The organism is Novosphingobium barchaimii LL02 (assembly GCF_001046635.1).
Taxonomy (GTDB): Bacteria; Pseudomonadota; Alphaproteobacteria; order Sphingomonadales; family Sphingomonadaceae; genus Novosphingobium; species Novosphingobium barchaimii.
Genome location: NZ_KQ130453.1, coordinates 5001 through 60854, shown reverse-complemented (window position 1 = coordinate 60854; position 55854 = coordinate 5001). Strand labels below are relative to the sequence as shown.

At 62.0% G+C, this 55854-nt stretch carries 62 protein-coding genes and 3 pseudogenes (2 of these 65 running past the window's edge); 47 read left to right on the top strand and 18 right to left on the bottom strand.

Going from position 1 to position 55854, the window contains the following annotated elements:
- The 5 genes from V474_RS26135 to V474_RS07210 form a co-directional block, all read right to left on the bottom strand.
- Positions 1-53, bottom strand: partial view of a lasso peptide biosynthesis B2 protein gene (locus V474_RS26135; protein WP_169795026.1) — the 5' portion only. Its footprint begins 619 nt before the window's first position; 53 of the gene's 672 nt are visible here — the first part of the coding sequence; the start codon lies at positions 51-53; its stop codon lies off the left edge, out of view.
- A 62-nt stretch (positions 54-115) separates the two neighbouring features.
- Positions 116-250 carry a benenodin family lasso peptide gene (locus V474_RS25510; RefSeq protein WP_148649311.1) on the bottom strand — a complete coding sequence of 45 codons (135 nt, stop codon included), beginning with the start codon at positions 248-250 and terminating at the stop codon, positions 116-118.
- Between the two features lie 160 nt (positions 251-410).
- A complete protein-coding gene (locus V474_RS07220) occupies positions 411-1049 on the bottom strand; it encodes a GntR family transcriptional regulator (protein WP_236710822.1) in 639 nt (212 codons plus the stop codon).
- 3 nt (positions 1050-1052) lie between these two features.
- Positions 1053-1463 (bottom strand): helix-turn-helix domain-containing protein, encoded by a 411-nt coding sequence (locus V474_RS07215; protein ID WP_048939501.1) that lies wholly within the window; start codon positions 1461-1463, stop codon positions 1053-1055.
- Positions 1464-1604: 141 nt separating this feature from the next.
- Entirely contained in the window at positions 1605-2027 is a 423-nt protein-coding gene (locus V474_RS07210) for a hypothetical protein (RefSeq protein ID WP_059150877.1), read from the bottom strand.
- 469 nt (positions 2028-2496) lie between these two features.
- On the opposite strand from V474_RS07210, the gene V474_RS07205 reads away from it, so the two are divergent.
- The 21 genes from V474_RS07205 to V474_RS07100 all read left to right on the top strand — a co-directional run bounded on the left by V474_RS07205 (position 2497) and on the right by V474_RS07100 (position 24223).
- Positions 2497-3285 (top strand): DsbC family protein, encoded by a 789-nt coding sequence (locus tag V474_RS07205; RefSeq protein ID WP_059150876.1) that lies wholly within the window; start codon positions 2497-2499, stop codon positions 3283-3285.
- A 191-nt stretch (positions 3286-3476) separates the two neighbouring features.
- Positions 3477-3791 (top strand): hypothetical protein, encoded by a 315-nt coding sequence (locus V474_RS07195; RefSeq protein WP_059150874.1) that lies wholly within the window; start codon positions 3477-3479, stop codon positions 3789-3791.
- A 131-nt stretch (positions 3792-3922) separates the two neighbouring features.
- Entirely contained in the window at positions 3923-4189 is a 267-nt protein-coding gene (locus tag V474_RS07190; protein ID WP_014076300.1) for a type IV conjugative transfer system protein TraL, read from the top strand.
- A gap of 5 nt (positions 4190-4194) precedes the next feature.
- On the top strand, positions 4195-4830 hold the full coding sequence (locus V474_RS07185; protein WP_059150873.1) for a TraE/TraK family type IV conjugative transfer system protein: 636 nt from the start codon (positions 4195-4197) through the stop codon (positions 4828-4830).
- A gap of 73 nt (positions 4831-4903) precedes the next feature.
- A complete protein-coding gene (locus V474_RS07180) occupies positions 4904-5662 on the top strand; it encodes a type-F conjugative transfer system secretin TraK (protein ID WP_059151431.1) in 759 nt (252 codons plus the stop codon).
- Positions 5659-7005: a TraB/VirB10 family protein gene (locus V474_RS07175; RefSeq protein WP_059150872.1), complete on the top strand. Its 1347-nt coding sequence runs from the start codon at positions 5659-5661 to the stop codon at positions 7003-7005. The genes V474_RS07180 and V474_RS07175 overlap by 4 nt, the downstream gene beginning before the upstream one ends.
- 26 nt (positions 7006-7031) lie before the next feature.
- Complete coding sequence (locus V474_RS07170; RefSeq protein WP_059150871.1) at positions 7032-7637, top strand: TraV family lipoprotein; 606 nt, start codon at positions 7032-7034, stop codon at positions 7635-7637.
- Positions 7634-10156, top strand: a complete 2523-nt coding sequence (locus tag V474_RS07165; RefSeq protein ID WP_059150870.1) for a TraC family protein — start codon at positions 7634-7636, stop codon at positions 10154-10156. Before V474_RS07170 ends, V474_RS07165 begins: the two co-directional genes overlap by 4 nt.
- Complete coding sequence (locus V474_RS07160) at positions 10153-10482, top strand: hypothetical protein (protein WP_059150869.1); 330 nt, start codon at positions 10153-10155, stop codon at positions 10480-10482. Before V474_RS07165 ends, V474_RS07160 begins: the two co-directional genes overlap by 4 nt.
- The gene (locus V474_RS07155) at positions 10479-10856 is read left to right on the top strand and encodes a hypothetical protein (RefSeq protein WP_148649310.1); all 378 of its coding nucleotides are present in this window, start codon (positions 10479-10481) and stop codon (positions 10854-10856) included. The genes V474_RS07160 and V474_RS07155 overlap by 4 nt, the downstream gene beginning before the upstream one ends.
- Positions 10853-11089, top strand: coding sequence for a hypothetical protein (locus V474_RS07150; protein WP_059151430.1), 237 nt, complete (start codon positions 10853-10855; stop codon positions 11087-11089). Before V474_RS07155 ends, V474_RS07150 begins: the two co-directional genes overlap by 4 nt.
- An 88-nt stretch (positions 11090-11177) precedes the next feature.
- Positions 11178-11735, top strand: coding sequence for a conjugal transfer protein TraW (locus V474_RS07145; protein ID WP_330219635.1), 558 nt, complete (start codon positions 11178-11180; stop codon positions 11733-11735).
- 5 nt (positions 11736-11740) lie between these two features.
- A complete protein-coding gene (locus V474_RS07140; protein WP_407938318.1) occupies positions 11741-12745 on the top strand; it encodes a TraU family protein in 1005 nt (334 codons plus the stop codon).
- A gap of 319 nt (positions 12746-13064) precedes the next feature.
- Entirely contained in the window at positions 13065-14996 is a 1932-nt protein-coding gene (locus tag V474_RS07135) for a hypothetical protein (protein WP_059150865.1), read from the top strand.
- A complete protein-coding gene (gene traN, locus V474_RS07130; protein WP_059150864.1) occupies positions 14993-16087 on the top strand; it encodes a conjugal transfer protein TraN in 1095 nt (364 codons plus the stop codon). Before V474_RS07135 ends, traN begins: the two co-directional genes overlap by 4 nt.
- Positions 16088-16100: 13 nt before the next feature.
- Positions 16101-16949 (top strand): type-F conjugative transfer system pilin assembly protein TrbC, encoded by an 849-nt coding sequence (locus V474_RS07125; protein WP_082699647.1) that lies wholly within the window; start codon positions 16101-16103, stop codon positions 16947-16949.
- Entirely contained in the window at positions 16921-17517 is a 597-nt protein-coding gene (locus V474_RS07120) for a S26 family signal peptidase (protein WP_059150862.1), read from the top strand. The genes V474_RS07125 and V474_RS07120 overlap by 29 nt, the downstream gene beginning before the upstream one ends.
- A 5-nt stretch (positions 17518-17522) precedes the next feature.
- Positions 17523-18401, top strand: a complete 879-nt coding sequence (locus tag V474_RS07115; RefSeq protein WP_407938325.1) for a conjugal transfer protein TraF — start codon at positions 17523-17525, stop codon at positions 18399-18401.
- Positions 18398-19000, top strand: coding sequence for a hypothetical protein (locus tag V474_RS07110; RefSeq protein ID WP_082699646.1), 603 nt, complete (start codon positions 18398-18400; stop codon positions 18998-19000). The genes V474_RS07115 and V474_RS07110 overlap by 4 nt, the downstream gene beginning before the upstream one ends.
- A 46-nt stretch (positions 19001-19046) precedes the next feature.
- Positions 19047-20471, top strand: coding sequence for a conjugal transfer protein TraH (locus V474_RS07105; RefSeq protein ID WP_059150860.1), 1425 nt, complete (start codon positions 19047-19049; stop codon positions 20469-20471).
- An 8-nt stretch (positions 20472-20479) separates the two neighbouring features.
- Positions 20480-24223 (top strand): conjugal transfer protein TraG N-terminal domain-containing protein, encoded by a 3744-nt coding sequence (locus tag V474_RS07100; protein ID WP_059150859.1) that lies wholly within the window; start codon positions 20480-20482, stop codon positions 24221-24223.
- Positions 24224-24225: 2 nt separating this feature from the next.
- Here V474_RS07100 and V474_RS07095 read toward each other — a convergent pair whose 3' ends face one another.
- Positions 24226-24618 (bottom strand): hypothetical protein, encoded by a 393-nt coding sequence (locus tag V474_RS07095; RefSeq protein ID WP_059150858.1) that lies wholly within the window; start codon positions 24616-24618, stop codon positions 24226-24228.
- Between the two features lie 191 nt (positions 24619-24809).
- On the opposite strand from V474_RS07095, the gene V474_RS26130 reads away from it, so the two are divergent.
- From V474_RS26130 to groEL, 4 genes and pseudogenes are all read left to right on the top strand, one after another.
- The gene (locus V474_RS26130) at positions 24810-24980 is read left to right on the top strand and encodes a hypothetical protein (RefSeq protein WP_169795025.1); all 171 of its coding nucleotides are present in this window, start codon (positions 24810-24812) and stop codon (positions 24978-24980) included.
- A gap of 266 nt (positions 24981-25246) precedes the next feature.
- A complete protein-coding gene (locus tag V474_RS07085) occupies positions 25247-25603 on the top strand; it encodes a hypothetical protein (RefSeq protein WP_059150856.1) in 357 nt (118 codons plus the stop codon).
- 237 nt (positions 25604-25840) lie between these two features.
- Entirely contained in the window at positions 25841-26095 is a 255-nt protein-coding gene (locus V474_RS07080) for an acyl carrier protein (RefSeq protein WP_059150855.1), read from the top strand.
- Positions 26096-26116: 21 nt separating this feature from the next.
- Positions 26117-26299, top strand: a pseudogene (gene groEL, locus V474_RS26950) (chaperonin GroEL); the annotation flags it as partial.
- Positions 26300-26518: 219 nt separating this feature from the next.
- Here groEL and V474_RS07075 read toward each other — a convergent pair.
- Positions 26519-26926, bottom strand: a complete 408-nt coding sequence (locus tag V474_RS07075) for a response regulator (RefSeq protein ID WP_059150854.1) — start codon at positions 26924-26926, stop codon at positions 26519-26521.
- 220 nt (positions 26927-27146) lie between these two features.
- Between V474_RS07075 and V474_RS07070 the strand changes: the two genes are divergently transcribed.
- Positions 27147-28193: a PAS domain S-box protein gene (locus tag V474_RS07070; RefSeq protein ID WP_059150853.1), complete on the top strand. Its 1047-nt coding sequence runs from the start codon at positions 27147-27149 to the stop codon at positions 28191-28193.
- 137 nt (positions 28194-28330) lie between these two features.
- Here V474_RS07070 and V474_RS07065 read toward each other — a convergent pair whose 3' ends face one another.
- Positions 28331-28546 (bottom strand): hypothetical protein, encoded by a 216-nt coding sequence (locus V474_RS07065; protein ID WP_059150852.1) that lies wholly within the window; start codon positions 28544-28546, stop codon positions 28331-28333.
- Positions 28547-28728: 182 nt separating this feature from the next.
- Between V474_RS07065 and V474_RS07060 the strand changes: the two genes are divergently transcribed.
- From V474_RS07060 to V474_RS07045, 5 genes are all read left to right on the top strand, one after another.
- The gene (locus V474_RS07060) at positions 28729-29295 is read left to right on the top strand and encodes a Crp/Fnr family transcriptional regulator (RefSeq protein WP_236711131.1); all 567 of its coding nucleotides are present in this window, start codon (positions 28729-28731) and stop codon (positions 29293-29295) included.
- A gap of 58 nt (positions 29296-29353) precedes the next feature.
- The gene (gene tnpA / locus V474_RS26945) at positions 29354-29728 is read left to right on the top strand and encodes an IS66-like element accessory protein TnpA (protein WP_059149888.1); all 375 of its coding nucleotides are present in this window, start codon (positions 29354-29356) and stop codon (positions 29726-29728) included.
- Positions 29725-30072, top strand: a complete 348-nt coding sequence (gene tnpB, locus V474_RS24835; protein ID WP_255535862.1) for an IS66 family insertion sequence element accessory protein TnpB — start codon at positions 29725-29727, stop codon at positions 30070-30072. Before tnpA ends, tnpB begins: the two co-directional genes overlap by 4 nt.
- Before the next feature lie 62 nt (positions 30073-30134).
- A complete protein-coding gene (tnpC, locus tag V474_RS07050) occupies positions 30135-31745 on the top strand; it encodes an IS66 family transposase (RefSeq protein WP_059149889.1) in 1611 nt (536 codons plus the stop codon).
- Complete coding sequence (locus V474_RS07045; protein ID WP_059149890.1) at positions 31745-32044, top strand: hypothetical protein; 300 nt, start codon at positions 31745-31747, stop codon at positions 32042-32044. Before tnpC ends, V474_RS07045 begins: the two co-directional genes overlap by 1 nt.
- Positions 32045-32549: 505 nt before the next feature.
- Here V474_RS07045 and V474_RS07040 read toward each other — a convergent pair.
- The 3 genes from V474_RS07040 to V474_RS07035 all read right to left on the bottom strand — a co-directional run bounded on the left by V474_RS07040 (position 32550) and on the right by V474_RS07035 (position 34787).
- The gene (locus V474_RS07040; protein ID WP_059150850.1) at positions 32550-34013 is read right to left on the bottom strand and encodes a GGDEF domain-containing protein; all 1464 of its coding nucleotides are present in this window, start codon (positions 34011-34013) and stop codon (positions 32550-32552) included.
- Positions 34014-34092: 79 nt separating this feature from the next.
- The gene (locus V474_RS26795) at positions 34093-34218 is read right to left on the bottom strand and encodes a hypothetical protein (RefSeq protein WP_269085129.1); all 126 of its coding nucleotides are present in this window, start codon (positions 34216-34218) and stop codon (positions 34093-34095) included.
- Between the two features lie 14 nt (positions 34219-34232).
- Positions 34233-34787, bottom strand: a complete 555-nt coding sequence (locus tag V474_RS07035) for an HdeD family acid-resistance protein (protein WP_169795024.1) — start codon at positions 34785-34787, stop codon at positions 34233-34235.
- Between the two features lie 390 nt (positions 34788-35177).
- Here V474_RS07035 and V474_RS07030 point away from each other — a divergent pair, with 390 nt between their 5' ends.
- From V474_RS07030 to V474_RS07020, 5 genes are all read left to right on the top strand, one after another.
- On the top strand, positions 35178-35645 hold the full coding sequence (locus tag V474_RS07030; RefSeq protein ID WP_059150848.1) for an Hsp20 family protein: 468 nt from the start codon (positions 35178-35180) through the stop codon (positions 35643-35645).
- Between the two features lie 91 nt (positions 35646-35736).
- Positions 35737-36258, top strand: a complete 522-nt coding sequence (locus V474_RS07025; RefSeq protein WP_059151428.1) for an Hsp20/alpha crystallin family protein — start codon at positions 35737-35739, stop codon at positions 36256-36258.
- The gene (locus tag V474_RS26125) at positions 36242-36502 is read left to right on the top strand and encodes a hypothetical protein (RefSeq protein ID WP_169795023.1); all 261 of its coding nucleotides are present in this window, start codon (positions 36242-36244) and stop codon (positions 36500-36502) included. The genes V474_RS07025 and V474_RS26125 overlap by 17 nt, the downstream gene beginning before the upstream one ends.
- The gene (locus tag V474_RS26120) at positions 36499-36624 is read left to right on the top strand and encodes an NADH dehydrogenase ubiquinone Fe-S protein 4 (protein WP_169795022.1); all 126 of its coding nucleotides are present in this window, start codon (positions 36499-36501) and stop codon (positions 36622-36624) included. The genes V474_RS26125 and V474_RS26120 overlap by 4 nt, the downstream gene beginning before the upstream one ends.
- A gap of 150 nt (positions 36625-36774) precedes the next feature.
- Positions 36775-37407 (top strand): MarC family protein, encoded by a 633-nt coding sequence (locus V474_RS07020; protein WP_059150847.1) that lies wholly within the window; start codon positions 36775-36777, stop codon positions 37405-37407.
- 8 nt (positions 37408-37415) lie between these two features.
- Here the strand turns inward: V474_RS07020 and V474_RS07015 are convergent, their stop codons facing one another.
- Genes V474_RS07015 through V474_RS07005 form a run of 3 tightly spaced genes read right to left on the bottom strand, consistent with a single transcriptional unit; the run spans position 37416 to position 38280 of the window.
- Positions 37416-37781 (bottom strand): hypothetical protein, encoded by a 366-nt coding sequence (locus V474_RS07015; protein ID WP_059150846.1) that lies wholly within the window; start codon positions 37779-37781, stop codon positions 37416-37418.
- Positions 37778-38047, bottom strand: a complete 270-nt coding sequence (locus V474_RS07010) for an usg protein (RefSeq protein WP_059150845.1) — start codon at positions 38045-38047, stop codon at positions 37778-37780. The genes V474_RS07015 and V474_RS07010 overlap by 4 nt, the downstream gene beginning before the upstream one ends.
- On the bottom strand, positions 38044-38280 hold the full coding sequence (locus tag V474_RS07005) for a hypothetical protein (RefSeq protein WP_059150844.1): 237 nt from the start codon (positions 38278-38280) through the stop codon (positions 38044-38046). The genes V474_RS07010 and V474_RS07005 overlap by 4 nt, the downstream gene beginning before the upstream one ends.
- A 269-nt stretch (positions 38281-38549) precedes the next feature.
- On the opposite strand from V474_RS07005, the gene groES reads away from it, so the two are divergent.
- The 9 genes and pseudogenes from groES to V474_RS06965 all read left to right on the top strand — a co-directional run bounded on the left by groES (position 38550) and on the right by V474_RS06965 (position 51029).
- Positions 38550-38864, top strand: coding sequence for a co-chaperone GroES (gene groES, locus V474_RS07000; RefSeq protein WP_059150843.1), 315 nt, complete (start codon positions 38550-38552; stop codon positions 38862-38864).
- A gap of 53 nt (positions 38865-38917) precedes the next feature.
- Positions 38918-40537: a chaperonin GroEL gene (groL, locus tag V474_RS06995; protein WP_059150842.1), complete on the top strand. Its 1620-nt coding sequence runs from the start codon at positions 38918-38920 to the stop codon at positions 40535-40537.
- A 108-nt stretch (positions 40538-40645) separates the two neighbouring features.
- Positions 40646-41740 carry a glycosyltransferase family 4 protein gene (locus V474_RS06990; protein ID WP_059150841.1) on the top strand — a complete coding sequence of 365 codons (1095 nt, stop codon included), beginning with the start codon at positions 40646-40648 and terminating at the stop codon, positions 41738-41740.
- Positions 41741-41751: 11 nt separating this feature from the next.
- A pseudogene (locus tag V474_RS06985) lies at positions 41752-43967 on the top strand (amylo-alpha-1,6-glucosidase).
- Between the two features lie 839 nt (positions 43968-44806).
- On the top strand, positions 44807-46141 hold the full coding sequence (locus V474_RS06980) for an IS5 family transposase (protein WP_059150840.1): 1335 nt from the start codon (positions 44807-44809) through the stop codon (positions 46139-46141).
- Positions 46142-46717: 576 nt separating this feature from the next.
- Positions 46718-47809: an MFS transporter gene (locus tag V474_RS06975; protein WP_236710807.1), complete on the top strand. Its 1092-nt coding sequence runs from the start codon at positions 46718-46720 to the stop codon at positions 47807-47809.
- Positions 47810-47912: 103 nt separating this feature from the next.
- A complete protein-coding gene (locus V474_RS06970) occupies positions 47913-48821 on the top strand; it encodes a DUF2268 domain-containing putative Zn-dependent protease (protein ID WP_148649309.1) in 909 nt (302 codons plus the stop codon).
- Between the two features lie 241 nt (positions 48822-49062).
- Positions 49063-49773 (top strand): hypothetical protein, encoded by a 711-nt coding sequence (locus V474_RS25500; protein ID WP_148649308.1) that lies wholly within the window; start codon positions 49063-49065, stop codon positions 49771-49773.
- Between the two features lie 95 nt (positions 49774-49868).
- Positions 49869-51029, top strand: coding sequence for an IS30 family transposase (locus V474_RS06965; RefSeq protein ID WP_059150838.1), 1161 nt, complete (start codon positions 49869-49871; stop codon positions 51027-51029).
- A 60-nt stretch (positions 51030-51089) separates the two neighbouring features.
- Here the strand turns inward: V474_RS06965 and V474_RS06960 are convergent, their stop codons facing one another.
- On the bottom strand, positions 51090-51647 hold the full coding sequence (locus V474_RS06960) for a nucleotidyltransferase family protein (protein WP_059150837.1): 558 nt from the start codon (positions 51645-51647) through the stop codon (positions 51090-51092).
- A 338-nt stretch (positions 51648-51985) separates the two neighbouring features.
- Positions 51986-52435, bottom strand: coding sequence for a MarR family winged helix-turn-helix transcriptional regulator (locus V474_RS06955; protein WP_236710805.1), 450 nt, complete (start codon positions 52433-52435; stop codon positions 51986-51988).
- A 74-nt stretch (positions 52436-52509) separates the two neighbouring features.
- Here V474_RS06955 and V474_RS24820 point away from each other — a divergent pair.
- Positions 52510-53133 (top strand): annotated as a pseudogene (locus tag V474_RS24820) (SDR family NAD(P)-dependent oxidoreductase); the annotation flags it as partial.
- Positions 53134-53169: 36 nt separating this feature from the next.
- Here V474_RS24820 and V474_RS26940 read toward each other — a convergent pair.
- Both V474_RS26940 and V474_RS06945 read right to left on the bottom strand, forming a co-directional pair.
- Positions 53170-53904 (bottom strand): IS110 family RNA-guided transposase, encoded by a 735-nt coding sequence (locus V474_RS26940; protein ID WP_407938317.1) that lies wholly within the window; start codon positions 53902-53904, stop codon positions 53170-53172.
- A gap of 341 nt (positions 53905-54245) precedes the next feature.
- On the bottom strand, positions 54246-55457 hold the full coding sequence (locus V474_RS06945) for an IS256 family transposase (protein ID WP_059150834.1): 1212 nt from the start codon (positions 55455-55457) through the stop codon (positions 54246-54248).
- A gap of 276 nt (positions 55458-55733) precedes the next feature.
- On the opposite strand from V474_RS06945, the gene V474_RS06940 reads away from it, so the two are divergent.
- Positions 55734-55854, top strand: partial view of a recombinase family protein gene (locus V474_RS06940; protein ID WP_082699722.1) — the 5' portion only. The gene runs 1574 nt beyond the window's last position; the window shows 121 of its 1695 coding nt (coding positions 1-121); its start codon is at positions 55734-55736; its stop codon lies off the right edge, out of view.

Sequence of the window (55854 nt, the reverse complement as noted above, 5' to 3'; positions counted from 1 at the left end):
CTTCCGTTAAGCTTGCAATATCCGACATCGGGATTGAGAATCAGGTCGGTCACGGTTGTCTCCCTGGCCAGTGCCCGGCCCGGCACAGTAGCCGGACCGGGTCTTGGGGGAAGTATCAGTCGTCGAGAATACCAGGCGACTGCTGCCGCGCGGGAAGATCGGTAGTGCCGATACCCACTCCGTTCGTCAGTTCGCTGGCGGCACCCAGTTCGAAAATATTGCCTTCGGCGGCTTCGTATTCGCGTTCCATACTTACCTCCTTCAATTCGCCACACTCATCGTGGCGAGAGAAAGGCTAAGCCGGAACTCTAATATATTCAGCCGCTTTTGCTTTCATGGTGAAACTAATAAATGACCTATATTGCGAAATTATCTTTCGCATGCATCTATCGTCATTTTATACGGTGATTTCAGCCTTTTAATCGCGATTTCAGCGCTTCAGAAAGCATGTTGGCGGCCCGAATTCGGCGACGGTGATAGTTCCAGAGTGCCTCCAGAAGCCTGCTTCCGGGCTCAAATCTTGCCAATACATTGGCAGAGACGAGCTCGTCGCCGCAATCCGACCAGCGTCCCGTTTCGACGAGTCGGATAGTGCGCAGACGCTCACCCGCGTTGGCGACAGCAGCCACGAGCTCGTTGGATGGGGACCTATTCGCCAGCGTGAGAAACATACGCTCGGCGGTCGCGACGATGCGATCGGGAGTGCTGTAGTCGGTCAGCCATCCCTCGGGCGCCACCGGTTCCCGGAGCGCCTTGGGGCCGATCGTTTTGATGGCCATGCGAACGAGATGACCGTGCCATGTGTAGCAGTCCCGCAGCGCATCTGCACTCCAGCTGGGCACTCTAAATCCCCGATGCGGGCCCATCTGCAGGAGCCCCTCTCCAAAAAGGCGATGCAGGCCATCGCGGACCGGAGAGCCGGTCGCCCCGATATCCTCGGCGATAGCCGCGATCGATAGCTCCGTGTCGGGCGCATGGCGCCCCGAGAGCACAGCCTCCTTGAGGTCTGCATAGACTTTCTCACCCTGGCGCATTCCCGGCGACATCATCGTTCAGTCGTCGGGAGTTTGGTCGGCATCGCGTGCGAAGAGCTGGTGCGAGAGCGTGTCGAGGTTGTGCCGGGCGATAGCATCTATGCAGACGGTTTCGAGCTTCGAGAGGTCTCCTTCGAGTAAGCCGCGGGGAAAAACCCGCTGATGTTCCATGAACAGCAGGGGAATGACTAGATGCCCAGTCGATAGCCCGAGGGCATGGGCGCAGCGGAAGTGATCGTCGAGCCGCGACTTGGGGTTGCCGGCCTCGATCTCGCGCAGCCAGCGCGCGCCGATGCCGACGCGGGCCGCAAAGTCTTCCTGCGTAATCTTTTCGGTCCGCCGTTGCATTTCTATCCGTCTCCCCGACATCAGCTTGATCGTCGCAAGCACCGAGGGATCGCGTGCAGTGGGCATCGCCTGAAGCGGCATGACAAGATCTCCCTGCCAATGGCTCAAAGCTCCCGTGCACAGCCCAGTTCGGAGAAAATGTTGTTCGTTACGCCAAACGTCAATCCGGTAACGCTTTCATGGTGAAAGCATTATTCAAATAATCTCTACAGATATTCGGTATCAGCGAGATCGCCGGACTGGAATGGTCTGGGCGGCTCTTCGAAAGGCGGCCTGTAGCTCCCCGTCTTCGGAACTCAGCAGCAGACTGAGCCCGGCATTATAAAGGCGCCATGTCGCTATGGATCGACCACAATGGCCACTATCGGCGAGGCGCGCGCCAACCTGCTCAACGAGATCGGCAAGGTGTGACGTCGTTCCCACGAAGCGGTTCGAGGAACCTCCGAGCGCATTGCACGCCGGGGATTCCAGTTCGGCAGCGATATCGGCCGGGTCGCTGGCGTCGAGCAGGCTCATGGCGACATAGAGGGTCATGCCATAGGGGATGAATTCCTTCGCCAGGCGTGCGACCCGGCAGTGGCAGGCGAGGAATTGGTCGATGCCCTGCCCCGAGAGCTGCAGTTTGTATGTTCTCGAAGTCCTCATGCCGAGACTCCCTGGCTGATTCGCAATCGAAGCGAACCGTCGTGCGACAGCGCTCCCACAGACAAGACGGTAAAATCCACGTGGCAGGGCACGAAAAGCGGAACTGACGTGCCGATTTCGGCACTGTATTTCCGAACCGGCATCTCAGTACCCTGCCTATTGTGCGGGTTATTTCTTCGCTTCATCCTTCATCCATCCGATCACCACGGGGAAGGCGAGCGCAGCCCAAACCACGCTCCCAGCCCGAACCGCATGACGAAAGCCGGCGCGCGGAACCGCACGCGCCGGAAGAAGGAGGCGTGTGCCAATGTTCCACAATCCTCTTGAATTGGCGATGACAGTCAGGTTACATCTTGTGCCTGGGACCGGGCGCGCTGCGGCGCGGCGGAAAGGCTCAGTCACGACTTCCTCATGGCCGAAGCGGCCGGGTTTATTTGGTAGTGTAGCTGGTGTCGCAGCGCTGGCGCTCATGTCGGCTGCCCCTGTCCATGCCGGTAAACCGGAACTTGTCACCGCCCAGCCCCAAGATGCTGCGCGAGCGCAGACTCACGGTGACCCCCTGGCCAACGCGCACGCCGAAGCCGAGCAGCAGTTGCACCAAACCTTCACAAATCTGCGCTTCGAGGACTTCGGTCCCGCACCGGTCGAAGGTCCGCTCTATCAAGCCACCGCAGGCGGCAAGATCATCTATTTCGCACCGCGGAGCGAGCACCTGCTGTTCGCCACGGTCTACGACCGCAATGGCGTGAACCTGACGGCGCTCGCCCAGGAACAGGGCGCCAGCCGGCGCCTGAAGGCGATCGATCCCGCCAAGGGGCTGGCGATCGGGCCGGTCAATGCGCCAACGGTGATCGAGTTCACCGATCCCGACTGCCCCTACTGCCAGGCGCTCGACCGCTTCTGGGCCGCGAAGGCGGCCGAAGGCAAACCGGTCCGGCGGCTTATCTTCTTCGTGAGCGGCATCCACGCGACCGCAGCGGCCAGGGCGGAGCACATCCTGTGCTCGCCAGATCGCGAGGCAGCGTTCAGGGCCGCCTATTTGGGTCAGACCCCGCCGGTTCTGCGCCAATGCGCGGCCGGCCACGACAAGGTCGCCGCCGATGCCGAACTGGTCGCCAAGGTGGGTGTCTCGGGAACGCCGACCCTCATCGCGGACGGCAAGCTCATCTCGGGCTTCCAGCAGGCGGAGCTCGAGGCGTTCCTCGACCGGCATGCCAAACCCGCGCTGGCGAAGGCCGCGACCGATGCGCCGCGCTGAGTTCACACGCACCGTCGCGGGAAGCGGCGATCTCTTTCGGAGGGCATCCAGGCTGGGCCGATTCGGCCCGGCGGATGAACCGGATGCCGGCGGCGGCGGGCTCTCGGAGCCGTCCACCGACGCCCCGGCCGACACCGATCTTCTGTCGATGCCGGCAGGCTTTGTTGGACGGCTCTCTTTGGAGCAATGCCATGATGCGTAAACTCGGTAACAAGGCCCTGGCGGTGGCCAATTTCGGTCTCCCTTTGGGCGCGATGACCCTGGTGGGCGTTCCCGCCCACGCCTTCTCGGCGCCGGCCCAAGGCGACCTCGGCTACGATATCTACGATATCGTCGTGAACCAGGGTGTGAAGGGCCCGCTCGGCTTCGTGGGCGGCGTCGCTGCCTTCCTGTTCGGCGTCTCGCGCCTCTTCTCGAACATCATGATCGGCATCCCGACCATCGTCGCGGCCGTCTGCCTGATCAAGGCGGACTCCATTCTCCAGACCTTCGGGATGGTCGTCTGAGACGCTGTGTGCGGCTGCGCGCCGGCTGACCGGCCAGGCGCATTCGCACCGGCAAAGCGCTGGGGACCGATGGTCGGTCTCCGGAAACCGGCACCTTCACAGGTGTCATGAAGCCAGGAGGAGAAGGGCAAGTGGACGAACGCCTTCCGCAATATCTGCATCGGCCGGTCCAGATCCTGTGGTTCGGATCGGACGAGTTCCTGCTCGCGACCTCGAGCGTGTTCGTGGCCGCGATCGTGGGCGGACTTGTCGGCTGGGCGCTCATCGCTGCCCTTCTCCTTTTCATCCCGTGGAAGCGGACCAAGCCCAGGGGCTATCTCGCGCACCTCGCGTGGCGCTGGGGCCTGGTTTCCTTCCCTCATTATCCGGGTCCCACGCAGACCCGCTTCTTCGAGTAGGCGCCATGGGCATCTTCACGCGCAAGCGAACGAACGAGGACGTGCTGCACGGCAAGCCCGCCAGCTTCGGCATCCATCGCTACCTGCAGGGCTCGGCGAACCTCTTCGAGGAGAACCGGCTGCTCAAGGTCGCCATCACCGGGATGTTCGGCGTCACCGCGGTGCTGGGCGCGGTGATCTACACGACCAACCAGAATGCCCGGACCGTCATCGTGCCCTTCGGGGCCACCGGCGATCTCCATGTCTCGGGCAACAAACCGTCCGAGGCCTATATCGTCGCGATGACGCGCAACATTGTCGCGCTGTCGGGCACCTGGTCGGCCTATTCGGCGGACCGCCAGTTCCAGGAGCTGCTCGGGCTTGTTCATCCGTCCGCCTACGGCGCCATGCGCGACAGTCTCAATGCCGTGCTCGACGAACTGGCGAATAACCCGACCCTGTCGATCGCCACTTATATCCGGGGCGATCAGCCGGTGCGATGGACCACGCATGAGATCGTGGTCCCTGTCGAGAAGGTGCGCGTCATCGGCGGCGTGATCCGCAAATTCCGCGGCATTTTACGCATCGGCTACGCCATCGAAAACGGCCGCTTCTGGCTGACGCGTCTTTCCGAGGAGCAGTTCGATGCCGAAACCCATTGAAGTGATTTCGAAGCAGGCGGCAGCGTCTGCTGGCTCGGAAATCACGGAAACAAGAAAATTCTGCGGCTCGCCGATGCGCCGCGCCCTGACGCTTTTCCTGCTGCTTGGCGCAGCGCCGTTGGCAGCGCCGGCATCGGCGCAGACGATCCATGCGCTGCCCGACCAGACCAGCCATATCCGCCTGTCCAACCGCGACATCAACCATGTCGTGTGCGAGGGCGGCGAGATCGAGGACATCAAATTCTCGGCCGAGAAAGGTCTCGCCGTCGAGAAAGGCGGCGCGGACGCCTGGATCAAGTTCCTGGCCCGCGAGATCGACGATGCCGGCCAGGTGACGCGCACCTATGTGACGCAGCCCTCCGAATTCTTCGTTAGCTGCAACGGCGCCACCTATCCGCTCTATGCCGAGCCGGCGGAGATTCCGGCGCAGACGGTGGTGCTGATGCCCGGTACCCGCCAGCGGGCGCAGGCGAACAACGAGCTCATGGCGGCGCTCGCCGACGAGGACCGTGCTGTCTCGATCACCCTGTCGCTGCTCGACGATCGCGTCCCTGCCTCTTTCAGCGAGGTCGCGCCATCCGGCGACACGATCGGCATAGCGGCGATCCCGGGCCTGTCGATTACCGAAGGGCGGCGCATCGCGGTCGAGGGCGCCGGGCTTTCCGCTTCCGAATATCATCTGCGCGCGGCCACGCCGGTGACGCTCGACGAACGCTTGCTGGTCGAGCCCGTGCTCGGGGAGCGGATTTTCTCGCTCACCCTCGACCGGGTGCGTCTCGACGCCGGTGAAACGGCGCGGCTTGTCGTCGTGCGCAGGGAGGCCCGGCAATGAACGGCGACATGGACAAGGATCCGGCACAGGCGCCGGAAGAGTTGTCGCCCTATCAGGCCCATCTCGCCGCGCGAGGCGCACGGGAGAGGGATGAGGCCCTGCGCAGCACCTCGCCGGCGCTGCTCGACTGGAAGGCGCAATGGGCCAAACTCTCCGCCCGCCAGAAGCTGCGCGCCCGCCAGCTTGCCGTCGGCGTCGCGGTCGGCGCGCTCGGCGTCGGCCTCTATATGGTCTCCGGCAGTAAGGAGGAGGCGAAGCCCGCCAACCCCGCCTCCTCGCTCAACATGGGGGCGGGCCTGCGGGGCGACAGCCTCGAGGTGAAGCTGCGCGGTGACTTGAAGGAGGTCCTCGATGGCCAGCAGCTGCTTGGCGACCGTGTCAGCGCGATCGAGGAAGGTAAGGTCGTTCCCGGATCGCGCGCTCCGGGCAGCAGGAGTGCCGGAGCTGTCGATGGCGATCTGCCACCCGCTCTGACTGATGACGTGCCCGCCCTCCCTTATCCCCCGGAAACCGGCGAGGTCAGCGCGGATGCCGACAAGTTGCCGGCGCCGCCCACAGGGCCTGTAGCGCCTCCTGCGCCGCCCGCGCCGCCGGTTGAGAAGACGGTCGGCGCGATCGGGACGGCAATGGGTCAGGTGGTCGGCACAGGCGGTGCCCAGGGCGCGGCGGACGGTTCAACTTCGTCCAAAAAAAAGAATCGGACGATCTATTTACCGCCTGGTTTCATGAAAGCGCGGCTGCTGACCGGGATCGACGCGCTGGCGAGCCGGGACGCGACCAGTAATCCCGAACCGATCATCGCCCGGGTGCAGGCGCCTGCAGTGCTGCCCAATGAGGTGAAGGCGAACCTTGCCGGATGCTTCGTGATCGGCAACGCCACGGGCAGCCTCGCCAAGGAACGGGTCGAGGTCCAGCTCGTCTCGCTGTCCTGCGTCGACTTCGACGAACATTCCATCGTCGATCAGCCGGTCAAGGGCTTCTTCGTCGATACCGACGGCAAGAAAGGCCTGTCGGGCAAGGTGGTGACGCGGGCCGGTGCGACGCTGGCCCGCGCCTTCATCGCCGGCACCATCAGCGGCATATCCCAGTCGGTCGAAAATACCTTCGGCGACACCTCTACCTCGGCGCTGGGAACGGTCCGCTCGCTCGATGCCGGCGATGCCGCAAAGACCGGCATTGCCGGCGGCCTCTCCAAATCCTCGGACAAGCTCACCGATTTCTATCTCGATCTCGCACGGCAGGCCGGCCCCATCGTCGAGGTGGGCGCCGCCAAGGATGTGGTCGTGGTGATCCAGGAGGGCGCGACCCTCGAGATCAAGCCCGGCGCGGGAGTGAAGTTCTGATGCGTGCTCAATCCGGAGTCAAAACGATGAAGAAAATTCATCCCTGCCTTATAGTTCTGCCGCTTCTCGTGCTTCCCGGCTGCGCCACCGTCGGATCGATGATGTCGCCCTATAGCGAGAAATTCTCCTGCAAGAACAGCGACCATGGCCAGTGCATCCATCCGGATCAGGCCTATGCCGACGCGGTTGCCGGGCGGGCGTCGAAATCCGATCCGATGGTGACCAACGATCGCAAGCTGCTCAGCACCAACCGGAAGGGGCGAGCGCCGGCAACGGGTAAGGGCCGCGCGAAAGCGACCGCCGTAGCCGTGTCGCCGCAAGCTGGGCAGGGCAATGTCGGCGCGGTGATCGAGGGGGCCGGTTCGCCGATGCTGCGCCCGTCGCGCACGATCCGCACGCTGATCCTGCCTTATGCCGACAAGCAGCGGCCCGACCGGCTCTACATGGCGCGCTATGTCTATTCGATCCTCAACAGGCCAGCCTGGGTCGTGGGCGATTATCTGGTCGAACCGGGCGGGCGAACCCCCGCCCCGCCGGTGCTGCGCACGATGCGGGCGCCCGAGCCCGGCCGTGCGGAGGCGGTGACCGGTGACGCCGCGCCGATGGCGATCGAACCGGAGAAACGGCCATGAGCGCGGGCGCATCCCACAGGGATCTGAGCTATCAGCGCCTGCGCGCCGCCGTGACCCGCGACGCCTATTCGGATTTCCTGCCGATGGTCGCCTGGGTCGAGGAAGAAGAAGCCTTCCTGTGCATCGACGATGGCTGGGGCCAGGCGTGGGAACTCGTCCCTTCCGCCTATATGTTCGCCCATGTTCAGCAGGCATTACTTGGTCTTCTCAATATCCATTTTCCCGAAGGCACGGTCCTTCAGCTCATCACCTTCGCCGATCCGCTGATCGATCCGGCGCTCGACGCCTATCTCGACCTCAAGGTGCGGCCCGATCCACTGGTCCAGGCCTCGGCCCGGCGTACGGCCGATTATCTACGCGCCGGAACCGGGGGGCTCGATGCGCTGCATTCGATCCCGGTGCGCGATTTTCGGCTGTTCCTCGTCATCAAGACGCGGGTGAAGCTCGGCGCCGATCTTCGCCGCCAGGTCGAGGAGCAACTGGCGAAGATGGGCATCCGGCGCTTGCCGCCGGACGAACTGGTCAGCTTCTATCGCCGGATCTTCAACGGCGTCTTTGCCCCAGCGCCCGGTGTGTTCCTCAGCGACAGCGTCGGCGGCATGCCTGCGCCCTCGATCGCGCGGCAGATCATTGAGGCGGGGCCGGACCTCTGCTTCGAAGGGCCGGAGGTCTTTCTCGGCAACCAGGTCGCGCGATGCCTGACGCCCAAGGCGCCGGCGCGGCGGATCACCGCCGAGCGCGCCAATCGGCTCATGGGCGGAATGCGCGGCTCTGCCGAGGACAGCGACCAGATCGGCGGGCCGTTCCTTTATTGTCTCTCGGTTCTGTTCGACCATTCGCAGTTCGAGATCCACAAGCGCGCGCAAATCCTGTCGGCGCAGAAGGCAGCCGGCAGCTTTGCGGTCGAGGTAGGCAAGCAGATCGAGGAGATCGGTTGGATCCTCGACGAAGCGTCGAACAGCCGGTTCGTCTCGGTGATCCCGACCATGTGGGTGTTCGGCCGCGACAGCGCGCAGGCGCGCGAAATGGCAGCGCGTGCCAAGCGGCTCTGGGAATCGGAACCCCTGCCCTTCATGGTGCAGGAGGAGAGCTACCTGCTGCCGGTGCTGCTCGCCGCCAGCCTGCCCTTCGGGCTTTACCCGGAAAAGCGCACATTGAAGCTTCTGGAGCGCGATTTTCGCATGCCGGTCAAGGCCGCGACCCTGATGGCGCCGGTGCAGACCGATTTTCGCGGCGGCGGCCGGCCGGCCCTTCTCTATGTTGGGCGGAAGGGCCAGCTGATCACGCTCGATCTCTTCGACCCGCGGATCAACAACTACAACTTTATCGTCTCGGCCGAGAGCGGTGCTGGCAAGAGCTTCCTGCTCAACAATCTGTGCCAGCAATATTATGCGCAAGGCGCGCTCATCCGCATCATCGATATCGGTGGTTCCTACCGCAAGCTCTGCACGCTCTGTTCCGGGCGCTACATCGACATCGGCGAAGAGCGCCTCGTCCTCAACCCGTTCGATATGGGGCTGGCGCTCGACGGCGAGGACAAGCAGTCGGCGATCGCCATGGCGGTCGCCATCGTCGCCGAGATGGCGAATGCCTCGACGCGCAAGCCCGTCACCACGTCGGAGTGGAATCTCCTGAAGTCCGCGGTGCAATGGACGGTCGACAGCGGACGGGGCGTGGACGGGATCGATGCGGTGCGCGACTGGCTCGGCCGCTATCCCGATAATGCCGCCTCCGACCTCGACCGGGTCGACCATCTCGTGCCGGTCGCGCGCGAACTCGCATTCAATCTGCGCGATTTCGGATCGCAGGGCGCTTACGGGCATTTCTTCAACGGCCCCTCCACCTTCGATATTTCCCGCGACGAGTTCGTGGTGCTGGAACTCGAGCGCCTCAAGGCTCTTCCGGACCTCTTCAACGTGATCGTGATGGTGGTGGTGAACGCCGTCACCCAGGAGCTCTATCTCTCGGCGCGAGACAAGCCCCGTTTTGTCCTGTGCGACGAAGCCGCCCAGTTCATGACGCGCAGCGACGGACAAGATCTCTCGCGTCTCGCCGAGGCGTTCGGCCAGGGCTACCGCCGGGCGCGCAAATATCAGGGCAGCTTTGGCATCGTCCTCCAGAGCATGAATGATCTCATGCTCTTCGGCGGCACGGGCCAGGTGATCCTGGAAAATGCCGCGACCAAATTCCTGCTGCAGGGTTCCACCTATGACAAGGCGGTCGACAACAAGATCCTCGACTATTCCGGGTTCGTGCTCGACCTCCTGAAATCGGTCCGCAATGCTAAACCCCATTATAGCGAGGTCTTCATCGACAGCCCGCTTGGGCTCGGCATCGCACGGCTGGTGGTCGATCCGTTCAGCTACTGGATCAACACCTCGGCGCCCAATGAGGTCACCGCCTTCGAGGCGCTGGTGCGGGCCGGCCGCAATCCGCTGGAGGCGGTATGCGAACTGGCCGGCGTCGATCCGGTCGATGTGCTAGGCGGTGCCGGCCCTGAAGGCTGGAGGGTCGCATGACGCACAAGGACCTTCCCCATCCCGACCAGCTCGCGCTCGACTGGGAAAAGGACCCGGCGATCGAGGCATTGATCGAAGCGCGCGTTGCCGCCCGCGCCGAAGCGGCCGCCTTCCAGTGGCGGCTGCGCCTGGTGGCGATCGAGACGTGCATGATGGGCAGCCTCGTCATTGCAGCTGGGATCGCGCTTGATCAGCCCATGCTCCAGGCGGTTCGCACGGGCCTCATCGTGGCGGCCGCCTGCTTTGCCAGCGGGATGCTGCTGATCGGCCTGTCCGGTGCATGCGGAATGATACTTTCGCGTTTGCAGAAATGGAGGGCGAAATGAACCCGCGTCATGGCAGGGATATCGGCCCGGTCACGGACATCGGCGCCGACCTTGATGTGCTTCTCGCTTATGCGCGAAGCGTGAACAATGAGGTCCTGGGCATCGAGGCGGTTGCCCACGCGATCGTCACGGTGATCAAGGCGGAACGTCGCTTTGCCAGGATCAGCTATGTCCTGCTCGTGACGGGCAGCATGGCCCTGTCGTCGCTGAGCGCTTTCACGGCGGCATGGAATCTGCACGCCCCGCTTCCGGGCGCCGTCATTATTGGCCTCAGCGCCGCAATGGGGGCTGCGTCGACCGCCGTCATCCTTATGCCCTGGGACGTCTTGGCCCGACAGCTTCGCGACCTCACACGGCGATGGAGGCGGGCATGAACGGCATCTTCTCCTCCACGCCGGCGCCAGGACCGATCCGCCTCATAGTCGGCAGCCAGGGTCTGTTGCTGGTGCAATCCTTCATCGCCTGGCAGCTCCCGGCCGTGCCGGACCTGTTCCGCGTTCTGGTGGCGGTCACGGCGATCATCGCGATGGCAGCGCTCCTGAGCGCCGCGATCGGCGAGGATCGCGAGCATGCTCAGCCCTATTGGAGACGGCGCCATGGTCGCTAGTTCGCTGTATCGGCGCTTGGATCGCTGTCCTGTCCTACCCGCGCTCGCCGCTATCGCGACGATGGGTGTCCTGACATCTTCGTCGGGCATGGCGGCAACCAGCAAGATCGGGCGTACCTGGCCCATCGCCGAGCCCGACGCCCTCAGCGAAATCGAGGGCCGGGCCGCGCACGTCCCCGACATGAAGAGTGCCTTCGGGCCGCGCGCGAACTGGTCGGCGATGAAGGCGGCGACACTCGGGATCGCCCAGGCCGACAGGGCCCGGACGGTCGTGCCCTTCTATACCCTTGATTCTGACATCCGGCTGCCGGACGGCAAGCTGCTCTACGCCAGGGGCTACAGCTTCAATCCGCTGGCCTATGTGTCGCTTCCGCAGCGGCTCATCGTGGTCCATCCGCGCGATCTCGCCTGGGCGCTGCGCACCGCGAGGCCGGCCGATTTCATCCTGCTGGCGGCCGGCAGTCCCGGCGATCCCGACGCGATCACGCTCGGCGAGCGTCATGGGCGCGCGCTGTTCCTGCTCGAAGAGCGCGTCAAGGTGCGGCTCGGCCTGACGGTTGCGCCGGTGATCGTCGCTCAGACCGGGCAGAAGCTGATGCTCACCGAGGTCGACAGAAGCAAGACTGACCGGAGGGCAACGCGATGAAAATAATGTCGCTTCGCAGACTGCTCGCGCTGGGTTGCGGCTTTGCCGCCCTGGCGGTCGCGGCTCCGGCCCATGCCTCCAAATGCGAGGCAGGCACCGTGTTCAATCCAATTACCAAAGTGCGCTGGAACTGCATTTTCCCCGTCTCCATCGGCGGCGTAAAGGTGGGTCCGAGCGATCCGCTGGGCAAGGCGCTCGATGCCCAGTCCGCCTCCAAGCCGCTGTGCGCCTGCCGCAAGGGCGTGACCTTCTGGTTCGGCGTCAAGGTCAGCTTCTGGTCGCCGGGTCGCATGGTCGATGTGGTGACCGAACCGGGCTGCATGATGGCGCTCGGTGCCGACATCATGCCGACCGGCGGCAGGCTCCAGGGCAGCCAGACCAGCATCTCGGACGGCACGAACAGCCGAAAGATGTTCGCGCAGATGCATTATTATATCGCGCCGGTCTGGAAGATGCTGGACATGTTCACCGACCTGCCGTGCATCGAGGATAATGGCTTCGATGTGGCGCTGATCACCGAAGTGCTGCCGACTTGGCAATCGGCGACGCTGGGCGCGATCATCCAGCCCGAGGCGATCCTGTTCGGCAATCCGGCAGCGGGCCTTGCCTGCATGGCCGACAGCGCAGCCGCGGCCGCCGGCAAGGTCGTCGATCCGCTCTTCTGGCGCATGGGCTCCTGGGGCGCGACCTATCCGGTGGCGGGCGATATCCATTTTGGGGACAGCGTCGAGGCCTGGGCGGGGCTCGCCGCGCGCGGCGTCTTCATGATGGGGCGCTTGGGGGCGCTCACCCTCAGTTCGGCGGACGGCTGCTCGTTCATTCCCCAGCCGGTCTGGACCAAGAGCCGCTACAAGTTCCAGCTGATGGAACCGGTCAAGGGCGGCCAATGCGTAAATGTCGGCCGGCCAGGCGCGCTCTGGACATCGGCCAAGCATGCGCCGGGCAAGGACAACGCCCAGTTCATGCTCTTCGAGAAGACGATCTGCTGCGCCGGGGTCGGGGCACCATGAGCAGTCCGTCTCGCCAAGCCCGCGCCGGTACGCCTGGGATCAGCCGATCGCCTGTCCGTCACCCCAAGGAGCCAGGCATCTCTTGCGCGGCTAGACCGGCGCCGCATAGCCCCTGCGGCGCCGGCCGGACGGTCGGCGTGGCCACTACCCCCAACGACGGTGCGGTACCCCCCTCCTCGCCGCATGTCGTCGTGGCCACGCTGACCGTTTTTGAAGGACAGCCAGTGTTTCGGGCAGAACTGCCAGGCACAGTTCCATCCACGCTCCTGTTCCGGCTGCGGGACGGATCCCGGTGGATCATACCGAGCGAGATCCGGCCATGAGACAGCGCGCCCTGCTCCTCATGGCGGCACTCAGCCTGCCGATGGCGTCACATGCCCAGACGGCGGAGGATCGCGCCCGCGCCGCGGCGCAGGCCGCCCGGGCGAAGAGCGCCGACAGCGACGCGATCCTTGAGCATTATGTCACTCCGGGCTTGGCCGGAGAGTCGATCACCACGGTCGATGCCTCGAAGACCTTTACGCCCAACCTCGCCTGCCAGAAGAGCGCGACATTGCTCGAACTGCTCGCGCAGCCCAGTGCAACCGGAGACATCGGAACGCTCAGCATTTCGCGGGACCGCGATCTCGACGGCAGTTTCGATGAAGCGATGACAGTCCCGGTTCCGGTATCAGGAATCTGCGCGAACGGGCTCATTTCCTGTGCGCCCGGCAGCTGGAACGCCTGCCGCTTCTTCCGCTGGGATACCGCCGCGTCGGGATCGCTCAAGCTCACCGAGGTTGAACTGACCGATCTTGCCGGCTGTTACTGCGTCAACAACAGCTGCGGCAGCAATCTTGTCTGGAGCAATATGGCCTCCGTGCTCAAGGACCTGGGTGGCGGCGTGGTGGGCGCCCTTACCACGAGCGATCCGCGGATCGGCATCGCCCAGGCCTCGATCGAGGGACCGGTTATTCGCTATACCGGCGCACAGACCACCTCCTGCGCCGCGCAGCCACAGGCCGGTGCGGTCGCCTACAAGGCCAACCCGGGCGCCATCGCCGGCGATGCCTTCAAAGCCGCGCAGACGAGCAGCGTGTTCCGGGCGCTGTCGGCTTCGTCCACAGGAACCGGCAAATCCGAGATCGCTCGCACCTGCACCGTGACCCGCCAGATCGCGCTCGAGGAGCTAACGCCGGAAAAGATCATCGATCGGATCTCTGGCGGCTATGCCACCAATGACCTGGTCCCCGGTCGCCGCACCTTTCTCATGGGTTCGCCGGCCGATGACAGCCTTACCGGCGGGGCCTGCAGCATCTTCGACTTCCACATGACGCTGCGCGTCAAGGAGCCGGACAGGCTGCAGAAGGTTCTGTTGACCCGCTTCGGGGCCGACGACTGGGCGCAGATCCGGATCGATGGCGAACTGGTGGGGTCAGGGCCGCAGGCCTGGACCGGCATGGGCTTGCCGCCGGGTAAATGCGAGAAGAAGGCCACCTTCCATGCCTATCCCAATCTGGACATTACGGGGCGGCTGACACAAGGCGATCATGACATCTGGCTGCGCGTGGCGGTTGCCGATGGCGGCGAGGCCTATGCCTCGATCGAGGCGCAGATGGACGCGGGCTGCAAGACGTCCGAGCAGCTTGTCGACACCTGCTCAGGCTATGCGTCGAATGCGATGTGCCGGCTCGGCGATGAAGATGTCGACGGCGTCACCACCTTCCGCAATGGCGTCAAGACCGGGCTGAGCCCCCTGCCTCAGACCCGGCTGATGGGCACCGGCGCCTGCACGATGCAGGTCGCCCGCGATTTCTTCGAACGTCGGCGGGGGTATGCCTGCACGGTCGATCAGGGCGCGGTTCCCCAGCCCGATCTGTCGCGCGGCGCCTATATCATCGACCATTCGACAGAGACGCTGCTGGCCGACCGGGTGCGGACGGCCGATGGCGGCCATAGCCTCACGACCCGCACCTTCGCGCTGCCTGATCGTGGCAGCGTCAATGCCTGCGAGGCCATCTGCAAGACGCGCAAGGCGCAGGCCAATAGCGCCGCGGCTCCTGACGGCGTGACAGGTTCGAAGCAGACCAATCCAACGGGCTGGGACTTTTTCTATCACGCCTGCCAGGACAGCAATGTCTGCCCCGCAGGCGAGGGCGAGGAGCTGGTGCAGGGCTGCGGCTGCATCGATGATTTCCCCGAAGCGGTGGTGATGATGCAGACCGTGCGTCTGGGCGGCGCGGATATGATCTGCACGGGTGCCGTGCGATGACACTGATACGCGCTCTCCTTTCGACGCTTCTGTTTGTCGGGGCGAGCCTGTCGCTACTGCCCGCAACCGCCGTGGCGCAGCAGCTGTGCGCGGTCGATCTGAACGGCAACGGCGATGCGGCCGATGACGGCGAGACCGCCAGCTGCCATTTGACCGGTCCGGGCGGATGGATGTGCCCGATCGGCGAAACGCGCTGCGAGGCGGATCCGGCCGGAGCGATGCGCTGCCCGCTCGGCGATCAATATGCGTGCGCCGTGCCGGCCAGCGGCGGCGCGCCGACCTGTTCGGCCAATGCCTGCATCGACACCAGCATGAACCCAGTCGTCGATGATCCGGTCGTCGACGACCCGGGTGTCGAGGCGGATGGCGGCGTCGATGCCGAGGGCAATTGTCTTGGCACGATCGAGATTTTCTCCGGCCGCGCCGCGCGGTGCCGCCCGGCAGGGCTCAAGACCAGCTTCTCGAATTGCTGCAAGGACAAGGGCAAGATCGTGAAAGACGGCATGGGTGGTTCGATCTCGTCGATCGGCACCAAGATTGCCGTCGCGAAGAGCGTCTTCACGGGGATGAAGGCGGCCTACACCGCCTTCAAGGCGGGCGCGACCGCAAGCCAGGCGGCGAGCGCCGGGGCCAATGCGATCATCGTCGGTATCGATCCCACCTCGATCGCGATCAGCCTTGCCGTCAATTTCATGATCGAGGTGCTGCTCCAGGGCTGCGACCAGCAGGACATGGAAGTGGGCATGCTGCGCGGCTCGGGCATGTGCCATGAGATCGGCAGTTACTGCGCATCGAGCATCCTTGGCATCTGCGTGCAGAAGGCTCGCGGCCATTGCTGCTTCAACACCAAGCTGGGCCGGATCATCCAGGAACAGGGCCGGCCGCAATTGAAGACCTTCAGCGCGATCGGCTGGGGCACAGCAAAGGAGCCCTATTGCCGGGGCTTCACGCCCGAAGAATTCCAGGCGCTCGATTTCTCGCGGATGGACCTGTCGGAATATTATGCGGACATCGAGGCGCGCGCCCAATCCGAAATCCAGATCGACATGAAGGACAAGATCGATGCCACTATGCAAACGATCAACAACTAGCCGCGCGGCCCTCTTGGCAGCCATTGCCCTCGTCCCGCTGCTGGTCGGTGCGAGCGAACCGCAGGGTACGGCCGGTCAGCAGCGGGATGGCAATGCCCGCACACGCGTCCAGGATCAGGGCGAGGCGGCGATGGAGCGGGTGAAGCGCGCCGCCGCTAAGGCCAAGGCTTCCGCGAAAGCCTCGCCCACTCTGCCAGCCAAAGCGGATGCCGCCACGCAGCGCCGCGCTTTCGAGGGGATCAACAGGCGCAAGCAGGATCCCGCCATGGTGAGACGGGTGGAGGCCGACGTCGCGGCCGCCCGCGACGTATTGGCCGTCGAGCGGGAGGCCGCAAGCCGGCGTATCGCCCAGGCCCTGGGCCTTGAACAGCCAGAAGCGGCGGCGCTGGCCGGTGTCGTATCGACGGGGGGTACGAAACGCTGGGTTCCGGTGCTGTTCGTGTCCTCCTCGATGCCGGTCGAGACGCTTCGCACTTATGCCGGGCAGCTCGAACGTGCCGGCGGCGTCATGGCCTTCCGCGGCATGCCGGGTGGGATGCGGCAAGTGGCGCCGATGGCGAAATTGTCGGCCGCCATATTGCGCCGCGATCCGGGCTGCGAAGGCCCCGCCTGCGCGATGCGGGACGTACAAGTCATCGTCGATCCCCTGGTCTTTCGGCAGCATGGCGTCACCCAGGTGCCCGCGCTGGCGATGGTGCCGGGTGATCCCACCTTGCCCTATTGCGAACGCGACGCGGCCAGCCCGCGTGCCGCGCACATCGTGCTGGGCGACGCTGCCCTTTCAGGATTGCTCGAGGAATATGGCCGCCTTGCCGGCAAGGAGGAGGTGCGAGATGCTCTTGCTCACCTGGCGCGCCGGTAATCGCCTCTGGCGCGAGCTCAAGGACCTGCCCCTTCGGGCAGCGGTGGCGCTCGGCGCAAGCGGTCTTGGGCAACCGGCCCGGCCTGCCCAGCTGCTCAAGGCCTATGGTATCGTGCTGCCCATCGGTCTCTTCGCCTGGTGGGCGATGCCGCAGATCACCTTGGTCATGACGCCCTCGATCGACGCCTGGGTCGTGCATCGATCGCCTGGTCCGATCCATCGCGGTGATCTCATATCGTTCACTTTGTCCGATCCCATCGTCGGCCCGAAACCTGTCGCCATCACCAAATATGCGCTCTGCCTGCCCGGCGATCAGATCAGCATGGTCGAGAAGCGTGGGATTGGCGGGCTGATCGCGAATGGCTGGTACTATTGCAATGGCAGGTTGATGGGCGTCAGCAAGCCTGCGACGCGCAATGGCAAGGCGCTCATTCACTGGCAGCCGGACAGCCCGCACATTCGCGAGGGGATGATCTTCGTCGGCTCGCGCCATCCCGACGGGTATGACAGCCGCTATTATGGCCCGGTGGCGGTCGAGCGCCTTACCCGCATGGAGAAGCTGCTGTGAAGCGCATGCTCGTCCTGGGCATGGCCTTGCTCCTGCCCGCGGGTCCTGCGTGCGCGCAAGCGGTGCCTGCGAGCGCGGGCGATCGTACGGCGCGGGGCTATTGGTGGTACGAGACACCCAGATCCGATGCTGAAGCAGAAGCGCAGGACGAAACGGTCCACAGGCCGGTCATCCCGCCGATGGTGGAACTGGCCAAATGGTCACCGCCCCGGATCGCCAAGCTGATTACGGAGCAGCGCGATTACGCCGCCACTGTGTTGACGATCGAAGCGGTCGCCGACTTCTGGCGGCTGCAGGATTTCGCCCGGCGCAAGGCCCGCGCCTTTGCCGGCGTCACGCAGCTTGCCATGCTCACCCATCCCGAACTCAACGCCAAGGCCGCCAACCCGATGGTCGGCGAGGCCCGCGATGCGCTGGGCGCGCAGAAGGATCAGGTACGCCGCCAATATCTGCGTGCGCACGCCGGGGAATTCGCGCTCGTCATGTTTGCCCGCGAATCCTGCGGTTACTGCAAGGTGCAGTGGCCGATCGTCCAGCGCTTCCAGGATGACATGGGCTGGCAGGTGAGCCTGATGGACCTCGATCGCAGGCCGGACCTCAAGCAGCGCTTCGGGGTCGAGGTGACACCGACCACCATGGTCATCCGTCGGGGCAGTCCCCAGCGCATGGTGATTGCGGCGGGGGTCGAGACCTACCCAAATCTCGCCCAGATGGCCTATCAGGCCGTGCGATTGCTGAGCGGCGACATCCGGCCCGAGCAATGGCTGACCGGCGCGGGGGAGGAAGACGGCTTCTTCGATGCGCTGGCCAATGGCCCGGTCTCCTCGACCGATCCGCGCGTGATCGGCGGCGATCCCATCGATGCCAGGGAGCGCAGGCCATGAGGCGCCTGAGTTCCACGCTTGCCTGCGGCGTCTCGCTGCTGGCGCCACTGATGGTGCTGTCGGCGAGCGTGCTGGCACAGCCGGCAGACCGGGACGTCGCGCGGCAGGCCGCCATCCATCCGGTGTCGACGGCTGCGGACATGCGCCTTTGGCTATCGCGCGTGCCGGTGACGCGCGATTTTCCGCCCGACTTCGAGACCATGCTGCGCAGCCAGGCATCGCTCTATGTCATCGAGATGAGCACGGCGCCCGGCTGCCTGCCCTGCGGCGATCTCTGGACGAAGCTTCTCGCATTGCGTGGCCGCTATGGCTGGCAGGTCCGAACGTTGCGACAAGATGAGGCAGCGCTGCGATCGGGGCGTCTTGGTCTTCCCTGGGTCGGGCATCCGGTCGCATGGGTGCGGCCGCTGGCTGATCCGGATCGCACTGTGCCGATCGCGATCGGCACCGATCATGGCGCCAATATCGCGCGCAACGCCTGGCTTGCCGCCCGGATGCTGACCGGAGCGCGGGCCGCGGTGGGCGTGCGCGCCATGTCTAAATTTACCGGAATTGTCGGCGTGAGGGCGCCGGTCTCTTCCTATGACAAGGAACGCTGATCGTGCCGGGGCTGTGTCGTCAACTCTTGCCTTCAGGAAACCTGTCATGGCCCACCCTCTCCGCCGTCCGTTTCTCGCGCTCTGCCTGATTGCAGCTTCCTGCGGCCAGACCGTTCCGGCCCACGCCCAGGGTTGGGCCGAGAGCTGGTTCGACAATGTCACCTACACTTCGCCGGGCAGCTTCGAGGACCAGACAAGGGGCTATGTGACCGCGGGCGGCATGTCTGGCCGTGTCGACGTCCATGACGACTATCTCATGTCGCTGACGCTGCCCAAGGTTAAGGCCGGCTGCGGCGGTATCGATATGTTCCTGGGCGGCATGTCGTTCCTCGATCCCGATTATCTCGTCCAGAAGCTGGAGACCATCCTGCAAGCCGCGCCGGCCGTCGCCTTCCAGTATCTACTGGAAACGCTCGACGAGAAGATGGGGAATATAATTTCAAAGATGGAGGCGGCCACCAATTTCCTCAATTCCATTCAGGTGAATGACTGCCGCCTTGCCAATCGCATGGTCCAGATTGCGAAGGGTGACGATAATATGTCGGGCATCGTCGAGGAGATGACCGGCTACAAGTCGATCCGTGAAGGCTATGCCAATAGCTGGCAACAGAGCCGCGAGAGGATCCAGGCCAACAAGGGCAATCCGACCGAGGATCTGAAGGAAGCGCTCGCCAATTGCCCGGCCGAGGTGACGGATATCTTCAAGACCGGATCGCTGCTGGCGCACGCCGCGGCGCGGGTCGGCGCATCCGACTGGGCCGGCGTCATGCGCGCCCGGGTTGGCGACGTCTACATGCGCTGGGATGCGAACGACAAGGTTCCGCTCTTCTCGGCCATTCCCGCCTGCCCGCGCCAGGATACCGAGAGTGCCGACGATTTCCTGACCGGCCGCGTCCCGAGCCGTGCGCTCAATATCCCCGCGAGCGCCGCGGATTGTTCGGTGAACGGCGCCGGACGCGGCGCGCTGATCCTTGCGCGCGAGCGAATGGAGGCGATCTCCGTCAAAATCCGGACGCGCGCGGCGCTGACGACGGAAGAAAAACAGTTCGTCGCCAATGTGCGAACGCTGCCGGTCTATCGTCTGCTCGAATGGGGCGTGCGGCAGGGTTTGAGCGACAGTGTCATCGCCGACACCGATGAACTGGTGGCGCTCACCCTCGCCTATCAGATGCTGAACGACCTCACCCGCTCGATCGACTTCGCGCTGCAGAATGCCGAACGCGGCGTGACGACAGCGGGGGCTTCGGACGCTGAGAACACGAACATCTGCCAGACGCGTATCCTGACCAAGGGTATCGAGCAGTTGCGCGAGCTACGAGACGAGGTGCTGCGCCAGCGCGCGCAGATGCGCCAGTCCTACATGGCCGCCATGAACCAGGCGAACCTCTCGGCCAACTATGCCGGGGTGGTCCGCCAGCGCGACCGCGATGCCCGCGATGCGGCGGGCGCCAACGCCAATCGCAACCGGTGAGGCGGGCCATGCGACACATCATCCGCCTGTTCCTCGCTATCGTCGGGTGTTTGAGCGCGACGCCCGCGCTGGCGATCGACGCGAGCTATCACACATGGGACGGCTTCTCAGAGACCGTCGATGCGTTTCATCTGGTCGCGATGATGTTCGGAGATCCGCGCTACGAAACGTTGGTGGTGATCATCGCGGTTGCCGGGATTGGGTTCGGTGCAATTCTGGCGAGCATCAAGGGCTCCGCCATGGGCCTGGTCGCCTTCGGCTTCCAGATGCTGATTGGCATTGGCCTGTTCGCGGGAATGATCGCCACGACCGGCACGATCCACATCTACGACCGGGTGCGCAACGCCTATCAACCGGTCGGTGATGTGCCCAATCTCATTGTGCTGGTCGCGGGCGTCACCAATCTCATGGAACGGGCGCTTGCTGAGACGATCGACGACAATACCACTGATCCCAATGCCAAGCTGGAATTCGGCGCTGGCGGCCATGCGTTCGACCTGTTCCTGAACGCCGTCAGTCCCAGCAGCCCGATCGTGGACACCTTCCTTGATGCGACGGTGAAGGATTATATGCGGCAATGCTATCCTGTCGCCCGCGTCTCGCCGGCCTATGGGGTCGACGACGATCAGCTGTTCCGGACGTCGACCGATCTTCCCGCCTCCTTCGCGGCGATGGCGGGACCGGCAACCTTCTCGACCGTGTACACGGCAAGCGACAAGGCCGGCACGACGATGAGCTGCGAGGCGGCATGGGGCTATATCGCCGATCGCCTGTCGGACAGCACGTTATTCGACGCCTATAGTAACCAGGTCTGCGCCCGTACCGGCTTCGACGTGACCCAGGCGGGCCAACGCGATCGCTGTCGCCAGCAGATCGATGCGCTCGGCGACATGATGCTGGGACATTCCATGAGCCGGCAGAAGTTCCTGACCAACATCCTGCTCGGCCAGACCGTCGGCGACGTGCTGTTCGAGGACTCCCCGGCGGCGACCGCCCGCGTGATGGCGAACCGCGCCATCGAATCCAACGGGCTCGCCACCCTCTCGACCGCTAACGAATGGATGCCGACCATCCGTGCGTCGGTCTTCGCGATCATGCTGATGATGATGCCGATCGCGCTATTGTTCATCTTGACGCCGATCAACCTCAGGGTGGCCAGCTTCGCGCTGGGGCTGTTCGTGTTCGTTGCGCTGTGGGGTGTGATCGATGCGGGCATATACCAGCTGACCCTCGGCCGGGCGATGGACGTGCTGGCCGAGCTGCGCGCGACCAATGTCGCGGCCGATAGCTGGATCCTTGCGCCCTCGGCGGCGATGAAGGCGCTTGCCATCTTCGGGTCGTTCCGGACTGCCGCGGCAGGCCTTGCCGGCGCTTTCGTGTTCACCGTGTTTCGCTTCTCGGGCAATATGTTCACGGCCTTCACCTCGGGCATGCTCGGGGTTCAGGGCCAGGGGAGCATGGCGGCCGCGACGGTCGGAACCAGCGAGGGCTATGCCTCGGCGCTGGAGGCGCAGGCATCGGCCGGCGGCACCCTGTCGCGGCGCGCTGCATCCTCGGGCTTCGGGGATTTTGGCGAGCGCAGCAGCTTCGGTCTCGACCGGTCCTTTGCGGCTGCCGGATCGGTGCTGGGCGAGCATGGAGGGGGCGCTGCAGGCACGGCGGCCTTTGGTCTCGGCCGGGCGGATGCCGCGCGGGAACTCGGAGGGCTCTCTCCTGCCCTTGTCGGCCGGGATCTGAACGAACCGGCCACGGCGCGGGCCGTCCGCGCCAATGCCGCGACCGCGGCGATCCACAATTTTGCCCAGGGCGATGCCCTGCGCAAACTTGGCACCACCTATTTCGGGCAGGCCCAGGGCGGCGAGCCTGCCTTTGCGGCTTTCGCGCAGAATATGGTGCAATGGAAAGCCTTCGGTGACCAACGCGCCTATGAGATGATGCAGTCGGGCGCGCAGCGGCATTTCGAGCGCAGCGGCTATGATGCCAAGGACGCCGCGCTCAAGGCTTCGACCGTCATCGCCCAGGCGGGCGCCGATCCGACCTTCGCCAAGCTGACCGCCAACGCCTTCGAGCAGGAGCAGATGCTGCGCAACGACGTGACTGCGGCTGAGACCCAGGTGGGCGCGATGGAAGGCCGACGCGATTATGCGGGCGACAGGGTTGCCGCCGTCGAGCGTGGCAATGTCGCGACCGAGCAGGCGCATCGGACCGGCGGCAATCAGGGGCAGCGGCAGGCGGCCGCCATGCTCGGCCTTTCCGTGACCGAAACCAGCCGCCGCATCGGGTTCATCAATGCGCTCTCGGGCGAGGCGCGGTCGAGCGCGATCAGCCAGCTCTCCCGTTCGACCGGGCGCGACGAGGCGCAGGTCCTGCGCGCGCTGGAGAGCTACAATGCCGCTGTGCAGGTCGGCACGGCCGATGGCGCGACCGCGGAGGCGGCGCGCGAAGGCACTAGCGTCTATGGGCGCACGCGGGAGGCTGCAGGCTATGATTTTGCCGAGCGCTCGGGCAAGCTCGATGCGCAGCGCGAGATCGGGCCCGACGGGGTACGCAGCAATGCCCAGATTGGCGAGCAGCGGCGGCAGGCGGACAATGCTGGCTTTGCCGAAGGCGCGGCGGCCGCCGGTGTATCGGTGCGGGAAGTTGCACGCCTCGATTCCTTCATCCGCGCGCTCGCCGGTACGGCCGGCAACCAGGTCGACATGGCCGAGGGCGGCGCGGAAGGCATCGCCGATCGCGCGCGCAACGAGCGTCTGACCGGAATTGTCGACAGGGAGCGCCTTACCCGCACCCAGGCACTGCTGCGCGCGCATGGCGTCGAAATGTCGAAGCGCCAGATCGCCATGGACCAGAATGGCGACCTCAGTCTCAACCTAACACCGGAACTCGCGGCGCAGATGTGGCGGGGCGGCCTTATCAACGAGAGCCAGCTCGGCGCCATCGCCAATGGTGGGCATGCGCGCTTCAGTTTCGCGCACAACGACCTGCTTGTCTCCAGTAGCACCGGGTTCAGCCGGTCCGCGCGCAACGACACCAGCACGCGGTTTGAAGCGGGAAAGCAAGCGGGGCCCGATACCATCGAGCACTTCCTGGGCAGCGGTAAGGAAGGGCAGGCCGACATGGCCAACTGGCTGCGCGGCGGGTTCGAGATGGACCGGCGCGGCAACTGGCGGCTGAAACCGCAGGTGGCCGATACGCTGGAAAGGGACGTGACCGCGATCATCGCGCAAACCGGGTGGCAAAGATCGATTACGCGAAATGCAGAACACCAGACGCAGGATAGCCAGAGCATTTCCGGCGATCTTACTGCTTCCACCTCACGTGGAGTTGGGTCAACCGGCAAAGACGGTAAAGAAAAGGATGGTGCGAAAGCCAGTGCCGTTGGCTCTTTAACCGGAAAGTTGAGTGCAGACATTTCAGATCGAGGAATAGCGGGGGTTGCTGCGCAAGCATCGATCGACATTGTAAATTACGACGTCCGGGAGGCGATCGCCTTAGCCGAGAAAAAAGCCGCTCGTGCTGGTCGCCCCGAGGAGGCTTTTGCCGGTGATCTCAGCGAACGTGTGCTAGGCAATGATGGACTCCGGAACAGATATCTAAGGCAAGCTGACTCCGGTCGCGGCACAATTGATGTCACGGGCCCCGTCATATCGATGGAACAATCCTCAATTCTCAGTTCCGGTCGATTGGTTTTCGACCGGGATCAAGGGCTGACGGATGGAGATTCCAGCTTCAAGGAGCGTCGGGATCCATGAGATCAGTGCTTTATTGCTCCGATGTGCCGGAGATGTCGGAGCCCCGAGCGCGCGTCAGCCGGATCGGTATAAGGATCGCCAATTGGCCTCTGCGAGGGTGGACCTGGCGTAATCACCCACTCGCCGCAGGCGACTTTGGCCTTGAGAAAGCCATATCCCAGGACCGCAACCACCGTGACCGGATTAAACACGAAGATCAGCAGCACCATCGTGTTGGCGAGATAGATGTTCAGTCGATCATAGGGAATAGTGATCATCAGCTCCAGGCCGATCGAGTAGAGCAACGCCAAGGCCAGGTAGAGTTTGGCATACCAGGGGCACCAGAACCAGTTGGCGGCGCGCGGCGATGGCGGGAGCGCCTCGTCTGCCGGTTCGACGTGATCAACATCCTGCATGTGCAGAGCCTTTCCGAATTGAAGAATAGCACAGGTTCCCACAGCAGAGAAACCTGGCGCGGCGGGTGGAGGGAAAAGGCGAGGCCGAACGATCACCGCCCTCACCTTCTCCCTTCCGCTATCCCCCCTCCCCGCCGATGTTCTCCGGTCGTTTCTCGCGCGACACGGTATCTGCCGTCCGAAAAGCCGTCATGACGAAGCGCAAGCGGCTTGATCCCGAGCCCTGCCCCGCTCTGTCACCGCGAGCCGAAGCTGCTATCGTGCGTCTTGCGGAGCTTCTCGGCCGCCAGATCGCGCGGGAACTGCATGAAGAGCAGAACCGGCAGAGGGAACAGAAGGATGATCCGGCGAGACAGCCATAGCGGTCGTAAGCCGCCATCAGGAGGCGGAGTTAATCGGGTCTGCGGCAATTTCGTTGGAAAGATGCGGACCGGATTTGGCGGGCAGCGAAGCTGCGTTGAACGCTGGTTTCGCCCGCTTCAGCGACGAATGGCTGACGCCCGAAGCTATATTCGGTATGGGCGCGCTTCGCGCCTGGTCCTCGCAGCCAAGTGCCGTTGGGCATGGATGCATCCCGGCGCGGCATTTTGCCAGCGCGGATATAACACTGATATTTTGAGTAACTGAAGTGAAGGCAGTTCACGGCAACATCGATGGCCCTCTCGCGCTCGAGGAGGATATCGCGCTCTACGGCCGGATTTCCGGGGGCGCGACAGTTCGCAGCGGCAAACGCTTCATCCTCCACGGCACGATCGCCGGCGATCTGCGGGTGGAGAAAGATGCCCGCGCGGTTGTGCGCGGAACCGTCGCCGGGCGCATCTATAACGACGGCGGACGGGTGGAACTTTTCGGCATAGCCGACGCCATCGCGAGCAGTTCATGCGATGGCGTCACCATCATCGATCCTGCAGCGCACGTCCTGGGCGGCGGGAACCATCGTTCGGCCGCCCCTCGGCGATCCGGAGCGAGGCACTTGCCGCTATAACAGCGGCTCTTCTGCAAGCCTTCTCCGACTGCCCCATTCCTGTCGACGTTGGATTTGCGTGTGCGTGGCATGATCTGGCGGTGAAGCTGCACGTCTGGCCTACAGATCCTCTCTTGACGCGGCGGGGCGGATGAAGCGACCATGTGGAGAGGCCCTCGCTCCGGCGGCGTTTCCGCACGATGGGTGTCACCGGTCCGGACATGATTGGGGGTCCGGGATCAGCAGGGGTTGGGCTATATGGACGAGGTCGCCGGACGGGTTACCAGGATCGTGATCGAACATATGGGCGTCTACGCCGATCAGGTCACGCCCGAAGCAAGGTTCATCGAGGATCTTGGCGGCGACAGTCTTGACGTGGTGGAACTGGTGATGGCCCTCGAGGATGAGTTCGGCGTGTCGATTGACGACGCCGATATCGAGAACATACTCACGGTGCAGGATGCGATCACCTACATCGAGACGCCCCCGCAAAATCGTCGTTCCCCTGTATAAGTCGAAGGCATTTCAGATAAGCGCGTCGATGATGCGCTGCATGCGACCCGCGCTGCCGTCGAGGAAGGCATCCTTCCTGGTGGGGGCATTGCCCTTCTGCGCTCGCTCAAAGCGCTCGAGGGTATCAGGGTCGCGAACGACGACCAGCAGTCAGGCGTCGACATCGTGCGGCGAGCGCTGATGCCCGCCGAAAATCTCCTCCAGCCCGTGGAAGCCATTTCAATGCAAAGCAAGGTGCGCTGTTTACATCACAACTTTCAAGCGAGGAGGTGGCAGCGCCTGCACGCCTCCGGTAGAGATGCCGTCGGCACAGTATTCCATATGCTCGCTTCGTGCTCTTGCACTCGACGCCCGAAGCACGGGAATGGGGCAAACGACTTTTGTCGTTGAGGAAAAACCGCGCTTCATTCGTCTCGAACAGGATCATGGTCTCGGTCTGAGCGATATCGGAAGCTTGCCCTCAGGCAGGAGGCTTCGCAAATGATCGTGAACCACCTCGGCCGTGAACGGCTTGGCGATAAAGATAGCGCCGATGGGCAGTTCCCCGGGAGCCGGCCGGATACCGCCGCTGGCGACGACGATCCTTATTTCCTTCCAGCGCTCGGCCACATAGTGGGCAAGCGCAAATCCATCGGTTTCGCCGGGCATCTGAACGTCCGTGAACACCAACACGATCTCCTCGCCATGTTCCGCGATGATCGCCTTGGCCTCGTCCCCGTCGCGTGCTTCCAGGGCCTGAAAACCGGCATCGGTCAGCATGTCGCTCGCATGCATGAGGACGAGGACGTCATCGTCCACGACAAGGGCAAAGGGCGCGGTGCTGCTCTCCATTCTCCTTAAAGGTTTTCGGGGCGAAAATGTTCTCCACAAGCCGATGCACCCAGCTCAAAATCTGTAGGTCCCTGAATTCAGCTAGCAGTCCCATGCATTTGCCGTGTTGAGTTGGCAGCCCTGCCGGACTAGGTTCATCAGGCTACTCCCTGGTTCCGGTCTGGGGAGCATCCCTTTTACGACACAAGAGCGGATCAATGATCGGCAGGAAACCTAGTGTATGACGGGGCTTCCCCTAGACGCCGAACGACGGGCGTCGAACCCGCAAAAGACGGTTCGCAACGGATTGCACGAGGCAGGCGCGTGGCTCGCCGCGATCGTGCAGAATAGCGAGGATGCTATATTGTCCAAGACGTTGGACGGCATCATCCTGAGCTGGAATGCCGGGGCCGAGCGGCTTTTCGGTTACCGAGCAGACGAAGCTATCGGAAAGTCGGTAACACTCATCATACCGGAAGACCGGCTTGACGAGGAAGAAGCGATCCTGAGCCGCCTGCGCTCCGGCGAGCGGGTGGAATATTTCGAAACGGTTCGCAGGCGCAAGGATGGAACCCTCGTGGACGTCTCCTTGACTATCTCGCCGGTAAAGGATGATGAGGGTAATATCCTTGGCGCCGCGAAGATCGTCCGCGATATCTCATCGGCCAGAGAGGCCGCCGTGCGCCAGGATCTCATCATCCGCGAGATGAACCATCGTATCAAAAATCTGTTTACCCTCGCGAACAGTCTGGTCGCTCTCAGCGCCAGATCTGCATCGAGCGTGTCGGAGTTGGCTCAAGATTTGACGGCACGTCTACAAGCCCTCTCGCGCGCACATGCCCTGACGCTGCCCGATCTTTATCAGGAGGTCGTCGAAGACGCGGGAACGAGCCTCGACACTCTTTTCCGGACAGTGCTGGCGCCCTATGATCAGGAGGAAGGGTCACGCATCGAGGTGGGAGGCGATTTTGTGCCGGTTGGCCAGATTTCTTTGCCCGCCCTTTCGCTTCTCCTTCATGAACTGGCGACTAACGCCGCAAAATATGGCGCCTTGGCCTCGTCCGATGGGGCGTTGAATGTCAGCATCAAAGTGGACGGGCCGGCTACTGAAATCCGATGGCATGAGGCCGGCGCGCCGATGCGGGCAGATACGACCTTGCCGGAGGGCTTTGGCAGCCGGCTCGAACAAGCGAGCCTGCGCGGGTTGAAAGGTGAGCTCGCCCGCACGTGGACCGATTGCGGTGTCGAAATCGTCATGCGCTTTCCGCTCGGCCAGATAGCCCGCTGATACTGCACGCTGCGGCACCATGGACGCTCAATGGCTACCTATTCTGCGGCAGCGCCATTATCACCGGACCCTGCGCCAGACCCGGACGCCTAAAACGGTATCGGCATTTCATTGTCCGGTTCAGGGTCCTGCAAACCCTAATAGGTGGACGACGGATCACTGGCGGGGAAGCTTTCGTCGCTGGCTTCGTCAACTTTATTCCAAGACGATGGGGGAGCGGACATGTTTTCCGGGCCCGCGTCGCGAATGTCGCGACAAGCGGGACCTCCCGCGAACTCGCGATCGCCCTTCGCGGCATATTTGAAAATCGCATAACCAAGCCCGCCCATGGCTAGCAATTTCAGCCAGCCCATATTCATTCTCCTATTGCTTTGGAGCAAAACGCATTGCGGGCCGTTCCGTTTCGCGGGAGAGGCATGCTCGTAGATGGAGGATTGATTGAGGCCGCAATCGCCCGGACATCTGTGCTTCAGGCTCCCTCCTTGAACTGAAACGCGCAGGAGCACCTATGGACTTGGCCGGTTGCGACGAATAAATCCGACATTTCAACCGGTATGACCATCTCGCCCGTGAAGGTGACCGACGAGAGAAGGTCTTACGGCTGGAAGAAGGATGGGCTGCACGCTATCGTCTGGTTGCTGGCGGGGCACGGCAGATCACATCGCTTTTCTTGCCAGGCGATTTGTGTGAGCCACAATGGATGCTGACCGGAGCGTCGCAACTTCCAGTGATTGCGCTGACACCAATCCGGGCGGTAGAAATTCCGCTAAAGACAATTCACGTGCCGCCGGGCGATGGTGTCCGGCGCCTCCTCGTCGATATGGTCGAAATGCTTGACCGTCAGATTGAACTGATCGTCAGTCTTGGACGAAAATCGGCCAAGGATCGCATCAGAGACTTTCTTTTCGAGCTTTATTTCCGGCTCTCGCGGGCCGGCTATGCAAGTGACAGTCTTTGCCCGATCCCCATAACGCAGCAGGATATCGGGGATCTGCTGGGTCTATCTGCGGTGCACGTGAACCGCGTGCTGGGCCAGCTTCGACAAGATGGCGCCATTTATAGTAACCGTCCGATTGGTACCGCCTGCCGGATGGCGCGATAATCTCTTAGGAGACGGTCATAGCGACGTCGCTAACGACGTCTCTTGATCGGGGATTGCGATGAGGGCGGAGATACTGGGTCAGGAACGACGGCGCCGGTGGACGGACCAGCAGAGGCTTGAGATCATCGGATCTGTCGGCGTGAATGGCGCGACGCTGGCAGAGGTAGCCCGGCGCCACGATGTAACCCGACAGCAGATTTACACGTGGCGCCATGATTTGAAGAAGCGCGGGTTCTTGCTGGCCTCACCGGAGCCAGCCTTTCTGCCTGTGGAGATTCCTGCCGTTCGGAGCCCTGGCGTTGCCCACAGCGCTAGCCCAGGCGGGACGTGCATGGTTGAGCTGCGTCTGACGCAAGGGCGGACTTTGCGCTTTGGAAGCGACATCGAGGCCATCGCTCTGACCCGGCTTATCCGCTGCGTGGAGGCGGCGTGATCGGGCCGGGAACTGGCGTGCGGGTTTATCTGGCCTGCGGCGTCACTGATATGCGCAAAGGCATCTCTGGCCTTGGTCAGCTGGCCCAGACGGTGCTGCGACAGAAACCGACAAGCGGCGCGGTGTTCGCTTTTCGAGGACGTCGCGGGGACAGGGTGAAGCTGCTGTACTGGGATGGGCAGGGATTTTGCCTGTACTACAAGGTTTTGCAGCGTGGCCGTTTTCCTTGGCCCTCTGCTGCGGACGGGACTGCGCGGCTGACCTCAGCCCAGCTCGCAATGCTGTGGGAAGGCATCGACTGGAGACGCCCAAATTGGGGCGCGCCGCCTGCCCATGTGGGCTGATTTTTGTTCCTGAATCTACTTGTTTTCATGGATATTCCTGCCCCTGGCTGGTAAGCAGGATCATGCTGAGCGCGGCGCAAAATCTTCCCGAAGACCCGGCTTTGCTGAAGGCGATAATCGCCGACTTGCAGGCGGAAAACGCGAAGCTGGCGGCAACGGTCCGTGCACATGATCTGGTGGTTCAGGCACTGCGTCTGCGCATTGCAAAACTGAAGAAACAAGCCTTCGGCAAATCCTCGGAAAAGATCGAACGCGAGATCGAGCAGCTGGAACTGGCGCTAGAGGACATTCTGGTCGCTGCGGCACAAACCGTCGCTTTGCCGAGTGATGTCGAAGAGGATGAAGCCACTGCGCATGTAGACAGCGCACGGGCCATGGCCCGGCGTCCGCGCGTTGCGTCCGACACGCCGCGCGAGCGAAAAGAACTCGACCCGGGCAGCGCTTGTCCCGATTGCGGGGGCGAGTTACGCCTCGTCGGCGAGGACGTGAGCGAAATCCTCGAGATGATCACAGCCAGGCTGAAGGTGATCGAGGTAGCGCGGCCGAAAAAGTCCTGCCGCAGCTGTGAGAAAATGGTGCAGGTGCCGGCTCCGAGCCGCCCGATCCCCGGCAGCATGGCCGGAAGCAGCCTGCTGGCCTACGTGCTCGTCTCAAAATTCGACGATCACTTGCCGCTGTACCGGCAGAACGAAATCCTTGCCCGCATGGGCGCTGACATTCCCCGCAGCACGCTGGCTGACTGGTGCGGCAAGGCGATGCGAAGCCTCCAGCCCCTGATCGAGCGTATTGAGGCTTCGGTTCTGGCCAGCACCGTCATCCACGCCGATGATACACCGATCCAGGTGCTGGACCACACAAGGCGAGCCAAGGGGCTCGGCAAGGGCGTAAAGCAAGGCAGGATCTGGGGTTATGTCTGCGATCAGCGCCCGTGGAACGGGCCGGCACCGCCGGGTGTGGTCTATCGCTTTGCCCCCAACTGGAAGGCGGAGCACGTGCAAAACCACCTTTGCAATGCGAGCGGCATTCTCCAGGCCGACGCCTACAAGGGATATGCGAAGCTCTATGAGCCCGGCGCGGACGGCGAACCGCGCTTCCGGGAAGCTGCCTGCTTCGCCCATTGGCGGCGTGACTTCCACGACATCTGGAAAGCGAACAAATCCCCGATAGCGCGAGAAGCCCTCGATCGCATCGGCCAGTTGTATGACATTGAACGCGAAATCGCCGGGAAGCCTGCCGATGTTCGGCGTGCCGTCCGCCAGGAGCATAGCAAACCCAAACTCGAGGCGTTGCGCGCCTGGGCCGAGCAGCAACTCACCCGCATCCCCGTCAAGGGCGACTTGGCCAGCGCTATTCGTTACGGCTTGGGTCGCTGGCAAGCCTTCTCATTGTTCACCGAGGATGGGCGCGTCGCCATCGATAACAATGCCGCTGAGCGAGCCGTGAGACCTATTGGTCTAGGAAGACGCAACTGGCTCTTCGCCGGCTCCGAAGCAGGCGCTGAAACCCTGGCGCGGGCCATGACGCTTATTGAAAGTGCCAAGATGAGCGGACTCGATCCGCAGGCTTATCTCGCCGACGTGCTCGGCCGTATCCATGATCATAAGATCAACCGGATCGAGGAATTGCTGCCTTGGAACTGGGTGCCCTTGGTGCCGTTGGCAGAGGTAGCCTGATGGCCACGATCACCCATGTGCACACACTGGCCTATGCTGCCGAAATGCTCGGCGAGGACGTGGAGCTATTGCAAGCTATCGTCTGGAACGACGACAATCTGACATACGGCAGCATCATCACCGTTTACACTGGCCCGGATGAGACCATTACGGCGCTCACCGACGACGGCGTCGACGAATTGTCAGATATGCTTCGAGAAGCACGCCGCACCACCCAGACCTGGCACGGCTTCCTCGACGACGACTTCGTTGACGATCCAGAACTCGCCACTCGCTTCAAGGCCCAACCACTGCGGTAACAATCGGACGGTTACCATTTATATTTCCGGAAGAACGTTGATTATATCGAAAACCCTGCGATCCAACGCGGCTGATCTCGGACAGGGCGATAATCTTGGGGTGCACCGCCGGGTGCCGAGGCAAGGTTGGGGCGGCGAGATAGGGAGGGCAAGTAAAGCCGATCCGGCACGGCACGGTTGACCGCCATTGAGTAGATTTCAGGGTCTTCACGGTTTCCTGACGCAGCAGCAGGCGCACGCTTGCGAGTAAGCGTACGGACTCCGGCGTGTTGCGGCATTGAGGCCGGGCGCGGATGGAACTCCGCTAAGGAGTCTCTTTCTGGACTCCAGAAGGAGGCCAAGTGAAGGATCGGGTGAAAATCATCGCGCGCACCGAACGGCGCAGGAAGTTTTTCAGATGTCGAGAAGGCGGCGATCTTCGCCGAGGCGGATGCAGACGGCGTATCGGTCCGCCAGGTTGCCGAGCGCCATGAGATTGCGGAGAGACCGGAAAAAATTCATGGGCTTACAGAAGTTTGATGTGCTCCATGTTCCGCCCCGCGTTCTTAGCCACATACAAGGCATCGTCTGCAGCCTTTAACAGAATTGCCGGTTCTGTCTGATCCACAGTTTCAGTATGTCCGATACCGATACTGATTGTCACGCGCCCCTTCGGGCCGGGCGAGTGCAGATCGAGATCATAAATTGCCTGCTTGAGCATTTTGGCGAATTGCATCGCCTGGGCTGGATTTGCGGCGGGAAGAACGGCAACAAATTCCTCTCCACCGTACCTGGCAATCATATCTGATGCGCGCATGGCGCAGTTCCCCAGAGCCTGCGCCACGTTACGAAGGCAGTTGTCGCCCTGGGCATGACCCAGGCCGTCATTGAGCATCTTGAAATGGTCAATGTCTATCATCAGGACGGCGAGCGGCATCTTCGCTCGCACCGCCCGCGACCATTCATCGCGATATCTTTCCTCGAAGTAGCGGCGATTGGGGAGATTCGTAAGGGTGTCGATCTGGGCAAGTCGCGCGAGGCGATCCCGCTCTTCCAGATTGGTCATGTGCGTCAACACGTTGCGTAGACCCGACACCAGCGTCGCCGTGGCGAAACCGGCAATGGCCCACGCCGGTTTCGCCGGAAAAATGATCGCGGATACCGCGAGCAGCATCGCCGGCAACATCAACGGGCTTGCGGCAAGGATCAACCGTTCCTGCCGAACGGCCAGACTGAAATTGTGAACGACGCCGTTATTTCCGCTTGTCGCCATAACCCAAAGCGCGAGGAAGGGAACGTCAATCATCAGATCGGCGGGAATCCCGTAATCGGTGTCGTGGAACAGATGGTTCAAACACCACGCCGCCGGCGTGTAGAGACTTGCATAAACGAGTAAGGACCCGAAGAATCGTCTCTCCTCCTGTTCGCGGCTCGCAATAAACCGAACCAGCGCGAACATTGCGATTAGCAGGTTTTCAACGTCGAATGCGAGCAGGATATGGAATACCTCGACCGAATTCATGTCAGCTGTGCTTGAAAAGGTGAAACTGTGAATGAAGAATACGATACCAAGGGCGAGTGACAAACAAGCATCTGTAAACCGCACAGACAGCACGTCGGTGACAGGGCTCGCCACTGTAAATAAAATCGGAACACCATAGAGAACCGATAACAGAATACTGATGCTTGGACCCGGTTCGGGATTGGGCAATCCCAACACTTCAAGCAAGTTGATGGACAGCCCGCCCGACCAGAAAGTCAGGGCCAACGCGAGCGCGCGCCAGCCTTGGGCATAACCCTTTCGGCTCCTGACGTAACAGGCGACCGCGGCCAGGATGGGCGCCACCACCTGAAGACCAACCGAGATTATCCCCGCCTGATGGGGGAATGATATTATCCCGATAAAGTGGGCTGCAAGAAACAGCGCGCTTCCCGCAATGGGGATGATGGGACCCCTTTCCCTCGGCCGCGTGACGTGGATATCTCCCATGGACCTCCTGACATTCTAAAGCGCACTCTAACGCAGCTTTTTGCACATATCGAAACAAGACGCCGCAAGAAAGCCAGCTTCAGCTGGTCCCGTTGGCGGCGGGGCCGTCGGCGGTCGTATCAGTGGCGCTCCTCTCGGGATTGCAGTTGCAAGCGGGCAGCACGATGCAGGCGCTTGCCGCGGCGATGGTGAGCAGTATGCGCATGGATATCTCTCCGTTCAGCTAGGCCTGGTCGCGGCCTTAGGCCGCCTATCAACGTGAGTTCGATGATCTCGGTTGTGCAGGCACAACCGGAAGGCGATCCGCAGGAGGGCGAAGCCGGATGCAGCCATGCCGACGGCAATCATCCAGACGAGCGTGAACAAATCCAGTGGAGGCACGGCCGCGAGTGCCAGGCCGAGCAGCAGGACAGCCGCGCCGCCGGAGATGAGCATCCACAGGCGGCCATGATCGCGGGGCGGCGTGCACCCTCGGCGATGGTGAAGATCGCCGGTGACGATCGCCCAGATGGCAAGCATAATCGCAAAGGCGACTACCGTCGGGCCTGGATTGAGCAATGCGATGGAGGCAGCGGTCAGCGCTGCGACTGCAGTTAGCGTCGGCCAAACCCAGTGGCCGCCGTACCGCGCCCAGCGAACCCCGAGGACTTCGGACAAGCCGACGCCGATGATACAGTAGGCGGCAAAAGCCAAAACGAGCGTCAACAAGGTGATCGCAGGCCAGGAGATTCCGACCAGCCCCAAGACGATCCCAGCCGCGCCTTTCAGCGCCAACACCCACCAATGCCGAGCGATGCGTCCGTGCAATAGCTAATCGGCAGGGATGTCCGATGGCGGCGGTGCGTCGTTGCCTGGCCGACCGGCCCGAAGCGGTACGCCTGCGGTCATGCCGCTCCAGCCCAGGAGGGTCGCTTGCTCGGAAGGATGGGGCCAATCTTAAACCTGTTCTCGTCATGGCGATGTCCAGGGCCGCAAACGACTATTCCGGTTTCCGAACTGCCTCAAAGTCTGGGGGACGACATGGCCGAAATTTTCTCTTGAACCGCAGGCAAGCCTTCCTATTTTTTTCTCGCCGGACGCCGAACCGGGTCCGGCTGGACATTGAGAGCACCGGCTCTCTCCGGTGCGTCTCATGCCCAAATTGCTCAACCGGAGGATTTGGAAATGAGAACTGCTTTTGACTTCGCGCCGTATCGGCGCTCCACGGTCGGCTTCGATCGCCTGTTCAACATGCTCGAAGCGGGTCAGCGCGAGGATGACGGCTTTCCGCCATTCGACATCGTGAAGGACGGCGAGGACAGCTATCGCATCACCCTGGCCGTCGCCGGCTTCCGCCCTGACGAGATCGAGGTCGTAGTGCAGCAGAATCAGCTCACCGTCACCGGCAAGCGTGCCGAGGACAGCGACAAGGGCGATTATCTGCATCGCGGCATAGCGACCCGTTCGTTCGAACGGCGGTTCCAGCTTGCCGACTTCATCGAGGCCGGCGAGGCGCAGTTCGAGCATGGCCTGCTCAGCATCCAGCTCAAGCGGGTCGTTCCCGAAGCGATGAAGCCCCGCAAGATCGAGATCAGTGGTGGCAGGGCCGCCAATGATCGCCTCGAGGCGCCCAGGGGCGCCAAAGCGGCCTGATCTGATCGAGCACCGGCTCGCCGGCGTCGCCCCGGAGGGCGGCGACCGGCGGGCCATGCCCAACTCTAGCCAGACAAAGGACACAAGCATCGTGGCTATCCGTGATCTGATACCCTGGAGCCGGCAGGAGAACCGGCTCCCCGTCCCGATTAGCGCGGAGCGCGGTCGCGACGACCATACCCATCCGCTGCTTTCGCTCCACCGCGAGGTGAACCGGCTGTTCGACGATGTCTTCCGCGGCTTCGGCGTGCCGTCGCTCGGCAGCCTCGAGCGCGGTCTGTCCTGGCCGAACCTCGAGCTTGCCGAGACCGACACGGAAATCCGGGTAACGGCCGAGCTTCCCGGCCTCGACGAGGAGGATGTGGAGATCACTGTCGAAGACGGCGCGCTGACGCTCCGCGGCGAGAAGAAGTCGCAGGTCGAGGACAAGGATCGTGGCTATACCGAGCGCAGCTATGGGCGCTTCGAGCGGCGCATCGGCTTGCCGAAAGGCGTCGATCGCGACAGGGCGGACGCTCGCTTCAAGAACGGCGTGCTTACCGTGACACTGCCGAAGACGGAGGCCGCGAACGAGAACATTCGCCGCATTCCCGTCAATGGCAAGGCGGCATGACCGGCAGGCCCGGGACTTCAGTCCCGGGCCTAGCTCCGGACAGTCCAAGATCCCGCGCGAAACGGAAGCGAATGTCGCCAATGACAATTGCCAGCTTGGCCAGAGCTATCCGAGCGCATTACCGCCCGATGCGCGGGCCATCACCGAGCCCGCTCCGGTGGCGGTCAATCAGGCAAGCCGGGCGGGCGCAGAGGGCTGGCGGCTGCGTTTTGCCGCGCGCTGGGGGCCACGCCCGATCCCGTGACCGGATGGACGAGCGGCGGCGATCCGCTCGCACAGTTCGAGCTAAGCTTTCCTGACCTTGAAGCGGCGCAGCGCTATTGCCGGCGCGAAGGCGTTCGCTTCAAGGTCCATGGCGGGGCGTGAGCACGCCGTACCATGAGGCCCTATCTCGCCTCCGCGTCCACCGGGCTGGTGCCGTAGCTCACTCGAGTTGCATCCATACTCGTTGTTCAAAGTCACATCGTCAAGGAGCGGTCAGGCGCCGCACCCCTTGCAAATCTCAGTTTTTCAGTCATGTCGATATCAGCCAGCATCCTTTCGAGCTTCATCACCCTGCTCGTCACGATCGGTCCGATCGAGACGGCGGTGGTCTTCGCTGGCCTGACGGCCGGAATTCACCGTAGCGAGCGGATCAGTCTCGCCACGCGCTCGGTCACGATCGCTGCCGCTGTGCTGCTGCTGTTCGCTGTGGCGGGCGGCGTCGTTCTTTCGCTCCTGCATATTTCGCTGCCCGCGTTCCGGGTGGCGGGCGGCGTGCTGCTGTTCCTCCAAGCGTTGACGCTCACCTTTTCCAGTCCCGGCCTCTCGTCGATCAACGAGGGCGAGCGCCGGGAATCCGAAGGGCCTGGCGACATCGCGGTCTTTCCGCTGGCCTTTCCCTTGATCGCGGGCCCCGGAAGCCTGTCGGCCGCCGTGCTCGTCATGGGCCGCACCGGCAACTGGATCGAGGGGGGCAGCGTGCTCGCGATGATCGCCGCGTGCATGATTTTAACCTGGTTTGCGATGCTCGCAGCCGACCGACTTGTTCTGCTGCTAGGGAGCACCGGTGCCGACGTCGTGGGCCGCATCTCCGGCGTGCTCCTCGCCGGCCTTGCTGTCCAGTTCGTCTTTGACGGTCTCGCGGGCGCGCCCTTCCTGGCCGGTTGAATCCGCCGCTATGCGGCCTCGTCCAATACCCGAAGAACTCGATCGAGCATCGCGGCGTTGGAAGCGGCCTTGGGCAGTTTGCGGCGCGCGAAGCGCTGAAGCGGCGCGAGGTCCCGCCGCGGCAGCCGCAGCGTGATCAGGCTTTGTCCCAGCGCATCGCGCGGGATGCGCTGCGCTGTCTTGCCGGATCGCAGGAAGTGATCGAGGAGCCGCTTGCGGTCAGCGAAGGTCCAGCCCAGCGCCTCAAGTTCATCGGGCGGCACCGATAGCAGCGCGAGCGCGAATTCCATGATGTCGTCGAAGGCGAAGGCGAGGACGAGGCGGACCGTCCGTCCGCCCCGTGTGCGCCAGCGCTCGCCAAGACCGCGTGTCATGGGAGCGGGATGATACCATCGACCGCGCGCCACTCGGTGGGGCCGATCAGCCGGCCATGGGCAATCCGGACCGAATGGAGCGCGGCCTCGATCTCGCGCCGCCAGTGATCGAGGAAATCGAACAGTACAGGGAAATCGGGCGCGAGATCATATTCCTGCCAGGTGAACAGCTGGAGAAGCGACGGTGCATCGGGCCGGTAATAATGGATCTCGGCAGTGGTGAGACCGTAGCCCTCCAGCTGTGCGATGAAGCCGCGATCGCTCATTGCCGCTGTCGACCGTCAGTCCGCGGTTCATCGAGCGATCGCATGGCGGCGAATACCTCGTCGATCGGAACGGCGCGCTTGGCGCCGGGCGGCTTTCGCATCGCCGGCTGGTCCTTTACCGCAGAGCGATCGGACGCCCAGGAGGCGAGGATGGCGCGTTTGACTTCCGGCTCCAGGCTCGGGTGGTGTGCAACGTCAAAGGGATGCAAGAAACGGGAAAATGGCTGCGACATGGCCGTGGCTCCTTTCCTTGTGTCGCTCCTTTCTCATGCGTGCGGTGCCGCATGCGGTTCGCGATTTTGGTGCTGATGCGAGTCGCGTCAAGAGGGATGATGTCATCGCATATTGTTGGAAAGGGCGGGATTGGCACTCTGCGAAGGCGAATACCAAAAATTTTCATTCGCCCTCTTGAACCCGAAAATCTCTTTTCCTAGTTCACGCCAACCTGTCGTTCAGATGAACGGCAGGGGCATCACATCATCAATGCATCTGGAGGTTATGCATGCATTTCCGCCCCTTGCACGACCGTGTGGTCGTCCGTCGCATCGAAGCCGAGGAGAAGACCTCGGGCGGCATCATCATCCCTGACACCGCCAAGGAAAAGCCGCAGGAAGGCGAAGTCGTCGCCGTCGGACCCGGCACCCGCGACGACAGCGGCCAGTTGGTCGAGTTGTCCGTCAAGGCCGGCGACCGCATCCTGTTCGGCAAATGGTCGGGCACCGAGGTCAAGATCGATGGCGAGGATCTGCTCATCATGAAGGAGAGCGACATTCTCGGCGTCATCGACAACGTCGTGCCTCTGAAGCAGGCGGCCTGAGCCGCCTGCCATCCCTCTAACCATCAGGAAGGACATAGAAAGGAGTAGCAGCGATGGCTGCCAAGGAAGTGAAATTCGCGTCGGACGCACGCGACCGCATGCTGCGCGGCGTCGATACGCTGGCCAACGCCGTGAAGGTGACGCTCGGACCCAAGGGTCGCAATGTCGTCATTGAAAAGTCGTTCGGGGCACCCCGCATCACCAAGGACGGCGTCACCGTCGCCAAGGAAATCGAGCTTGCCGACAAGTTCGAGAATATGGGCGCGCAGATGCTCCGCGAGGTCGCCAACAAGCAGAACGACAAGGCGGGCGACGGCACCACCACCGCCACCGTGCTCGCCCAGGCGATCGTACGCGAGGGCTCGAAGGCCGTCGCCGCCGGCATGAACCCGATGGACGTCAAGCGCGGCATCGACCTTGCCGTCGGCGCGGTGGTCAAGGACCTCGAAGCCCACGCCAAGAAGGTCGGCGCCAACAGTGAGATCGCTCAGGTTGCGACCATCTCAGCAAATGGCGACGAGGAGGTCGGTCGCATCCTGGCGGAGGCGATGGAGAAGGTCGGCAACGAAGGCGTTATCACGGTCGAGGAGGCCAAGAGCCTCGCGACCGAACTCGAAACGGTCGAGGGCATGCAGTTCGACCGCGGCTATCTCTCGCCCTATTTCATTACCAATGCCGAGAAGCTCAAGGTCGAACTCGACGATCCTTACATCCTCATCCATGAGAAGAAGCTCTCGAACCTTCAGGCGCTCGTGCCCCTGCTCGAGAAGGTCGTCCAGTCGGGCCGGCCGCTGGTCATCATCGCCGAGGATGTCGAGGGCGAGGCGCTCGCGACGCTCGTCGTCAACAAGCTGCGCGGCGGGCTCAAGATCGCCGCGGTGAAGGCGCCGGGGTTCGGCGATCGCCGCAAGGCCATGCTGGAAGACATTGCCATTCTGACTGGCGGCAATGTCGTTTCCGAGGATCTCGGCATCAAGCTCGAAACGGTCACGATCGATATGCTCGGCCGCGCCAAGAAGGTGACGATCGACAAGGACAATACGACCATCATCGATGGCGTGGGGCAGAAGTCCGATATCGACGGTCGCGTCGCGCAGCTGCGCCAGCAGATCGAAACCACCACGTCCGATTATGACCGCGAGAAGCTTCAGGAGCGCGTGGCCAAGCTCGCCGGCGGCGTCGCGGTGATCCGGGTGGGCGGCGCGACCGAGGTCGAGGTCAAGGAGAAGAAGGACCGTGTCGACGACGCGCTCCATGCGACGCGTGCCGCAGTCGAGGAAGGCATCCTGCCGGGCGGCGGCATCGCGCTACTCCGTGCGATCAAGGCGCTCGATGGCCTCAGGGCCGCCAATGACGACCAGCAGTCCGGTATCGACATCATCCGCCGGGCGCTGCGCGCGCCTGCGCGGCAGATCGCCGAAAATGCCGGCGAGGACAGCGCCTATATCGTGGGCAAGCTGCTCGAGAGTTCCGACTATAACTGGGGCTTCAATGCCGCCACCGCGGAGTATCAGGATCTCGTCCAGGCGGGCGTGATCGATCCGGCCAAGGTCGTGCGCACCGCCCTGCAGGACGCCGCCTCTGTCGCTTCGCTGCTCATCACGACCGAGGCGCTCGTCGCCGAGCTTCCAAAGGAGGAGAAGGCCGCGCCGATGCCGGCGATGGACTATTGACCGTAATCGGGGCCGGCGCTCAAGCCGGCCCCGACTTTCTGTTCCAATCGGCAGGCAGGGGCTCGTCGATCTCCCCTGCCCGGCCGGCAGCCCAGGGAGAACCGGACGATGAAGATCGCACAGATTGCACCGCTTGCTGAAAGCGTACCCCCCAAACTCTATGGCGGCACCGAACGCATTGTTTCCTATCTGACCGAAGAGCTGGTGCGGGAGGGACACGATGTCACCCTCTTCGCAAGTGGGGATTCCCGGACCAGTGCGCGGCTCGTGCCGGCTTGCGAAACGGCCCTGCGGCTAGACCCGGGGGTGAAGGATCCTCTTCCCCATCATATGGTCCTGCTCGAGGAAGTCCGCCGCCGCGCCGACGAATTCGACGTGCTTCATTTCCATATCGACCTTTTGCACGCTCCAATGGTGGCCGATTTTGCCGGGCGGGCGGTGACGACATTGCACGGGCGGCTCGATCTTCCTGATCTGCAGCCCTTTTACCGCGCATTCCCGGACCTGCCGCTGGTTTCCATTTCCAATGATCAGCGGCGACCCATGCCGCCGGTCAATTGGGTGCGTACGGTTCACCATGGGCTTCCCATCAACCTGTTGTCGGCCAAGGTCCAGCCCAAAGGCGAATATCTCGCTTTCCTGGGGCGCATCTCGCCCGAGAAGCGACCCGATCGCGCTATCTCAATCGCAGCCGCCGCGGCCATGAAGCTGAAGATCGCCGCAAAGATCGACCCGGCAGATCGCGAATATTGGGAAAAGGTGATAGAGCCGATGATCCGTGTCTCGCCCAACGTCGAATTCATCGGGGAAATCGACGAGCGACAGAAGGCTGAGTTTCTGGGTAATGCGCGCGCCCTGCTGTTTCCGATCGACTGGCCCGAACCCTTCGGCCTTGTAATGATCGAGGCGATGGCATGCGCGACGCCGGTAATCGCTTTTCGCTGCGGCTCAGTCCCTGAAGTCATCGATCACGGCGTATCCGGGTTCATTGTCGACACGCTTGAGGAGGCGGTGACGGCAGTATCGCATCTCGACGCGCTTGATCGCCGGCGCGTTCGCGAGACCTTCGAACGCCGCTTCTCTGCGGGCCACATGGCAGCCGACTATCTCGATCTGTACCGCAATCTGCCCGGCTCCCGGACGCAGGCCGCACGCTATCGGCGGCTACTGGGGGAGAGCGCGGACCTGCAGGTCGTCGCCTGAGGAGGCCTGTCATGCACGCGATTGGCGAAAGGCGGCTAAGCCTACAGCCGCAATCTGACACCATATCCCGGGCGCCCGCTCAATTCTTTGTGCCTGCATCCGCCTCGTCGCATGAAAGAAGGCCCCGTACGCTCAAACATGGAGATACGTTCGCTCTTTTCGATCATAGCGGTGACGCGATTGGCGGCCCTGGTAGTCCCGAAGGCCTATATCATTGTGATACACGCCATCTTTCTCATTTTTATTTGACGATGGAAGATGGCGCGCGTCCCATTCTTCTCAGTTCGGCCCTGCGCGACGACAATGCCACCCTGACATGCGATCTTACAAATCCGGACTTTTCAGGATCAGATGGCGGTCATGGGCTAAAGCATGACCTGATCCATATCCGCCGCACGCGCTTTCTATGGGATGCTGGCCTGCTCGAGAGGCTGACCATTTGCAACTATGACGACAAGGCTCATTCCATTAACCTGAGGCTGGAGTTTGGCGCGGATTTCCTGGATCTGTTCGAGGTCAGGGGAACGACCCGAGAGGCCCGAGGCCGTCTGCGCGAGCCGCAGATTGGCACGGACCAGGTCGTTCTTGCCTATGAAGGGCTAGATGGCATGGTCCGCGAGACCTCCCTCTGCTTTGCGCCGATGCCGCAGGAACTGGATGCTGCCCACGCCGTTTTCACCCTGACGCTCGCGCCGCAGGAGCGGCAGACACTGCTGATCCGAATTCGATGCGAACAAGCGGAGCAAAACCTGGATCTGCGGCAGCACTTCGCCCAGTCCATACGTCAGGCCCGGCGGGCCTTGCGACGTTCCTCCGGCCGCGCAGCATCACTGGTTTCCTCCAACGAGACCGTCAACGAGACGCTGCGTCGCTGCGTAGCCGACACATACATGCTGGTGACGGATACCGAGCATGGGCCGTTCCCCTACGCCGGGATTCCCTGGTTCAGCACAGTGTTCGGCCGGGATTCGATTATCACCGCAATGGAGATGCTGTGGCTCGATCCCGGAATAGCGCGCGGTGTGCTCTCCTTTCTTGCCGCGCATCAGGCGACTGCGTTCGATCCGGATGCCGATGCGGAGCCCGGCAAGATCCTGCACGAGGTTCGCCGCGGCGAGATGGCCATATTGGGTGAGGTGCCCTTTCGTCATTATTATGGCAGCATCGATTCCACGCCCTTGTTCATCATGCTCGCCGGACAATATCTCGAGCGGACCGGCGACCGTGGCTTCATCCGTTCGATCTGGCCTCAGATCGAAGCTGCGCTTGGCTGGATCGACAACCATGGCGATCGGGACGGCGATGGCTATGTCGAATATGGCCGAGATACCGATCAGGGACTTGCCATCAGGGCTGGAAAGACAGTTACGACTCCGTCTTTCATGCGGACGGAAGCATTGCCCGAGGACCGATTGCCCTCGCTGAGGTGCAGGCCTATGTCTATGGCGCCTGGATGGCGGCGGCGACAATGCTCGATAGCTTCGCCGACAGCGATAAGGCGGCAGTGTTCCGCGAGAAGGCATCGGCGCTTCAGGAACGCTTCGACGGCACCTTCTTCGACGAGGCGCTTGGCACCTACGTTTTGGCTCTGGACGGAGACAAGCGCCCGTGCCGGGTTCGCTCTTCCACCGCAGGTCATGTTCTGTTTACGGGGCTGGCCAGGCAGGAACGCGTCGCGCGCCTGGTCGAGACTTTAATGGCGCCGCCATCCCTCTCCGGCTGGGGCATCCGCACGATCCCAACCACGGAGGTGCGCTATAACCCGATGAGCTATCATAATGGGTCGGTCTCGCCGCACGACAACGCGCTCATCGCCGCTGGCTTCGCCCGCTATGGCTTTCGGACGGAGGCAGCCAGGATCTTTGAGGGGCTGACAGCCGCTTCGACCTATGTCGATCTGCGGCGACTGCCGGAACTGTTCTGCGGTTTCCCTCGCCGACCCGCCCAAGGGCCGACCTTCTATCCCGTGGCCTGTATTCCGCAGGCCTGGGCTGCGGCTGCGCCGCTGTTCCTGCTGCAATCCTGCCTCGGCTTGAGCTTTGATCCCCAGGCTGAGCAGATACTGTTCGCTGAACCCACATTGCCTTATGATCTTGATGAGTTGCTCATCCGCCATATGCGGGTCTGCGGAGGCGAGGCAGATATTCTGCTGCGTCGCTCCGGTCGCAAAGTCGTCGTGGATGTGCCCCACCGGACTGGCAACGTACGCGTATTATCGCTGATATGAAATACCGGAGCGGCACCGCCCCGTTCAGCGCCTGTAGCTCCATCGGGTGAGGCAATTCACATGCCAGGCGGCAATGGCCTGATTGTCGGGTATCCCATGGCCGGGATGGGTAGGAAGAGGAATGTCTGCATTGCGGTGTCAGATACTTGATATCGGGCGGTACCGTCGTTTTGCGTATCAAAATGTCCCGAGCCAAGATTTTCATATTGCTCCTTGTTGTCTTAATCTTTGGGGGAGCAGCCGTTGTTGCAACTTCTGACCTCGTAGATGAGCACGAGCTAAAATGCAGAGATAACATTAAAGTCATCGTACACGATGAACCTCTCTGGCAGCAGTTTCGGTCGGAAGCTCAGGCCGCTTACCGGAAGGAAGCAGCAGAAGATCCACCTATAACTGGGAGAACGTACTACAATTCCGTGGGAGAATTTAAGACGTAATTTGGAAATAATAGGACATACTTCCGCCCATTCGCTAGAAATGAAATTGTTCGGGACGACATATTTATCATGAAAGGCGACAAGACCGTCGCTCAATTCGTTGACTTCATATACTCGTATGGAGGTTCATTGGACGGCCCTACCTCTTTCAACTGCCTACATCTTTATAAGGGGATGAGCGTATCCCAACCATAGTTTGCAGAGCACTAGCTGGTCGTCTGTGAAAAGCGCTGAAGCCCGCAGAGAGGCGTGGGTTTTGGTGGATATGAAGTAATCGAATTTGCAAGGTTTTGGGGAAATCGGGCGAAAAGCTTGCGATTACGCGCGCCTGTGCACGTAGGGGCTTTCCTCGCAAGTCGGGTCGTGATTCACTGAGTTGGACGACACGAAGAGGTTTTGCCGATGCCTCCGAAGAAGCCCGCGCCGCGCAGTGACGAGTTGTTCCGCAGTCAGCTCGACAACGTGGTCGACATGGAACACGCGCTGGTGAAATTGGCGGGGCTGATCGACTGGTCACGGTTCGATGCGGCCTATGGACGGTTCTACCATGAGAAAGGCCGCCCTGGGCTGTCGACGCGGCTAATGGCAGGCCTGCACCTGCTCAAGCACATGCAGGGCCTGTCGGACGGAGCCGTCTGCGCCCGCTGGGTCGGGAACCCGTACCACCAATTCTTTTGCGGCGAGCAGTACTTCCGCCACAAGCTGCCACTGGATCGTTCGTCGATGACGCGCTGGCGGAACCGGATCGGGGCCGACAAGCTGGAACTTCTGCTCGCCGAGACGCTGCGCGTGGCGATGGAAACCGGGGCAATGCCGCCGCAGGCCTGCGAGCGGGTGACGGTGTACGCGACTGTACAGACCAAGGCGATTGCCCATCCCACCGACAGCCACCTGCTGCTACGCGGCATCGAGTGGCTGAACCGGATTGCCCGCAAGCACGGCATCAAGCTGCGCCAGTCATTCCTGCGGGTGGGCCGCCAGGCTCGGCGCGATGTCTCCCGGCTGATCCACGGGCGCGGTCACAAGCAGGCGATGCGTCAGGTGCGCAAACTTCGCACCTGGCTGGGCCGGCTCGACCGCGACATCGGCCGCAAGATCGCCGAAAATGAGGAACTCGAGGCCGCCTTTGCCGTCGTCCGCGAGCGGGTGGCGAAGATCCTCACCCAGAAGGCTGGCAGCACAGACAAGCTTTATGCCCTGCACGCGCCCGAGGTGGAATGCATCGCCAAGGGCAAGGCGCAGACCCGCTACGAGTTCGGGGTAAAGACCTCGATCGCGGTGACAAACGCCCGCACCGCCGGTGGCCAGTTCATCGTCGGCATGCAGGCGTTGCCCGGCAACCCCTATGATGGCCACACCCTGTCCGGGCAGATCGAGCAAGTCGAGCGCCTGACCGGCGTCACCGTTGAGCGGGCTTATGTCGATCGCGGCTACAAGGGGCACAAGCATGGCGGGCAGGCCAGGGTCTATATCGCCCACACCCGCGGGATCACCTCACCCACGATCAAGCGCGAGCTCAGGCGACGAAATGCCATCGAACCGATCATCGGTCACACCAAGTCCGATGGCCTGCTCGAGCGCAATCACCTCGCCGGTGCCACCGGCGATGCCATCAACGCCATCCTGGTCGCCGCGGGGCACAATCTGAGGTTGCTCGTCGCATGGCTGACTGCACTTTTGCGCGCCCTCATCGCCGCCTGGCTATCCCCAGTCCTGCCCAAAATGGGCGCTGCCTGAAAGCAGCGTACCAGTTCGATAAACCCCTCACGGCACGTCGGACGCAATCTACCCGTCGCCGAAACGAACATCGCATTGTTCACGGCCGACTAGCTGAACATCCGCTCTGGGGAAGCCGAAATGTCTGGATGAGCGTCCGCCATGGGGCGCCAACCGTCAGGCAGCTTTACCCTGTAGTAAATCACACGATCGGCGGCGCGGCGGCAATGGCCTGTTTATCGATCATGGACGGTGGCGGAAACATACCGCCCGAACGTCAGATGAAATTGGGCCAACAAAAAAGGCCGACGTGGTTGTCGGCCTCAGTCAGTTAGGAGAGGCGCCGAGCCAGTCGGCGATGTCGATATTGCACCTACGAAATCAATTCCGCAACAGCGAAGTGATCCAAGACGCATGCTGGTGCCATTCGCCTGTTTATTGGTTGCGATCTCATCGGTGCAGAATAATCTGACATGGGCCGGGTCAGTTTGGAAGGTTAAGTGAGTGGGTGTTGAGTTCCGGCAAGGCTGGGGATGGCTGGTCCTGGCCGTGCTGACGCTTTCAACCATTGGCGACGAAATCACGCTGCTGACGCTGATGTTCCGCACCGCCGAGAACGCTCCGGCCTACGCGGTGCCTATGCTGTTGATCGCGGAGCTGCTGCCCGGCCTTATCGTCGCGCCCTATGCGGGTCGCCTGATCGATCGCCGGGACGCGGCACCGATTCTGGTTATGGCGTCGGCGCTTCAAGCTGGCGTAATCGCGCTCATCGCCCACTATCCCATGTTTACGGTTGCGGGAGCCGCCCTGTTGAGCCTGCTGTTCACGATCAGCAGCGCCGCGACATTTGCGCTGATTCCAGTGCTAGCGAGCGGATTGGGGATGACGCTCGCACGCGCCAATTCCCTTCTGGAAATGGTGCGCAGCCTTGGAATGCTCGCTGGTCCTGTCGCCGGCGGGGTGCTGGTGGGCTGGATCGGATCGCGCAATGCGCTTTTGGCCGATGCCGCCAGTTTCGCCCTTCTCGCGCTCGTCGTGATGGCAAGCGGCCTACGTCGCAACCCGCAACCGGACGATCAGGAGGAGCAAAGCCTGTTCGCGGACTATCTGCCGCTGATTCGCAATCGACGCTTGATGGTGGTGACGGGCGCGCTCAGCCTCGAAGTGTTCGCGACCGCCATTGCCGACGTTGCTTTCGTTTTCCTCGTCATCGTGACAATGGGAAGCGGGCCGACCGCCTTCGGCGTGTTGACGGCGTTATGGGCAGGCGGGATGCTGATCGGTGCTGCTCTGGCCGAACGGACCATCGGCCATAGGATTGGCTTGGCGGCGTTCGGCACGGGCGCTGTCATGGGCGCGACTATGCTGTTGATCGGCCTCGCACCGATTGGATTTGCGATCGTCGCTGTCGCCTTCATCCTGGGCGGCGGGGCGAACAGTATCCATAACGTCGCTGTCCGCACCCTGCTCCAATCGGAATACTCGCCCGCCGATCATGGCAAGGTCGCCGCGATCTATGGCGCGGTGACACGTACCGCCGTCATCGGTGGCTATGTCGCCGGTGGCTTATTCGTGCCAAACGATGCGCCATCCGCGTATCTCGTCGGCGGCTTGCTAGGCGTCGGTGCGGGCCTGATCGGGTGGCGGATGTTCAATGGGCGATGGAGTGCCGCATCCGCCACCGCATAGAAGTGCTTGGATTGTCCGGATTTTCGTCGTTTCGCCATCGCCGCCTTAACAACGGCAAGCCGCTGTGCTTATGGAATAATCAGTAAGGCAAGGGGAACAGGGCGTGAGCAAGAAATGGACGATTGGGGCTATAGGATTCATGGCTGCTACGGCGGCACCCGCCAATACCCCTGAGACTGTCGAGGTCCGCACGTCTGATGTGGCAACCTTCTATCAGCTCTATGACGCCGCAAACGGCAAGCCTTCTGCCAGTTCACTGCAACGGGACTACATCGACATGGGAACGGACGGTGTGCGCCAGTTCGTTCCTTACCGCATCATTTCAGGTGAAGCGCTTTCCAAAGAAGTCGCCAACGAGGAGGCCACCTATAGGCAAGCCCGGTCGTGTATGGAGGTCTTGCCTGCCGTTAAGTCGAAGTTGCAAGGCGCTTTTCAACGTATCTCTGACCTTGACCCTCAAGCCACATTCCCGCCCGTCACGATTCTAATAGGCCGGAATAATAGCGGAGGAACGACCGGTAAGTCCGGCGTTTTGATCGGTCTGGAAGTGGCCTGCCGTTCGTCCTGGCTGCAACCTGACCTGACTGACAGGCTCTATCACCTCATCGCCCATGAGTACGGCCACGTTGAGCAATCTCCCGCGCTTGAGGAAGATAGTGACGACACCACTGTTCTTAAGCAGTCACTTATAGAAGGTGTCGCTGAACTTATCGCGGAGTTGACGTCAGGACAGGTGAGCAACATTCATCTGCAAAAGTGGACGGCGGGGAAATCTAAGGAAATAGGCCAACGCTTTCTGTCAGACGTCGATAACGCAGATATTTCATCCTGGCTCTACAACGGAGTTGGCTCACCTGAAAACCCCGGTGATTTGGGGTATTGGGTGGGATTTAAGATCGCGAAAGCCTATTACGATAAGGCATCGGACAAACGTGCCGCGATCAGGGCCTTGCTTGATCTTAAAGACCCTAAAGCGATCTTGAGGGATAGCGGATGGCATCCGGGATCGTAAGCTGATCGGCAATCACACGGTGGCGGCGTGGCGGCACAAGCCTGATTTTCGGCTAAGCCGGGTGGCAAGCTGCCACTTGTGATCGTAGGCTCGACCAATGAGCAATTCGAATGCCCACGAACATGCAGTTGAACGAGAAGTGCTGCTGCGTATCGAGCCATTGGGAGCCAGTTTCAGCCCTAATATATGGAGGACTGAGCCGGGTAGGCCCGCCCCCGGAGAGCCATATCCTGAAATATCCGTGGCCTCCGAGGTCGTGAGACCGACCTACATAGGGTCCATAACCGGGCGGCTTGAGAATAAACTCTTTGTGGGCGCGGTTAAGACAAGCCTTAATGAGCTAGGTGATTTCGCCCATACGGGTGCAGGAAGATTAGAATTGGTTTCAACGAAGATGAAAGCGTTCATCGAATCGTTTACCCCTAAAAAATCTGAATTTATCGCAGTTGAGACCAGTTTGCTTGCCGAGGGTGAAGGCGGGGACATGGAGGTGGGCGGTGGTGCGGTAATTAGTGGCGCTTACTGGCTGTGGAATTGTCACAATTGGCTCGATTTAATCGATGAGGTCAGGAGTGAACGCGAACCGTTGCACCCTCTTCGGGAACAGGTGCGGATGGACCTTCCGGGGCACCCTATTCAAACTGTTCGCTCTTGGGGTTCATCGATCGACCGGCGAAGACGACTTATTCTGCGTCCAATAGATTACGCTTCAAACCCATTTTTTCGAGTCACTGGCATTCATAATTCCCTGTTTATTAGTCCCGCCGTTGCCGACGCCCTCGAATGCAACGGCATCCTCGCTTGGGCAGGAAGCATATCTCTAAGTTACACAGAGCTAGATACTTTATCGCCGCCGTCTCATGTTGCCCTCCCATTTAGGGTTTTTGATAGTGACCGTTGCATCCCGGACGAGTTTTCGCGCCCCTTTGCTTCACGCATTCCAAACCGATGAACAATGTTCAGTCGATTGTTTGATGTCCGGAATGGGGGGTGGGTTCAACGGGTGGCGGCAACACTTTAATCTTTTGGGGAAGATGGAGTGTCGCGATGAAGCAGCGTCGTCGGATCTATTACACGGCCAGCCAGCGAGCGGAGATATGGGATCGCTGGCAGCGCGGGGAGTCGATGAGTTCGATCGGGCGCAGGTTTGATCGAGAGTCATCGTCGGTATTCTCGGTAATTTCGCCGGCCGGCGGTATCCGGCCCGCCGATCGCAAGCGTGGCAGCCGTGCGCTGAGCCTTGCCGAGCGGGAGGAGATATCGCGGGGCCTGAGCGTCAGTGAACCCTTGCGGGCGATAGCACGGCGACTGGGCCGCGCGCCCTCGACGATCAGTCGGGAAGTCAGGCGTAACGGCGGTGGCGCACGGTATCGGGCGACCGCGTCCGATCAGGCGGCTTGGGACCGAGCCTTGCGGCCCAAGCCCTGCAAGCTGGCTTGCTCGCCGCCACTGGCCCGGGCAGTATCGGCCAAGCTGCGCCGCAAATGGTCGCCGGAACAGATTGCGGGGTGGCTCAGGCGCAATTTTCCTGAGGAGCCGCACAGGCAGGTGTCGCACGAGACCATCTACAGAAGCCTTTACATACAGGCACGCGGGGTTCTGAAGAAGGAGTTGCTGGAGCATCTGCGCGCCCGGCGCACCATCCGCAGGTCCCGGCACGCCAGCCTCAAGCGCAGCGGACATGGCCAGATCAAGGATGCCGTCTCGATCAGCGAACGCCCCGTCTCTGTCGAGGACCGCGCCATTCCCGGTCACTGGGAAGGCGATCTGATCGGCGGCACGAAGAACAGCTACATCGCCACGCTGGTCGAACGGCATTCGCGCTATGTGATGCTGGTCAAGGTCGCCAACAAGGACACAAGGAGCGTCGTGTCGGCGCTGATCAGGCAGACGCAGCGCCTGCCGCGCGAACTCTACAAGTCGCTTACATGGGACCCCGGCAAGGAACTGGCCGATCATCCGCGCCTCTCGCTGGCTAGCGATGTCGAAGTCTATTTCTGCGATCCGCAGTCGCCCTGGCAGCGCGGCTCCAACGAAAACACCAATCGCCTGCTGCGACAGTATTTTCCCAAAGGAACAGATCTGTCGCTATACAGCCAGGCCAAGCTGAGTGCCGTTGCCCGGCAACTCAACGAACGACTAAGGAAAACGCTCGAATACCAAACACCCGCAGAGCGCTTTCAAGCTTGTGTTGCCACCACCCGTTGAACCCACCGGCGCTAGCCGACAGGCAGCTTGACCCTGTCGTAAAACACATGGATTACCGGATTAGCCCTCGGCCCTTGTGAGAAGCGGCCAAGAGCCAAACCATCCTTTGGTGCGTATCCGATCCTCATAGATTGTGCGCTTTTCGACGCGAAAGCGCGAGGTTGGGCGCAAAACAAGATCGAGCAGGTCGTCCAATCCGAAAGGGGCCGCGATATCGCAGCCATCCGATCCACGTCTCCGGGCGGCAACCGCCGTCGCGGTTTCCGGCCAGTAGCGCATGGCGTCGGTGGCGGAAGCGTAGGGAGCATCGCCGTTCCGACCGTGCATTCGAGCCTGGTTCTTTACTGACCAGGTGATCGAAGGCTCCAGAGCCAGCAAGTGGGCCTCGAATTTTCGATCTTCTGCCGCGTCGGCGCAATCCGGATCATACCAGATCACATCAACGTCTGCATTCGGTGGCGCGATAGAACGCTGATGAAGATGATCCCATACAGCGTTTCTCACAAAGCCCGCTCCGATCCAGCAGTCTGGCAAGTTTAACGCTTCGACCACACCCAGAAGATGCCAGCGGAGCGGGTCTGCACGAAGGATCGAGCTTATGCGTGAGGTAGCAGCCATCGAAACAAGCTAATGGCATGTTCGCCAATTGGGAATGATCGCAAGGGGGAGCGATCATGGCCTGACGGAAAACCCCTCGACTGGCGTTGTCGGACACTTTCTCAATCCGACAGTGATTCTCGGACAGTCAGGCGTTCAAGATGCCCATGCAACGCCGTGCGCGACGGGATCACCGTGCAAATGCGCTATGACTGGCTGAGATTCATGTGATTCCCGCCACTGGCGAATGGTACGTCCGTTGAGTCTGCACCAGATGACCGGAGAAAACAATTAGTTCAATTGCTGGGTGGAGAGTTAATCTTAAGAAGTTTTTAAAATTGCACCAAAATTCCGAAAGTTCAGACCTGATTGAATTTTCTCAATAGATGAGCAAATTGCGCAAGATCCTGGTCTCTCCAGCCCTCGATACGCGCGTAATAAGCGTCGACCTTGACCAAATTTGCGGCTCGTATTTGAGCCTCACCTTTCTCCGTCAAGCTGTAGAGGACGCCGCGGCCATCCGCAGGGTCGGGTGTGGCCATCGCCAGCCCTGCGCCGCACAGCGATTTCGCCAAACGGCTCACCGCACTTTTATCCATAGCCAGCTTCCCTGCCAATGCGCCTGCCTTCGCCGCGCCGCGTGCGGAAAGCAGCACGGCGACCTGATAGGCTGCGGGTTGGAGGTCGGCATCAAACGCCTCGGCGCAGGCGTTCACCGTCGCCCGAAAGTCGACCAGCAAAGCACTCAGTTCCCTCCCAACGGCGGCAACAATGTCTGAATGATCCTGACCCATCCTCTCGTCCTTCATCGCCACCATAACAGGTAGTGGACATTTATCAACAATCATGGTTAGTGGATATATATCCACGATATGGTGCCGTTATGAACGATAGACCCTTAATCCTTATCACCGGAGCAACAGACGGCATCGGCCATCCGGCAGCGCTGGAGCTTGCTCAACGTGGGGCCGATCTGATCCTGACGGCGCGTAACGAAAACAAGGCGGAGAGAACGCGGGAGGCGATAGCGGCGGTCGCCCCCACTGCCTCAATCGATATATATCTGGTCGATTTCGCTGATCTTGCCGCTGTGGCTACAACCGGTCGAGCAATCGCCGCGCGGCATCCCCGCATTGACGTACTCATCAACAATGCTGGTCTTCATGCCTTCCAACAGCGCGTTACCAAAGATGGCTTTGCCGAGATGATCGCGGTGAATTACCTCGCGCCCTGGCTGCTGACCGATATTCTTCGCGATATCCTCTTAGCATCGTCCTTTTCCCGCATCGTTACGGTAGGATCGGAGGCATCGCAGCAGAGTGTTAGCCGCGACATCATTAGCGATCTGTTCGCAACGGCGACTTTCACTGCGCGAGGATCGTCTAAAGTCTATGGCTTTTCCAAATTGTTGGACATTATGTTTTCCCTCGAACTCGCGCGTCAGCTTGAAGGCACTGGCGTCGCCGTCAACTGCCTCTGTCCCGGGTTCAATGTCACAGGCCTTGGCCGCGAGCTTGGCTTTGCCCGACCGCTAGCGTGGCTGTTAAAAAAGTTGGGAGGACCGGAACTGTGTGCCATCGCCGACTGCGGCCACGATCGCAGTCGCTTTGATCGGGCCCACGCCGGGGGCAGAAGCCAGACGTTGACTTTCCGGACTGGATTTATGCCAAGCGACGATCCGCGCTTCCATCCCACCGAGCTTCTCGGTCAGCGCGTCAATGTGCCGGAAGAGGCACTGCAACGCCTCTCTTGCTTCGAGGGGCACCGTCGTCTCGTCGGCCGTTGACAGGCGCTGGCTCAACGTCGCGAGCTGTCGCACGCCTTTACCTGCAATCAGGCCGTATTCCCCCAGCAGTCCGCGCAACGCGTTAATTGTCGTTGTCCGCTGTCGGACCAGCATGCTGCGGACGCGGTGCAAAGCTAGGATAGACTGCTGTTGCTTCGTCTTGATCGGGACGAACCGCATGTTCGGCTTGGTCGTGGCCTCACAGATCGCTTCAGCATCGGCCGCGTCCGTCTTGTTCCGCTTCACATACGGCTTGACGTATTGAGGGGGAATAAGCCGAACCGTGTGGCCGATCTCTACCAACATACGAGCCCAGTGGTGGGCGCTGGAACATGCTTCCATCCCGACAATGCATGCCGGCTGCTTAGTGAAAAATGACATTATCTCGGCGCGGGCAAGCTTGCGACGCAATATGGTCACACCGGCTTCGTCAACGCCGTGCACCTGGAATACCGTCTTGGCCAAATCGAGGCCGATCGTAACAACTGACATGGCTTTCTCCATTTGATGGCAACCCTCCGAATATGATTTATCCAATGGGGGTGGTCCATGCCATCAAGTGGGCGGTATCGCGCCGCTACATGACACTGGAAACCCTCGGCTCGGTGAGCCATAACCCTATTGTCAGCTTGCCAGCACTGGCAGCCTGACCTGAACCCGATCCTGCCGTAGATCGACGGTTCCTACACCACCCCGCGGGACACGGCCCAACCGACCGACGCCAATACGTCAATTTGTACTTGCAACGCGGGAGCCATCCACAGACGACGGTCGCGAAAGGGTCGCGTCCGTCAATGTGGTGTAAAATCGGGTGTGGCCACTGGGCTGCATTTTCAGGCGGCCTTGGGTGTAATCTGTAGCGGCTGTGCCTCCTCGATCATTGGTGTGGCAAGGGCGGCCATGCCCTCGATCTGCATGTAGCGGTGCTGGAGCTGGTATTCGTCATTCTGCTCGAGCAGGACGGCGCCGACGAGGCGGATGATGCTGTCCTCGTTCGGGAAGATGCCGACCACATCGGCGCGGCGCTTCACTTCCTTGTTCAGGCGTTCCAGCGGATTGGTGCTGTGGAGCTTGACCCGGTGCTGCTCGGGGAAGGTCATGTAGGCGAGCACGTCGTGCTCGGCATCGTCCATGCAAGCGCCGAGCTTTGGCCAGCGGGCGCGCAACTGATCAGCGACCTGCCGCCAGACCTGCGTCGCAGCGGCATGGTCGGGCTGAAGGAAGACCTGACGGATTGCAGCGGCAACGACGGTATTCTGGCCCTTGGGCACATAGGCCAGGGCGTTGCGCATGAAGTGGACGCGGCAGCGCTGCCAGGTCGCGCCCATGACGCGGGTAATCGCCGCCTTGAGCCCCTCGTGGGCATCGGAGATGACCAGCTTCACGCCGGTCAGGCCGCGCCGGACGAGGTCCTTGAGGAAGCTCGACCAGAACGGCTCGGCTTCGGAAGGACCGATGTGCAGGCCGACGATCTCGCGCTTGCCCTCGGTGTTGACGGCCACAGCGATTATCGCGGCGACACTGACGATCCGCCCGCCCTCGCGCACCTTGAGATAGGTAGCATCGAGCCAGAGGTAGGGCCAGTCGCCGGCGAGCGGCCGCTTGAGGAAGGCGTGGACCCGCTCGTCGATGTCCTTGCACAGCTTGGATACCGAGGACTTGGAGATGCCAGTCATGCCCATCGCCTGCACCAGTTCATCGACGCGCCGGGTGCTGACGCCGGCGATCCATGCTTCCTGGATCACCGCGACCAGCGCCTTCTCGACGGTCTTCCTTGGCTCCAGAAAGCCGGGAAAGTAGGCGCCGGTCCGCAGTTTGGGGATCTTGAGATTGAGCGTGCCGAGCCGGGTGTCGAGACTGCGGTCGCGGTAGCCATTGCGCCAGGTCGTGCGATCGCCGGAACGCTCGTGCCGGCCGGCGCCGACCAAGCCATCGACGTCGGCCTCCATGATGATCTGTAATACGTTCTCGGCGATCGTGCGCAGGAAATCTCCATCTCCGGTCTTCGCCATCAGCTCGGCAAGCGGTAATCTATCGTCGGTCATCGGGATCAACTCCTCGGTGGGCGTGTGAAGTGTGGTAACTCCACCTTACCGATGAGCCCGGTGGCCACCGAGATCGAATTCGCATGGGTGGGGCATGCCCCACCCATGCGATCGCCTCAATCTACACCGGAAATTACACCACGAGCGCGGACGCTAACCGCGAAAGTCCCAGCGTTGTCGCGTTGCAAACGAATGAATGCTCCAAAACGTTAAACTTGGGGTCGTCCAGTTTGGTCCGATACGAGCATCGTGATAATTTGCACGAAGGAGAATGATATGACCCGTGTCGCCCTTTATGCCCGCTATTCCGACGATAAGCAGAGTGCTGCCTCGATCGATGACCAGTTTCTGATCTGTCGGGAGCAGGCGGAGCGCGAAGGTTGGCACATCGTAGGAA

Excerpts from the sequence above, each read along its gene's own strand:
- V474_RS25510 (WP_148649311.1), bottom strand. The coding sequence starts at position 250 with ATGGAACGCGAATACGAAGCCGCCGAAGGCAATATTTTCGAACTGGGT.
- V474_RS07220 (WP_236710822.1), bottom strand. The coding sequence starts at position 1,049 with ATGATGTCGCCGGGAATGCGCCAGGGTGAGAAAGTCTATGCAGACCTC.
- V474_RS07215 (WP_048939501.1), bottom strand. The coding sequence starts at position 1,463 with ATGCCGCTTCAGGCGATGCCCACTGCACGCGATCCCTCGGTGCTTGCG.
- V474_RS07210 (WP_059150877.1), bottom strand. The coding sequence starts at position 2,027 with ATGAGGACTTCGAGAACATACAAACTGCAGCTCTCGGGGCAGGGCATC.
- V474_RS07205 (WP_059150876.1), top strand. The coding sequence starts at position 2,497 with ATGTCGGCTGCCCCTGTCCATGCCGGTAAACCGGAACTTGTCACCGCC.
- V474_RS07195 (WP_059150874.1), top strand. The coding sequence starts at position 3,477 with ATGATGCGTAAACTCGGTAACAAGGCCCTGGCGGTGGCCAATTTCGGT.
- V474_RS07185 (WP_059150873.1), top strand. The coding sequence starts at position 4,195 with ATGGGCATCTTCACGCGCAAGCGAACGAACGAGGACGTGCTGCACGGC.
- V474_RS07180 (WP_059151431.1), top strand. The coding sequence starts at position 4,904 with ATGCGCCGCGCCCTGACGCTTTTCCTGCTGCTTGGCGCAGCGCCGTTG.
- V474_RS07175 (WP_059150872.1), top strand. The coding sequence starts at position 5,659 with ATGAACGGCGACATGGACAAGGATCCGGCACAGGCGCCGGAAGAGTTG.
- V474_RS07170 (WP_059150871.1), top strand. The coding sequence starts at position 7,032 with ATGAAGAAAATTCATCCCTGCCTTATAGTTCTGCCGCTTCTCGTGCTT.
- V474_RS07165 (WP_059150870.1), top strand. The coding sequence starts at position 7,634 with ATGAGCGCGGGCGCATCCCACAGGGATCTGAGCTATCAGCGCCTGCGC.
- V474_RS07160 (WP_059150869.1), top strand. The coding sequence starts at position 10,153 with ATGACGCACAAGGACCTTCCCCATCCCGACCAGCTCGCGCTCGACTGG.
- V474_RS07155 (WP_148649310.1), top strand. The coding sequence starts at position 10,479 with ATGAACCCGCGTCATGGCAGGGATATCGGCCCGGTCACGGACATCGGC.
- V474_RS07150 (WP_059151430.1), top strand. The coding sequence starts at position 10,853 with ATGAACGGCATCTTCTCCTCCACGCCGGCGCCAGGACCGATCCGCCTC.
- V474_RS07145 (WP_330219635.1), top strand. The coding sequence starts at position 11,178 with ATGGCGGCAACCAGCAAGATCGGGCGTACCTGGCCCATCGCCGAGCCC.
- V474_RS07140 (WP_407938318.1), top strand. The coding sequence starts at position 11,741 with ATGTCGCTTCGCAGACTGCTCGCGCTGGGTTGCGGCTTTGCCGCCCTG.
- V474_RS07135 (WP_059150865.1), top strand. The coding sequence starts at position 13,065 with ATGAGACAGCGCGCCCTGCTCCTCATGGCGGCACTCAGCCTGCCGATG.
- traN (WP_059150864.1), top strand. The coding sequence starts at position 14,993 with ATGACACTGATACGCGCTCTCCTTTCGACGCTTCTGTTTGTCGGGGCG.
- V474_RS07120 (WP_059150862.1), top strand. The coding sequence starts at position 16,921 with ATGCTCTTGCTCACCTGGCGCGCCGGTAATCGCCTCTGGCGCGAGCTC.
- V474_RS07115 (WP_407938325.1), top strand. The coding sequence starts at position 17,523 with ATGCTCGTCCTGGGCATGGCCTTGCTCCTGCCCGCGGGTCCTGCGTGC.
- V474_RS07110 (WP_082699646.1), top strand. The coding sequence starts at position 18,398 with ATGAGGCGCCTGAGTTCCACGCTTGCCTGCGGCGTCTCGCTGCTGGCG.
- V474_RS07105 (WP_059150860.1), top strand. The coding sequence starts at position 19,047 with ATGGCCCACCCTCTCCGCCGTCCGTTTCTCGCGCTCTGCCTGATTGCA.
- V474_RS07100 (WP_059150859.1), top strand. The coding sequence starts at position 20,480 with ATGCGACACATCATCCGCCTGTTCCTCGCTATCGTCGGGTGTTTGAGC.
- V474_RS07095 (WP_059150858.1), bottom strand. The coding sequence starts at position 24,618 with ATGCAGGATGTTGATCACGTCGAACCGGCAGACGAGGCGCTCCCGCCA.
- V474_RS26130 (WP_169795025.1), top strand. The coding sequence starts at position 24,810 with ATGACGAAGCGCAAGCGGCTTGATCCCGAGCCCTGCCCCGCTCTGTCA.
- V474_RS07080 (WP_059150855.1), top strand. The coding sequence starts at position 25,841 with ATGGACGAGGTCGCCGGACGGGTTACCAGGATCGTGATCGAACATATG.
- V474_RS07075 (WP_059150854.1), bottom strand. The coding sequence starts at position 26,926 with ATGGAGAGCAGCACCGCGCCCTTTGCCCTTGTCGTGGACGATGACGTC.
- V474_RS07070 (WP_059150853.1), top strand. The coding sequence starts at position 27,147 with ATGACGGGGCTTCCCCTAGACGCCGAACGACGGGCGTCGAACCCGCAA.
- V474_RS07065 (WP_059150852.1), bottom strand. The coding sequence starts at position 28,546 with ATGGGCTGGCTGAAATTGCTAGCCATGGGCGGGCTTGGTTATGCGATT.
- tnpA (WP_059149888.1), top strand. The coding sequence starts at position 29,354 with ATGAGGGCGGAGATACTGGGTCAGGAACGACGGCGCCGGTGGACGGAC.
- tnpC (WP_059149889.1), top strand. The coding sequence starts at position 30,135 with ATGCTGAGCGCGGCGCAAAATCTTCCCGAAGACCCGGCTTTGCTGAAG.
- V474_RS07045 (WP_059149890.1), top strand. The coding sequence starts at position 31,745 with ATGGCCACGATCACCCATGTGCACACACTGGCCTATGCTGCCGAAATG.
- V474_RS07040 (WP_059150850.1), bottom strand. The coding sequence starts at position 34,013 with ATGGGAGATATCCACGTCACGCGGCCGAGGGAAAGGGGTCCCATCATC.
- V474_RS26795 (WP_269085129.1), bottom strand. The coding sequence starts at position 34,218 with ATGCGCATACTGCTCACCATCGCCGCGGCAAGCGCCTGCATCGTGCTG.
- V474_RS07030 (WP_059150848.1), top strand. The coding sequence starts at position 35,178 with ATGAGAACTGCTTTTGACTTCGCGCCGTATCGGCGCTCCACGGTCGGC.
- V474_RS26125 (WP_169795023.1), top strand. The coding sequence starts at position 36,242 with ATGGCAAGGCGGCATGACCGGCAGGCCCGGGACTTCAGTCCCGGGCCT.
- V474_RS07020 (WP_059150847.1), top strand. The coding sequence starts at position 36,775 with ATGTCGATATCAGCCAGCATCCTTTCGAGCTTCATCACCCTGCTCGTC.
- V474_RS07015 (WP_059150846.1), bottom strand. The coding sequence starts at position 37,781 with ATGACACGCGGTCTTGGCGAGCGCTGGCGCACACGGGGCGGACGGACG.
- V474_RS07010 (WP_059150845.1), bottom strand. The coding sequence starts at position 38,047 with ATGAGCGATCGCGGCTTCATCGCACAGCTGGAGGGCTACGGTCTCACC.
- V474_RS07005 (WP_059150844.1), bottom strand. The coding sequence starts at position 38,280 with ATGTCGCAGCCATTTTCCCGTTTCTTGCATCCCTTTGACGTTGCACAC.
- groES (WP_059150843.1), top strand. The coding sequence starts at position 38,550 with ATGCATTTCCGCCCCTTGCACGACCGTGTGGTCGTCCGTCGCATCGAA.
- groL (WP_059150842.1), top strand. The coding sequence starts at position 38,918 with ATGGCTGCCAAGGAAGTGAAATTCGCGTCGGACGCACGCGACCGCATG.
- V474_RS06990 (WP_059150841.1), top strand. The coding sequence starts at position 40,646 with ATGAAGATCGCACAGATTGCACCGCTTGCTGAAAGCGTACCCCCCAAA.
- V474_RS06980 (WP_059150840.1), top strand. The coding sequence starts at position 44,807 with ATGCCTCCGAAGAAGCCCGCGCCGCGCAGTGACGAGTTGTTCCGCAGT.
- V474_RS06975 (WP_236710807.1), top strand. The coding sequence starts at position 46,718 with ATGTTCCGCACCGCCGAGAACGCTCCGGCCTACGCGGTGCCTATGCTG.
- V474_RS06965 (WP_059150838.1), top strand. The coding sequence starts at position 49,869 with ATGAAGCAGCGTCGTCGGATCTATTACACGGCCAGCCAGCGAGCGGAG.
- V474_RS06960 (WP_059150837.1), bottom strand. The coding sequence starts at position 51,647 with ATGGCTGCTACCTCACGCATAAGCTCGATCCTTCGTGCAGACCCGCTC.
- V474_RS06955 (WP_236710805.1), bottom strand. The coding sequence starts at position 52,435 with ATGAAGGACGAGAGGATGGGTCAGGATCATTCAGACATTGTTGCCGCC.
- V474_RS26940 (WP_407938317.1), bottom strand. The coding sequence starts at position 53,904 with ATGTCAGTTGTTACGATCGGCCTCGATTTGGCCAAGACGGTATTCCAG.
- V474_RS06945 (WP_059150834.1), bottom strand. The coding sequence starts at position 55,457 with ATGACCGACGATAGATTACCGCTTGCCGAGCTGATGGCGAAGACCGGA.